The organism is Paenibacillus rigui, assembly GCF_002234615.1.
GTDB classification, from domain to species: domain Bacteria; phylum Bacillota; class Bacilli; order Paenibacillales; family NBRC-103111; genus Paenibacillus_S; species Paenibacillus_S rigui.
This window is the reverse complement of record NZ_NMQW01000037.1, coordinates 1-57,671: the sequence shown is the minus strand read 5'-3', so window position 1 is coordinate 57,671 and position 57,671 is coordinate 1. Positions and strand designations below refer to the sequence as shown.

The 57,671-nt window shown below is 49.3% G+C and carries 45 protein-coding genes, 1 pseudogene and 1 other annotated feature (1 of these 47 running past the window's edge); of the genes and pseudogenes, 6 read left to right on the top strand and 40 right to left on the bottom strand.

The window, feature by feature from the left end; genetic code table 11:
• From CF651_RS23350 to CF651_RS23325, 5 genes are all read right to left on the bottom strand, one after another.
• Positions 1–219, bottom strand: the start of a protein-coding gene (locus CF651_RS23350; protein ID WP_094017294.1) for a hypothetical protein. The gene continues 1,524 nt to the left of window position 1, outside the view; 219 of the gene's 1,743 nt are visible here — the first part of the coding sequence; the start codon lies at positions 217–219; its stop codon lies off the left edge, out of view.
• Between the two features lie 48 nt (positions 220–267).
• Positions 268–723: a GNAT family N-acetyltransferase gene (locus CF651_RS23345; protein WP_094017293.1), complete on the bottom strand. Its 456-nt coding sequence runs from the start codon at positions 721–723 to the stop codon at positions 268–270.
• A 76-nt stretch (positions 724–799) separates the two neighbouring features.
• Entirely contained in the window at positions 800–1,885 is a 1,086-nt protein-coding gene (gene asd, locus CF651_RS23340; RefSeq protein WP_094017292.1) for an aspartate-semialdehyde dehydrogenase, read from the bottom strand.
• An 86-nt stretch (positions 1,886–1,971) separates the two neighbouring features.
• Positions 1,972–2,239, bottom strand: a binding site (T-box leader).
• A 156-nt stretch (positions 2,240–2,395) separates the two neighbouring features.
• On the bottom strand, positions 2,396–2,695 hold the full coding sequence (locus CF651_RS23330) for a hypothetical protein (RefSeq protein ID WP_094017291.1): 300 nt from the start codon (positions 2,693–2,695) through the stop codon (positions 2,396–2,398).
• Positions 2,696–2,734: 39 nt separating this feature from the next.
• Positions 2,735–4,216, bottom strand: coding sequence for a protein adenylyltransferase SelO (locus tag CF651_RS23325; protein ID WP_094017290.1), 1,482 nt, complete (start codon positions 4,214–4,216; stop codon positions 2,735–2,737).
• A gap of 269 nt (positions 4,217–4,485) precedes the next feature.
• Between CF651_RS23325 and CF651_RS23320 the strand changes: the two genes are divergently transcribed.
• Positions 4,486–5,565 (top strand): glycoside hydrolase family 43 protein, encoded by a 1,080-nt coding sequence (locus tag CF651_RS23320; RefSeq protein ID WP_094017289.1) that lies wholly within the window; start codon positions 4,486–4,488, stop codon positions 5,563–5,565.
• 7 nt (positions 5,566–5,572) lie between these two features.
• On the opposite strand, the gene CF651_RS23315 is transcribed toward CF651_RS23320, so the two are convergent.
• Positions 5,573–6,325: a ThuA domain-containing protein gene (locus tag CF651_RS23315; protein ID WP_094017288.1), complete on the bottom strand. Its 753-nt coding sequence runs from the start codon at positions 6,323–6,325 to the stop codon at positions 5,573–5,575.
• An 89-nt stretch (positions 6,326–6,414) separates the two neighbouring features.
• Between CF651_RS23315 and CF651_RS23310 the strand changes: the two genes are divergently transcribed.
• Positions 6,415–8,073 (top strand): GMC oxidoreductase, encoded by a 1,659-nt coding sequence (locus CF651_RS23310; RefSeq protein ID WP_245856111.1) that lies wholly within the window; start codon positions 6,415–6,417, stop codon positions 8,071–8,073.
• A gap of 214 nt (positions 8,074–8,287) precedes the next feature.
• Here the strand turns inward: CF651_RS23310 and CF651_RS23305 are convergent, their stop codons facing one another.
• The 10 genes from CF651_RS23305 to modA form a co-directional block, all read right to left on the bottom strand.
• Complete coding sequence (locus tag CF651_RS23305) at positions 8,288–9,394, bottom strand: GerAB/ArcD/ProY family transporter (protein WP_094017286.1); 1,107 nt, start codon at positions 9,392–9,394, stop codon at positions 8,288–8,290.
• A 31-nt stretch (positions 9,395–9,425) separates the two neighbouring features.
• Positions 9,426–9,668, bottom strand: coding sequence for a hypothetical protein (locus CF651_RS23300; RefSeq protein ID WP_094017285.1), 243 nt, complete (start codon positions 9,666–9,668; stop codon positions 9,426–9,428).
• A gap of 10 nt (positions 9,669–9,678) precedes the next feature.
• The gene (locus CF651_RS23295) at positions 9,679–10,839 is read right to left on the bottom strand and encodes a Ger(x)C family spore germination protein (protein WP_094017284.1); all 1,161 of its coding nucleotides are present in this window, start codon (positions 10,837–10,839) and stop codon (positions 9,679–9,681) included.
• A gap of 19 nt (positions 10,840–10,858) precedes the next feature.
• Positions 10,859–12,358, bottom strand: a complete 1,500-nt coding sequence (locus tag CF651_RS23290; protein ID WP_094017283.1) for a spore germination protein — start codon at positions 12,356–12,358, stop codon at positions 10,859–10,861.
• A 30-nt stretch (positions 12,359–12,388) separates the two neighbouring features.
• Positions 12,389–13,534 carry an aldose epimerase family protein gene (locus tag CF651_RS23285; RefSeq protein ID WP_094017282.1) on the bottom strand — a complete coding sequence of 382 codons (1,146 nt, stop codon included), beginning with the start codon at positions 13,532–13,534 and terminating at the stop codon, positions 12,389–12,391.
• 60 nt (positions 13,535–13,594) lie between these two features.
• Positions 13,595–15,298 (bottom strand): GMC oxidoreductase, encoded by a 1,704-nt coding sequence (locus CF651_RS23280; RefSeq protein WP_094017281.1) that lies wholly within the window; start codon positions 15,296–15,298, stop codon positions 13,595–13,597.
• A 276-nt stretch (positions 15,299–15,574) separates the two neighbouring features.
• A complete protein-coding gene (locus CF651_RS32950; RefSeq protein ID WP_245856119.1) occupies positions 15,575–15,898 on the bottom strand; it encodes a low molecular weight protein tyrosine phosphatase family protein in 324 nt (107 codons plus the stop codon).
• 35 nt (positions 15,899–15,933) lie between these two features.
• Complete coding sequence (locus tag CF651_RS23270) at positions 15,934–16,515, bottom strand: TetR/AcrR family transcriptional regulator (RefSeq protein WP_094017279.1); 582 nt, start codon at positions 16,513–16,515, stop codon at positions 15,934–15,936.
• A 298-nt stretch (positions 16,516–16,813) separates the two neighbouring features.
• The gene (gene modB / locus CF651_RS23265) at positions 16,814–17,470 is read right to left on the bottom strand and encodes a molybdate ABC transporter permease subunit (protein ID WP_094017278.1); all 657 of its coding nucleotides are present in this window, start codon (positions 17,468–17,470) and stop codon (positions 16,814–16,816) included.
• Between the two features lie 11 nt (positions 17,471–17,481).
• A complete protein-coding gene (modA, locus tag CF651_RS23260; protein ID WP_094017277.1) occupies positions 17,482–18,333 on the bottom strand; it encodes a molybdate ABC transporter substrate-binding protein in 852 nt (283 codons plus the stop codon).
• Between the two features lie 188 nt (positions 18,334–18,521).
• Here modA and CF651_RS23255 point away from each other — a divergent pair, with 188 nt between their 5' ends.
• Positions 18,522–19,472 carry a helix-turn-helix transcriptional regulator gene (locus CF651_RS23255; RefSeq protein ID WP_094017276.1) on the top strand — a complete coding sequence of 317 codons (951 nt, stop codon included), beginning with the start codon at positions 18,522–18,524 and terminating at the stop codon, positions 19,470–19,472.
• 138 nt (positions 19,473–19,610) lie between these two features.
• Here CF651_RS23255 and CF651_RS23250 read toward each other — a convergent pair whose 3' ends face one another.
• The 5 genes from CF651_RS23250 to CF651_RS23230 all read right to left on the bottom strand — a co-directional run bounded on the left by CF651_RS23250 (position 19,611) and on the right by CF651_RS23230 (position 26,029).
• On the bottom strand, positions 19,611–20,660 hold the full coding sequence (locus tag CF651_RS23250) for an aromatic ring-hydroxylating oxygenase subunit alpha (RefSeq protein WP_094017275.1): 1,050 nt from the start codon (positions 20,658–20,660) through the stop codon (positions 19,611–19,613).
• A gap of 273 nt (positions 20,661–20,933) precedes the next feature.
• Positions 20,934–22,139, bottom strand: a complete 1,206-nt coding sequence (locus CF651_RS23245; RefSeq protein ID WP_094017274.1) for an acyl-CoA dehydrogenase family protein — start codon at positions 22,137–22,139, stop codon at positions 20,934–20,936.
• Between the two features lie 39 nt (positions 22,140–22,178).
• Positions 22,179–23,255 carry a dimethylsulfone monooxygenase SfnG gene (sfnG, locus tag CF651_RS23240; protein ID WP_094017273.1) on the bottom strand — a complete coding sequence of 359 codons (1,077 nt, stop codon included), beginning with the start codon at positions 23,253–23,255 and terminating at the stop codon, positions 22,179–22,181.
• Positions 23,256–23,396: 141 nt separating this feature from the next.
• On the bottom strand, positions 23,397–24,557 hold the full coding sequence (gene ssuD, locus CF651_RS23235) for an FMNH2-dependent alkanesulfonate monooxygenase (RefSeq protein ID WP_094017272.1): 1,161 nt from the start codon (positions 24,555–24,557) through the stop codon (positions 23,397–23,399).
• Between the two features lie 17 nt (positions 24,558–24,574).
• Positions 24,575–26,029, bottom strand: a complete 1,455-nt coding sequence (locus CF651_RS23230) for a 4-hydroxyphenylacetate 3-hydroxylase family protein (protein WP_094017271.1) — start codon at positions 26,027–26,029, stop codon at positions 24,575–24,577.
• A gap of 264 nt (positions 26,030–26,293) precedes the next feature.
• Here CF651_RS23230 and CF651_RS23225 point away from each other — a divergent pair, with 264 nt between their 5' ends.
• From CF651_RS23225 to CF651_RS23215, 3 genes are all read left to right on the top strand, one after another.
• Positions 26,294–26,875, top strand: coding sequence for a TetR/AcrR family transcriptional regulator (locus CF651_RS23225; protein ID WP_245856110.1), 582 nt, complete (start codon positions 26,294–26,296; stop codon positions 26,873–26,875).
• Positions 26,876–27,251: 376 nt separating this feature from the next.
• Positions 27,252–28,181, top strand: a complete 930-nt coding sequence (locus CF651_RS23220; protein WP_094017269.1) for an NmrA/HSCARG family protein — start codon at positions 27,252–27,254, stop codon at positions 28,179–28,181.
• A gap of 177 nt (positions 28,182–28,358) precedes the next feature.
• Entirely contained in the window at positions 28,359–29,273 is a 915-nt protein-coding gene (locus CF651_RS23215; RefSeq protein WP_094017268.1) for a helix-turn-helix transcriptional regulator, read from the top strand.
• A gap of 373 nt (positions 29,274–29,646) precedes the next feature.
• Here CF651_RS23215 and CF651_RS23210 read toward each other — a convergent pair whose 3' ends face one another.
• The 19 genes and pseudogenes from CF651_RS23210 to CF651_RS32945 form a co-directional block, all read right to left on the bottom strand.
• Entirely contained in the window at positions 29,647–31,626 is a 1,980-nt protein-coding gene (locus CF651_RS23210) for a glycoside hydrolase family 127 protein (RefSeq protein WP_094017267.1), read from the bottom strand.
• Between the two features lie 41 nt (positions 31,627–31,667).
• Complete coding sequence (locus tag CF651_RS23205; RefSeq protein WP_094017266.1) at positions 31,668–32,519, bottom strand: carbohydrate ABC transporter permease; 852 nt, start codon at positions 32,517–32,519, stop codon at positions 31,668–31,670.
• A 6-nt stretch (positions 32,520–32,525) separates the two neighbouring features.
• Positions 32,526–33,443 (bottom strand): carbohydrate ABC transporter permease, encoded by a 918-nt coding sequence (locus CF651_RS23200; protein WP_094017265.1) that lies wholly within the window; start codon positions 33,441–33,443, stop codon positions 32,526–32,528.
• Positions 33,444–33,457: 14 nt separating this feature from the next.
• Positions 33,458–34,756 carry an ABC transporter substrate-binding protein gene (locus CF651_RS23195; protein WP_094017264.1) on the bottom strand — a complete coding sequence of 433 codons (1,299 nt, stop codon included), beginning with the start codon at positions 34,754–34,756 and terminating at the stop codon, positions 33,458–33,460.
• Positions 34,757–34,957: 201 nt separating this feature from the next.
• On the bottom strand, positions 34,958–35,275 hold the full coding sequence (locus CF651_RS33425) for a galactose-binding domain-containing protein (protein ID WP_425436311.1): 318 nt from the start codon (positions 35,273–35,275) through the stop codon (positions 34,958–34,960).
• Between the two features lie 132 nt (positions 35,276–35,407).
• Positions 35,408–38,110, bottom strand: a pseudogene (locus CF651_RS23190) (DUF5695 domain-containing protein); the annotation flags it as partial.
• Between the two features lie 220 nt (positions 38,111–38,330).
• Positions 38,331–40,172, bottom strand: a complete 1,842-nt coding sequence (locus CF651_RS23185; RefSeq protein WP_094017263.1) for a sensor histidine kinase — start codon at positions 40,170–40,172, stop codon at positions 38,331–38,333.
• A gap of 7 nt (positions 40,173–40,179) precedes the next feature.
• Positions 40,180–41,712: a response regulator transcription factor gene (locus tag CF651_RS23180; RefSeq protein ID WP_094017262.1), complete on the bottom strand. Its 1,533-nt coding sequence runs from the start codon at positions 41,710–41,712 to the stop codon at positions 40,180–40,182.
• Positions 41,713–41,884: 172 nt separating this feature from the next.
• Positions 41,885–42,718, bottom strand: coding sequence for a carbohydrate ABC transporter permease (locus CF651_RS23175; RefSeq protein ID WP_094017261.1), 834 nt, complete (start codon positions 42,716–42,718; stop codon positions 41,885–41,887).
• Positions 42,715–43,665, bottom strand: coding sequence for a carbohydrate ABC transporter permease (locus CF651_RS23170; RefSeq protein WP_094017260.1), 951 nt, complete (start codon positions 43,663–43,665; stop codon positions 42,715–42,717). Before CF651_RS23170 ends, CF651_RS23175 begins: the two co-directional genes overlap by 4 nt.
• A gap of 16 nt (positions 43,666–43,681) precedes the next feature.
• Positions 43,682–45,121 (bottom strand): ABC transporter substrate-binding protein, encoded by a 1,440-nt coding sequence (locus tag CF651_RS23165; RefSeq protein WP_245856108.1) that lies wholly within the window; start codon positions 45,119–45,121, stop codon positions 43,682–43,684.
• A gap of 199 nt (positions 45,122–45,320) precedes the next feature.
• Positions 45,321–46,466 carry a Ger(x)C family spore germination protein gene (locus CF651_RS23160; RefSeq protein WP_094017259.1) on the bottom strand — a complete coding sequence of 382 codons (1,146 nt, stop codon included), beginning with the start codon at positions 46,464–46,466 and terminating at the stop codon, positions 45,321–45,323.
• Entirely contained in the window at positions 46,463–47,932 is a 1,470-nt protein-coding gene (locus CF651_RS23155; protein WP_094017258.1) for a spore germination protein, read from the bottom strand. Before CF651_RS23155 ends, CF651_RS23160 begins: the two co-directional genes overlap by 4 nt.
• Positions 47,929–49,014: a GerAB/ArcD/ProY family transporter gene (locus CF651_RS23150; RefSeq protein WP_094017257.1), complete on the bottom strand. Its 1,086-nt coding sequence runs from the start codon at positions 49,012–49,014 to the stop codon at positions 47,929–47,931. Before CF651_RS23150 ends, CF651_RS23155 begins: the two co-directional genes overlap by 4 nt.
• A 396-nt stretch (positions 49,015–49,410) precedes the next feature.
• Complete coding sequence (locus CF651_RS23145; RefSeq protein WP_179232953.1) at positions 49,411–51,516, bottom strand: methyl-accepting chemotaxis protein; 2,106 nt, start codon at positions 51,514–51,516, stop codon at positions 49,411–49,413.
• Between the two features lie 98 nt (positions 51,517–51,614).
• Complete coding sequence (nasC, locus tag CF651_RS23140; RefSeq protein ID WP_281254499.1) at positions 51,615–53,744, bottom strand: assimilatory nitrate reductase catalytic subunit NasC; 2,130 nt, start codon at positions 53,742–53,744, stop codon at positions 51,615–51,617.
• A gap of 19 nt (positions 53,745–53,763) precedes the next feature.
• Positions 53,764–56,118 carry a nitrite reductase large subunit NirB gene (gene nirB, locus CF651_RS23135; protein ID WP_094017255.1) on the bottom strand — a complete coding sequence of 785 codons (2,355 nt, stop codon included), beginning with the start codon at positions 56,116–56,118 and terminating at the stop codon, positions 53,764–53,766.
• Positions 56,119–56,147: 29 nt separating this feature from the next.
• On the bottom strand, positions 56,148–57,299 hold the full coding sequence (locus CF651_RS23130; RefSeq protein WP_245856118.1) for an MFS transporter: 1,152 nt from the start codon (positions 57,297–57,299) through the stop codon (positions 56,148–56,150).
• A gap of 218 nt (positions 57,300–57,517) precedes the next feature.
• Positions 57,518–57,671, bottom strand: a 154-nt coding sequence (locus CF651_RS32945; RefSeq protein ID WP_483869984.1) for a Rieske (2Fe-2S) protein, incomplete at its 5' end; no start/stop codon positions are given.

Below are 57,671 nucleotides of genomic sequence, written 5' to 3'. Positions count from 1 at the left end.
GGAGTCAGAGGATTCCAGCAGTCTTCTGGTATGCTGGTTTCCTAGTGTTCGTTGTAAATAAACCGCATGCTGCGGCAGGAAGGGACCGGAAGAGGCAGGAAGGCCGCTTAACACGGGCTCTGCAGCGTTTGGGGTTGATATGGCTTTTCCTTGTCCACTTGGCTGCAGCTCCTCCTGCTGTCGATTCCAATGGGAAATAGCGCGTTGGAATGGTTTCATCACTCTGAACACATCCTTCCAAATCATGGGGCAAATTTAAATAGCAATCTATAGCTCTTTCGACATAAACACGCTGTACGGATCTTCCCTGTAATCGGCGAACGGTCCGCAGTATTGGAACCCCTTGCTTTCATAGAGCCTTCTGGCAGGAGCAAAGGATTCCATAGAGCCTGTCTCCAAACTCAGCCTTTGATAACCACGCCCCTTGGCGACCTCAATCATATGCTCGAGAATGGATTTGGCCACTCCTTTTCTCAAATGGGCCGAAGACGTTCTCATCGATTTTACCTCCGCATGGGTACGGTCCAGCTCCTTCAGGGCACCGCAGCCGAGCAGCTCGTCCTCCTCCCAGGCACTCCAGAAAGTAATGCCTGGCTTTTTTAGCTGATCGACATTGAGCGCATGACTGCTTTCCGGAGGGGTTTCCTCCAGCATGCCCAGGAGATGCTCCCGAATCAAGGCTTGAATTTTGTGGCCGGTTAAATCATCGATTTTAATTTTCAAGCAGATCCCTCCGCCCTTCCATATAAACTAAAAAGGAGGCGCAAAGTCTTATCCCCTTGGCCTCCGTTGTATGTCCTTATTTAGGCTGAATGTACCCTTCGGTTTTCAGCAATTCAGCGATCAGAACCGCACCGCCTGCTGCGCCGCGCAGCGTGTTATGCGAAAGACCTACAAATTTATAATCATAGATCGAATCCTCGCGCAATCGGCCGGTCGAAACGCCCATACCGCGTTCAATATCGCGATCCAGCCCCGTTTGAGGTCTGTTTTCTTCTTCAAAGTAAGTGATGAACTGCTTAGGTGCACTTGGCAGAGCAAGCTCCTGCGGTCTGCCTTTGTATTCCAGCCAACGTGCAAGAATTTCTTCCTTGGACGGCTTTTTCTCGAACGATGCGAACACTGTAGCCAAATGTCCGTCCGTAACCGGAACACGGATACATTGGGTAGTGATCAACGGAGCGGCTGCCTTAATGATTTGGCCGTTCTCGACATGGCCCCAGATGCGCAGCGGCTCCTGCTCGCTTTTCTCTTCCTCGCCGCCGATATAAGGGATCACATTATCGAGCATTTCCGGCCAATCGGTAAAGTTCTTACCGGCTCCTGAGATCGCCTGGTACGTCGAAGCGACAACTTTCGTCGGTTTGAAGTCGCGAAGCGCGTGCAGCGCAGGCACATAGCTTTGAATGGAGCAGTTAGGCTTCACGGCGATGAAACCGGTAGAAGTACCGAGCCGTTTTCTTTGTGCCGCAATGACCTCGATATGCTCCGGATTAATTTCCGGAATGACCATCGGAATGTCCGGTGTCCAGCGGTGAGCCGAGTTGTTGGAAATCACAGGCGTGCCGGTTTTGGCGTAAGCCTCCTCCAACGCCTGAATTTCATTCTTCTTCATATCAACCGCGCAGAAGATGAAATCGACTTGGGAAGCGACCTCCTCCACCTTGGAAGCATCCTGAACGATAATGTTTTTCACATTCTCAGGAATCGGCCCTGCCAGCTTCCATCTGTTTTGCACCGATTCTTCATACGTTTTACCTGCGGAGCTTGCGCTTGCCGCAATAGAGGTTACTTTAAACCATGGATGCTGATCGAGCAATTGGACGAACCGCTGCCCTACCATGCCTGTTCCCCCGACAATACCTACTTTTAATTTCTCTGCCATATGATATCCGAATCCTTTCAAAATGGAATGATTGCTATGTTACACTTGCTTGCCCAACAAAAAAATCCCACCCCCAAGACGTAAGTCTTGGGGACGAGATCCTATACTCGTGGTACCACCCCAGATTCGCGAATATGTCGCCATATTTGCCTCTTCAAGTACGGCAAGCCATTGGTTGGAATGCTTATACTTTAGCTCTGTAACAGGAGCTCCTGGCGCACCATCCCCCTCCTGGAAGGTTCCGATGAGCTGCTCTGAGTCTTTGTTCAATAAGCCATTCTTTGCTCCGTCTCAGCGCTGGGGAGCTCTCTGTGAAAGAATCCGGTTATTTACTCGTCTCTTCATCGCATTTGATCATTGTTGCAATTATATTATCAAATATCGTCCGTGTGGTAAACCTCTTTTTTCAAAAAAGTTTCAGCACCTGTCATTTCATGTCGAGCTTATATATCATATGGCGCTTCCCTGCCAATAGTGACGATTGGTTATTATGAGATGTTGCTGCAATGCTTACCCTTCCATCACGTCGGCGTGCAGGTCTCCGGCAACCTCCAGCATCTTGGGAATGACCGCTTCGTTCGTCCCCGACACGTAAATATCCCCCTGATAATGGCGAAACGGGATTTGAACCTCCCCGAAGCTCCACATAAAGAAATCACCTTCAATGGACATGGTGGTGGCGCCTTTTACTGTATAAACGGGCGTATACGTAAAATCCGGCTTCGTCGCGAAATACTGCTTGCATTCCTCCAAATCGATTCGTTGTTCCGGTTGCTGACGGGTTCTTGTAATCACATAACGTTTACTCATGGTCATGCCTCCAAATAGAAAAGGTCAACTTTTGTTGGTTCAGGTACCGCAGTAAGTCCGGTAAGGCCGGGCCGAGTTCTCTGGAAGCGTGCAATACTCCTCCTGCTCGGCCATGTAAGCAAAGGGCTGGGAGAGCGCCTGAAGCAGACGCTCCATGACGCTGTAGTCCCCTTCATTCACCGCCGCTTCCAAGGCTTCCTCGACGCGATGGTTGCGCGGAATAACTGCGGGATTGCTGTTCTTCATCAGCTGCAGCGAGGAAGCCTTCGATTCCTGCTGTCTGCCTAGTCTCGCACGCCACCGCTCATGCCACTCAGCAAATTCCAAGCTGCCGATCATGCCAGTCTCTTCCGGTTTATCCAAGCTTAAAGCGCGGAATGTATTGGTGTAGTCCGCACGATTTTTTTGCATGATAAGAAGCAAGTCATCCATAAGAGACTCGTCCTCTGTCTCCTCATGAAATATTCCAAGCTTTGCTCTCATTCCTGCAAGCCAATGCTCTTGAAACAGCTCGCCAAAATGGGCTAACGCCTTCTCGGCTAATTGAATCGCCTCCGCTTCATCTTCATGCAGGAGTGGCAGCAGCGATTCCGCAAATCGAGCCAAATTCCACGCGGCAATACGCGGTTGATTCCCGTAGGCATAGCGGCCCTGCACGTCGATGGAACTAAACACGGTAGCCGGGTCATACGCATCCATAAATGCACAAGGGCCATAATCGATCGTTTCCCCGCTCACTGCCATATTATCGGTGTTCATCACCCCATGTATGAAACCGACAAGCTGCCACTTGGCAATCAGCTCGGCCTGACGCCGAATCACTTCTTGAAGCAGAACAAGATAGCGGTTTTGGTTCTCATTGATTTCAACACTAGAATAATGTCTTTGCAATGTGTAATCAGCAAGGGCACGAAGTTCCTCATCGCTGCCCCAATTGGCTGCGTATTGAAAGGTACCGACACGCAAATGACTTGCAGCTACGCGGGTAAGAATGGCTCCGGGCAGCTCGGTTTCGCGAAGGATTGCCTCTCCAGTCGTAACTACCGCCAAGCTGCGGGTCGTTGGGATGCCAAGGGCATACATGGCTTCACTGATGATATATTCGCGCAGCATCGGTCCAAGCGCAGCACGCCCATCGCCCCCACGAGAGTATGGCGTTCTGCCGGAACCCTTCAGTTGAATATCAAACCGTTCGCCTTGAGGTGTGATTTGCTCGCCTAGCAGTACAGCCCTGCCATCTCCCAGTCTATTAAAATGACCGAATTGGTGGCCTGCATAAGCTTGAGCAAGAGGGCTGGCGCCATCGGGAATCCGATTGCCTGCAAATATCTTAATGTTATCTTGACTTCGAAGCGCATCGGCATTCAAACCGAGAGAGGCAGCCAGCGATTCATTTAGAACAGCAAGCTTAGGCAAAGGTACCGGAGCTGGATTGAGCTCGGTAAAAAAAATATTCGGCAGTCGGGCGTAGCTATTGTCGAGGTTCCATCCGCCTTCGTTCCCTGTCGTTTTCTCTTCCATTGTATCCCCCTTGTTCATTGTCATTTGATTTATAGTATAGTCATTTATTTTCTCTGAGTCCAAAATAAACCTCTTTAGTGTCTTCTTCTACCCGTTTATTATACCCTTTCCAGCCTGGGATGGCATCTTTTATAACGACTGCATTTTGTGCTGTTTATATATAAGCTTTCCCGATGGAATAGCCAGGTCTCCCTTTGAGCAAAGTAATTTCGTAGTAAACATTGTATAAGAAGGAGTCTGCGGCACCCTCCGCCGTATGGTGAATTGAAATGGTAAACAAAAAAGGTTTCAGCCTAAGAATAGGGCTAAGTCTCATTTGCTTTGCGCTTCTTTCCGGTTGGACATGCTCCAGGTCCGTCCCTTCCACTCAAGGGTATTATCAAAACCCGATCCTGCTTCATCGAGCGGATCCCCAGATCTATAAGCATAGGGATGGATATTATTATTTCATGTCCTCCGTGCTCCCTGACTTCGATCGTCTGGAGCTTAGAAAATCCAAGACTTTAACCGGCATTAAGGACACCAAGCCTGTCGATGTATTCTTAAAGCAGCCGTCCGGACCGCTTAGCCATAATCTATGGGCACCGGAAATTCATTATATCCATAACAAATGGTACATTTATTTCTCCGCAGCGGGCACCCCCGAGGTGTTTGACCATCGGATGTTTGTTCTCGAAAATAACTCCCCCGATCCTACCCAAGGCACTTGGGTCTATAAAGGACAAATTGTCACGAATTGGGACAGCTTTGCACTGGATGCAACCGTCTTTTCGCATCGCGGAAGCCTGTACCTGGTCTGGGCGCAGCATGATCCCGCCATTGCGGGCAACACCAATCTGTACATTGCCAAGATGCGCAACCCATGGACGATTGAGGGAAAGCAAGTCATGCTATCCAAGCCTGACCTCGTGTGGGAACAGCAGGGCTTTTGGGTCAACGAGGGCCCTGCTGTGCTGAAACGGAATGGTCAAATTTTCCTCACCTATTCCGCGAGCTCCTGCGATCCTCGTTACCTTATGGGAATGCTTCGTGCCAGTGATACAAGCGACCTGCTTCGTGCAGACTCCTGGACGAAGTCGCCGGTACCCGTCTTCCAATCCAATCCTGCGGCCCATGTGTATGGGCCCGGACATAACAGCTTCACGGTGTCCCCTGACGGAACCGAAGACTACCTTATGTATCACGCCTATTCGTCGAATACGGTTCCTACCTGCTTCGGAGATGAGCGCAGCGTACGCATGCAGCGCTTCTATTGGCGGCCGGACGGTACGCCCGATTTCGGCCAACCGGTATCCGAGGATGTAAAATTGCCGCTTCCATCGGGGGAAGCGGCTCAACAGAAAAGGTAACTATCAGCTATACCTCAAGCGGCTTGACCTCGCCATAAGTAGGCGTCGCGCCATGCGGAGCGCCAACATAGCGCACCGCATTCGCGATGACCCGCAGGACATCCTTATTATAGTAAGTAGGATATGCTTCATGCCCGGGTCTGAAGTAAAAGATTTTACCTAAGCCCCGTTGATATTCGCAGCCGCTGCGGAATACTTCCCCGCCGTGAAACCAACTAATAAACACAAGTCTCTCTGGAGCCGGAATGTCAAAAAACTCGCCATACATTTCTTCCGGCTCTACCTCAATATACTGGCCGATGCCCGCAGTAATCGGGTGTGCAGGATCTACAACCCATAACCGTTCCCTCCTTGCGTCCTCCCGCCATTTCAAATCACAAGTCGTTCCCATCAGCCGCTGAAATATTCGCGACCGATGTCCGGAATGCAATACAATAAGGCCCATGCCTTGAAGCACTCTGGCCTGAATGCGGTTCACGATTTCGTCGGACACCTGTTCGTGGGCCAAGTGCCCCCACCAAATCAACACGTCGGTTTGCTCCAATGTTTCCTTCGTCAGGCCGTGCTCCAACATTTCCAAGGTGGCAGTTCGCAGCAGAAAACCGTAAGGCTGAAGCCCTTCAGCCAAAGCGATATGAATCCCTTTAGGATACACCTTGGCGATCTGCGGGTCGGTCCTCTCGTGAATGTATTCGTTCCAGATCGTCACCCGCGGTGACCTTTTTTCGAATGATAAGCCGTTTCCGATGACCATTCTCATAGGCGTTTCTCCCCTTATCGATCTAATACCTGTCACGTCTAAATGGCATGCCCGCACTCATATACTGTACAGACATGGTATATGAGGATGTGAAACTATTGAGAAAATATGTTGCCCGCAGCGGTGACACGCTACGTTTCGTTGCACATCATTTGGATATGGATCTCGGGCATCTGATGTTGGAAAATCCGCATATTGCCTTGCCTGACAGTGACATTGCCGGTCAAGTCATCACCATCCCCTCGGAAACACATCCTGCCTCACAACAGCGGCTCATTGCTCCCTTCTGTCCGCCCTTGACCGAACCTGAATACCTTCGTACCTGGATACCTCTCACAACTGCAGAGCAAATGGCTGCGGAAGAGTACGATGTCCTGATCATCGGTACAGGTGCAGGCGGCGGGGCGGCCCTGTGGAGATTATGCGAGCAGTGGGGAAAGAACGGTAAAAAAATAGGGATTGTCGAAAGAGGCCCGCTCTTTGTACCTACCCATGTGGCGAATATTGCAACGATTAATTTTAATACTTTTCGGGCGTATCGTCCCCCGGAAGTGACTTATATGGCCGGAGACTATCTCCCGCAGTTTCCCGGTATGAAGCTCATTTATGCGCTGGGCGGCCGGACGCTGCTGTGGGGGGCCGTATCCCCCCGCATGTATCCGGGTGAATTTGCCGATTGGCCGGTAACAGCTGCCGAAATGGAATTTTATTATAAAATTGCAGAGAACGTAATGAATGTCACAACCGATTACACCAAAGATTCTACCGTTACTCAAATCCTGTTAAAACGACTTTGGGAGAACGGTTACCCGGAGGCCCTCGATATTCCCATTGCAACCGAGCTGACACCGACTCAATTGGGGCATATCCGTTCAAATGTGTTCTTTAGCTCCATCCTGTTCTTTGCCCGGGCTCTCAGCAAACGTCCCTTTGATTTGGCCGTCAATACCACTGCCGTTCAGGTGCTGACTGAGAATGGAAGAGCTGCAGGCGTGAGAGTCATGACACCTGATCGCAGGTCTCATGTGATACGAGCCAAAACTGTCATCGTCTCCGCCAGTGCCCTGCAAACCGCACGGCTCCTGCTGAATTCGAAAATTCCAGGCCCGGCGATTGGACACTATTTGACGAATCACTCTTATTTGGTAGCTACACCGAAAGTCAACACAACGGGATTCCCGGATGAGCTGGGGACTCTGGGTATCCTTGTGCCGCAGTCAGCTGGGCGTCCCTATCAACTGCAGTTTCAAGGGCTGGAGCAATATTTTCATTATCAATATGAGGAGAAACCAAGAAAGAATGAGTGGGATCTCACTTATTTCGTGTCGGGTAAGGTGGAGTCTCGTTTCGAAAATATGGTCTATATCGACCCAAACAGAATCGACTACTATGGTATGCCGGAACCACAAATCCGTTTCTCCTACAGCGCTAAAGATGGAGAGGTGATTAGGTTGATGGAAACTGCCATGCGGCAAGCCGCCTCGACAATGCAGCTAAGCTTTCCCCCAGGTTCCGTATGCATGATGCCTCCGGGAACCGACAACCATGAATCGGGCACCTGCCGGATGGGAACGAACCCTTCCACATCCGCTACCAATGCGTACGGGCAAATTCATGGCATTCCCGGCCTCTATTGTGCAGATGCCAGCGTCCTGCCTTCTATAGGGGCGACGAATCCGACTTTGACGATCGTAGCCCTAGCGATACGAACGGCCGATTACATCGCCCGGGAGATGCAATCCAATTGAGTCAGCCGATGGCCGTCACAGACTGAAATATCTCCACCGTTCACATGGAAGCTCTGCCCGATCACATAGGCCGAATCATTCGCCGGAAATTCGATTGGGACGTTCTGACATGTAGGATGAAGCCGTAATTAGAGTACATGCACATACCTCCGGTCCTCTCCCCCACTTTATGCTGCTATAGGGTCATGGGTGAATGTCCCGATGAACAACTCTTTCAGCCGCGGCTGGAAGATTTTTTTTTGAAAGATGCAGCGATGGTTACGACGAGGAGCGGCAGCAGATAAGCAACGGTTGCTTCTAGCGGATGAAGTACGGTAACGGCGTTCACCCATCGGGTCTCCCCTTTGGCGATGAACAGCATGGAGAATAGAAAGCAGGCCAGACTTACAGGAAAAACAAGCAGCTTATCGTTTTGCACACGAAACAGCTTCGTAAACGTTTCCTTGATAACAAACACAGTAATACTTGCTTTCATGAATGAATTCACTATCAGGGAGAAGCCGATAACCGACTCGATCCGCTGGATCACTCCCATCATATCAACCGTTTGCGCAACTTCAAACATCGAATATTTTCGTTCTGCGGCCATGGGGCCAAAAGTCAAAATTGTAGTGAGAGTGACGCACAGCAAACAAAATCCATTCAGGAGCAGCGCCGCATACATTCCTTTGCTCAGCATACTCTGCTCATCCGAGTTCACATAAGGAAGCAGCATGGAGAACAGGAACAATTCAACATAAGGAAATCCATACGCAAAGTAAGCCCCCAGAAGCACTGGCTTAAACCCGTCCGGCATCACAGGCAATAGGCTTTTCATGTCATAATGATTCGATGCAAGTATAATGATGAGGAATACAAACACGATGACAAAAAACATAGGAAGCACGAACATGCGCGACATCGTTTCCAGACCACTGCGCACTGTAAGAGCCACCACGATAAACATGGATAATGTAAACACATACAATGGGGTCTGTCTCATCATCGAGCTGGTCATAAATAAACCGATATCCAGAACTATTCCGCCTGCCATATGAAACTGAAACCAGATGGCCGGTATGGCGAGACAGATCGTCAACCACCTGCCTACTACAGCTTCGCTTGCCTCAATAAAGGACAAATCCGGAAATTTACGATGCAGCAGCAATATACAAGAAAGGACGATCCCCCCTGCCGTGAGGGCCAGCAAAAGAGAAATCCAGGCACCGTTCTTGGCGTAAGCGATTAATGGGCCCGGGATATTAATAATCGAAGAGCCTGTCATAAATGTGAACAAAAGGAAGGACATTTGATAAGCGCCGATCTTCTCCTTTGTTCTCATCCGAACACGCCCCTTCGACTGGACTGTACTTCTACTGCGGTGCTTTCAAGAAATCTATAATCCTATGAGCCGGCTTGTCAAAAATCGCGTCGGACAAGTCATATACATACGGCCATTTCAAGTGAAAAGCATAAACCAGACTCAAGTACATCGTGCAAAGCACAACCAAGGCATATACCCACTTATCGCTTCGGGGCTGCTTGAACAGGAGGCGTACGTCATAGCTTATCATGACTGAGTAAAGAATGATGAGAATCGTCACTTGAATCCCCATATCTGTCCATTCACTTCTTTCTCAAAACCGTTTTGTCTACGTTCGTTCCGCTGCTCATCAAGTTAACCTCAACCTCATACTCGAATGAAGTACGTGCAAAGATATCTTCCCAATCGGGCTTCCATTTCTTCCAGGTGGCCGGTTGTTTACGGTATACCTCATTGCCTAGGCCCAAACCGTCGAATTTAATTTTCTTCAAATAGTCCGTCGTGGATTTCAGCTTTTGTTTAATGGCTTGCTCGGCTTTTGTTGTGAATGCCTTTTGTTGCTCCATGGTTTCAATCTTTCCGGTGCATGTAAGCTCAGACATTGCAGCTTGCACTTGAATTTTATAATGGACAACGGGCGGTTTTTTGTGAAAATCCGCATTCATTGAGCTATGCAAGGATAGCACCTCGATCGTCTCCACTTGTTTCTTGGCTGCTCCTTTTCCGCAAGGAATCCTCACCATTCCGCTCTTGTATTTATTTATCAGCATTTGCAAGCCTTCCATCTTCTCTGCACTCAGATGTCCGATCATTTTCTCTTTTTTTATGAGTGCGGCCCCCTCAATGCTCATAACCGTCATAGAATCAATTTTGTTTATAAATACATAAGGCATCAGGGCGTTCCCGACCTCGCTTTTCGTTTGTTTTCCCAGCTCAAGCAAATTCATTTCTAATGTTTTGCCGTTACTGGACGCCGATGAACGCTGTCCTTCAAGCAGCTGCTGGCTGATCGTATTCTCAATTAACGGGTGCAATTGCATATAGTCGGCGGCACGTCCTTTTGTAATCATGATCGGCGCAATAATCCGAGGCTCGTGATCCCGGTAAAAAAAATCCAAAACATCCGTAAGACCTTTGGTTTTGGCTAACTGATCACCGATAATAATGATTCGCATGTGGCTCCACTGCATTTTCCTTCCCAGATGTCCGGGAATGTCACGAATCGCTTTGGCGATCGAGGTATCCGTCGCTTTAATATTAATGAAGGACATTTCATTCCCTTTGCTGCCCACCGCTTGGGCTGGCTTGAAGATTTGCGTCGTCAGCAGGTACTTGCCGTCATCGGTCTGATCAATGGCCAAGCCCATCACGAACCCTTTTTCCGGGAGTTCAGCCCGATCCCAGCACCCGGTCAAGAGAAGGAGCAGAGCACAGTTGACTGCCATTTTCATCTTCCAGTTCATGATCTGCCCTCCCGACGGTCTAGGACCTTCGTTTCTTAAGCTGAAGCTGTCGCGGTGACCTGAGCATGGTCTGCAGCGGTGCACGAATCAGGACATCGCTCAGCAGTTTTGGTTTAAATGGCGCCAATGGACTCATGTAGGGCTGCCCTAATGTACGCATATGGGCCAATAGCAGCCACATGAGCAGCAAAGCGATCATCAGACCGTAGCCACCTAGGAAGGCGGAGAAGACCATCAGCGGAAACCGCAGGATACGGAGTGCCACGGCAAAATTGAATTGCGGCAGGGAAAAGGATGCAATGCCTGTCAAAGCTACAATAATCACCAGAATCGGTGAAGCAACACCCGCATTGATGGATGCCTCTCCGACGACGAGGGCGCCGACGATACTGACCGCTGAGCCGACAGGTCGGGGCAGCCGGACACCGGCCTCACGCAGCAGCTCAAACGATAGCTCCATAATAAGTGCTTCGAAAATGGCCGGAAACGGGATACCTTCTCGAGAGTTAAGAATGGCCAGAAGCAGTACGGTAGGGATCAACTCCGTATGGAAGGTGCTTAAAGCGATATAAACACTTGGCAGCATTAAGGCAATAAAGAAGGCGATATAACGCATCAGCCGAATCAGACTTGCGATGAGGGTTCGTTGATAATAGTCCTCACTTGACTGGAGCAGTTCAGTGAATGTCGCAGGACAAATCAGGATCGAGCCGGTCCCATCCACCATCACGATGATTTTTCCATTAAGCAGCTCTGCGACGGCAACGTCCGGTCTTTCGGTATAGCGGCATTGGGGGAACGGATTGAGGCTGGAACCCTCAATAAGCTCCTCGATGTAAGAGGTTTCCAAAATTTCGCCGCTTTGAAGCCCATCTATTTTTTGTTTGAATTCCGAAAAGACTTCAGGCAACACCGCTCCTTCCAGATACCCGTAGGCGACCTGGGTCTTGGTCTCGCTCTCTACAGCAAAAATTTCGATTTTGAATTTGGTTGATTTCAGCCGCATACGCAGCATCCCGATGTTTTTGTCAAGGTCCTCGATCGTGCTTTCCTTTGGCCCAAGCACCACCGGTTCGGTCGTCGGCTCTGTAACCTGCCTCTTCTCAACCCCCATAGCCTTGTAGCTTAAAGCTTTATCCCACATGTCGAAAAAAATAACAATGTGACCGTTCAGCACATCAATTACCGCTTGATCCATGCTGTACAGCACGAATGCGGATTGTGCGGAGGCGCCGTCATTTTCATAAAAGGTAAACAGCTTCTCAGGCAGTATGGAGGTTCCCGGTCCCACCTGCTCCGTAACCAGATCCTGCAAAGTTTCTTTGAAGTAGTTGTGCTCCTTCTTCTGAACAAGTGTGTCGTAATATACAGAGATGCTGCTATATTTCAGATCGGGTCCATAATGCCAAGGCAGGATAGTGATGTCGCTGCAATTCGCGAATATCTCCTTCATCATGGCAAGATTATCCGACAACTGTGTGGATATGTCAGCTTGTCCGCTATCAGATGGCTTGTTCATCGTAGGTCCCCTCAAACTAAGGATGGCGAGCTAAGGGCTCGTGAAGAATCGATATAGCGCTGTCTGCTTGTACGGCTTGTCCGGAGCGAGCACGGTCGAAGGGAAATTAGGATGGTTGGGGGAATCAGGAAAGTGCTGGGTTTCCAGACACAATCCCGCATGCTTCCCGTATGCAGCACCATCCTTCCCCTTCTCGCTGCCGTCAAGGAAATTCCCTGTGTACAGCTGCAGACCGGGCTGGTCTGTAAATACATCCATCCTGCGCCCAGAAGCAGGCGCATAGACGGAGGCGGCATGGCGCATCGTGCCCACCTTGCCGCTTAGCACATAATTGAAATCGTAGCCCTTCGCATAAAGGATCTGCGGATCCCGGGAGCGGATTCTGGAGCCGATCGCAAAGGGACGGCGAAAGTCCAAATCGGTGCCTGCCACACGCTGCAGTTGTCCGGTAGGTATAAGCTCCGGATTGACGGGGGTAAACCGTTCAGCATGAATCGTAAGCAAATGATCCAGTATATCCCCATTTCCTTGACCCTTAAGATTGTAATAATTATGCTGTGTCAGATTGATTACCGTCTTCTGATCGGAGGCCGCAGAATAATCAATTCGCAGTACGTTATCGTCTGTTAAAGTATAGACAACCTTCGCCCACACATTACCAGGAAACCCCTCTTCTCCATCCTTGCTCCAATAACGCAAAGCCAAGCCGCTGCCATGCGGGACCTTCGTTCCCTCGGCTTTCCACACCCGTTTATCGAATCCGCGCACGCCGCCTGCAAGTGTATTCCTGCCATCGTTTACGGATAAATGGTAGGTTGTTCCGTCGAGGACGAACGACCCGTTCGCGATCCGATTGGCATATCTTCCGATGATTGCACCAAAATAAGGCTTATTCCCGGTTCGGACATAATCCATCGGATCGGCGTAGCCTAACAGAACATCGCCTAATTTGCCGTTACGATCCGGAACTCGAAGTGAAAGCATAATGCCCCCGTAGTTCATTATCTCGGCCTGCACTCCGTTCGGATTCTTCAGCGTGTAAAGGTAGATTCGCTCACCGTCCGCCGTTTCGCCAACCGGCTGTTTAGTGATTGCGGGTGTATCGTCGGCATAGGATGTGAAATCAGGCGAAAGTGTGGCTGTCAGACAGAGGAGAAAAGAAATAATCCATCTCATATATCCAATTTCCTTTGGTTAATGTCGTTTCTTCTATAACATTCCAATAAACCCAGAAAATTATTCAGAGGCCTTTTCCCTAAGGAACAGAGCTGAGCCATGCTCACGAACAATATGATCCGCTGTACGCAGGGCCTGTGCAATGGTGGTCAGCGTGTTGTTCTCAGCTCCGATGAACGGAAGCACACTATTGTCCGCGGCATAGAGACCGGAAACCCCATGAATATTCCCATAAGGGTTGGCAGCAGAGGTATTGGGGTCATTCCCGATTCTGCAAGTCCCTGAATCATGATGCAGGTCACCGAAGGGAGTCAGGCAAATGGGCGGATTGCCGTTACGGGAAACCAGACGAATGCCGGCATCCGCCGCAATCCGCCTTATCCCCGCTTCCATCTGACGGACAACCGACCAATCCTCATCGCTAAAGGAGAAGTGCACCTTTATTTCGGGCACGCCAAATTCGTCTCTTTTGTCATAGTTCAAGCTGATCCGATTATCAAAGCGTGGAGATACCTTACCGTATCCGTAAAAATTGACCGTTGTTTCCGTGGAAATTGGTCTTTCCAACGCTACCGGGTACCAGTAGAAGCCTTCAGGTCCGGTTAGCAAGACGGAATACGGTCTTTGCTCTGTTTGTGGAATCATGACATTCAAGGGTCCCCAAGGAATGGGAAAGTTCCGGGTGCTGGTTTCTCCGGTCGCTTGTATGAAGGACTGTGTCGTCAGATAATGCCCTAAGGCCTTGTTCTGGATACCGGAATACATGAGCAGCCGCGGCGTCTCAAACGTACTGGCGCAGACGACGACTGTCTTGGCTTTCAATGTGTACTCCTTCTTATCTAAAGAAGCGACCTTGACTCCCGTTACTCGACCGTTATGATGCAGGATTTGCAAAGCTCTTGCATTTACGGCAAGATCATAGGGTCTCAGATTGAGCGCCCTGGCCAGCAATGAGATAGAACTGGTAAAGGTATCGGTATGAAGCTGACCATAGGTTGACGGTACGATATCCGCTGCTATCGGCAGTGGCGCTGCATAAGGGTATCCGCGCATCCAGAGGCGCTGCAGCACAATCTCGGTAAAGGAGGAGCCCTCGGCAAAGGATCGGCTTACATGCATAATCTGCTCGGCAATCCCGTAATAGCTTTGCATTTCTTGAACGGAAACAGGCCATTTCGCCAAGTCCCATGGGTACAGCCGAGGCGAAAACGCATACCAGAATAGCGTTCTCCCGCCCAAAGCAAACAACTGTCTGGCCCCTTTAAATTCAGGCTCGGATCCTCGCAGCGGTTTGGACAAGTAATTGAAGTAAGCTGTGAGACGCTCCTCATTCATTGTCGTTAAATTCCGGGCATGCGTCGGTATGATCGAATCACCCCGTTCAATAATCCCGATCCGCTTCCGCTGCTTCTTCCATTGCTCACATAACCTCCAAAGGACGGAGCCTCCTCCAGCCCCGGTTCCGATAATCAGCACATCATATTCCTGCTGAGCCATCTGCTCGAGCGGGGTAAGCGGAATCCAGTGATTCAGCATTTCCTTCGGGCCCGAAGGACACATAGGGAGCCCCCCGGTTGTACTGTAGCTGGCTCCGCTATCCCGATCAGCATCCGGATTTACAGGTAAATATACGGTTCTGCCTGTGATGATTTGGTCCGCATGATCAATGCCCGGATTCAGAGCAATAAGCTCCTCAACGGCAAAACCGTTGAGCTCGGCAATCCTTCTCAACGTCTCGTTCTTGTTGGATACCCAGATTTTCAAAGTATCACTCCCCGCTCCGCTTTAATTCAGATAGAGATGATATGGCCAGCTCCTCTTACTTATCTTATAAAGAATGCGGCTGGATATGACTTTGGAAAAAATCCGAACCATGCACAATGAGCTTCTTCTTGCCGTACGAGCTAGTCTGCTTTGTCCCGCCCAGGAACGTAAAAACATCCCTTACGGTTTTCATAAGGGATGTTTATAAGCTTATTATAGTATGAGTTAAATAAAATCATGTGACCGCTACAAAACCATCCTTCTTATGACGCTGTATCAAATGTCAATATAATCGGATACTCTCGATTCAAGGATTTCAACTAAGTCCTCGTCCATAAATGTATATTCGTCGGGGATATCCAAGCATATCATTGTCTTACTCCCTAACTCCGCTGCAAACTTATCCCGGACTCTCCTAGCGTGCTTTTTCTCCATGACAAAAATAAGATCCGCCCACCTGATATGTCCCTCGGTTACCCGAATCCTTGCGTTCTCCTCGGTTCCGGCCGATCTCACTTCATGACCGTTACGTCCGTTAAAAATTTTTTCAGCAGTCAAGCTTCTCCACTTGTTTCTGCTGCATAGAAAAAGGATTTGAATCTTATTCACGCTCCATCATCGAAAATTATCATACGTTATTGCAACAGATCAAGTATCGTTGCTGCGGAATTTTCCGCAAAGGCTCGATCAGGGCGAGATTTCAGAAACACGGTAAGTCCGATCATGGCGACGACAAGAGTCTGGGCTACCCTTTTGGCATTCACATCGCTTCTGAGTTCGCCGGCTCTTATTCCTCGTTCAAGGGTTTCTTGAAAAATCACCGTTAAATACATCTGGTGCTCTCTTGTCAGCACTTCAAATTTGGCATCATGTGGCGCCAGCTCAACCATCGCATTAAGGCAGAAGCACCCCCGGTTAGGTCCTTCTCCATAGCCTTCCGCAATTATGCCTTCAAATAATGAACGGAAAGCTTCTTTGACCGATGTACCGCTTTGAAGTCGGGCGCGCAAATAGGATGAATGAAATTGATTGTATTTGCGAAGTGCAGCTTCAAAAAGCTCCTTCTTGTCCCCATACGCCGAGTAGAGACTGGGGCGCTGGATGCCCATTTTAGCCGTTAAATCACTCAATGATGTCGCTTCATAACCTTTCTCCCAAAATAGTTCCATTGCTGCCTGCAGCGCTTTTTCTTCATCGAATGCCCGAGGCCGTACCATAAACAACACCCTTTTCATATCGATCAGTATAATAAAATCTTATCTGAAACAAGATCTATAGTCAAATTAGTTCCATATTTCGCTTGACACAACACCGATTGTTACTCTGCAGTGCCCATCAAATGTTATATACCGTTCAGTATGATATAGTATTAAGGTATGATCCGGAATTTTAGAATTAGAGGTAAGCAATAAATAAGCCGCGAATAAAAGACCGGAGTTCAATGGACCCCGGTCTTCTGTCATAATGGCTCTTTAGAGCATGCTGGAAACAGCAGTAACTGGAGTGGAATACACTCTATTTCCTCTGTCTCGTAAATAACAGCATCATAAACGAAATGAGGATAATCGCACATGTCCACACCCAAGCCATAGGCATATTCCCTGCATCGACCGCGACAAAAATGGCTGTCGGAATGGTCTGTGTCTTACCGGGAATATTCCCGGCAATCATCAAAGTGGCCCCGAATTCGCCCAGACTGCGGGCAAATCCAAGAATATAAGCAGTAACCAATGAGCGGACTGTCAACGGAAGCGTGATATAGCGCAGCACCTGCCATTCGTTGGCTCCACTGGAGCGCGCAGCACCTGCCAAATCGGGATCAACCGAAGAAAAACCGACCTTCATCGTTTGATATACCAATGGAAAAGCAACGACGATCGATGCTATGACAGCTGCCCACCAAGAAAAAATGAGCGGTGCGCCAAACAGCCCTTCAATCAGCTGGCCGAACCAGCTTCTTCTGCCCAATAAAACCAGCAGGATGAAGCCCACTACGGTAGGCGGAAGGACCAGCGGCATCATGATCACAGTTTCAACCAGGGTTTGACCTTTAAATGATCTTCGAGACATCCGCCAAGCCGCTCCCACACCAAGTACAATAACCACAAGACTGGATAAAAGGGCTACTTGCAGTGATAGCCCGACCGGAGTCCAAAATTCATGCCAATTCATTGTCGCCCCAACTATTTCAAAACGGAGAATCCGTATTTTACGAAGATATCAAGCGTTTCTTTGGACTGCAAAAAGGTGTACAGGTTCTTCGCTTCTTCACTATGCTTCGTCGCTTTCACGATACCGATAGGATACTCAACGGGAGTGTAGGTTTTGGAATCGACGGCAAAAGCCACTTTAACTTTCGGCGTTGTCAAAGCATCGGTCTTATAGACGAAGCCCACATCTGCATTTCCGGTTTCCACATATTGCAGCACTTGCCGGACGTCTTTTCCTTGTACGATTTTGGTCTGCAGGGGATCCCACAGCTTCACGTTGGTAAGCGCCTCTTTTGCATAGCTTCCTGCCGGCACACTCTCTGGAATGCCGATCGCAACCTTCTTCACTTCAGCTTTGGATAGGTCATTCATACTCCCGACCGATGCTTTTCCCTCCGTAGAAACGACAGCTACCAGCTCATTGGTCAGCAGTTTTTTTTGCTGATTCCCATCGATGAGCTGCTTGTCTACGAGGGCCTTCATGTTCTTGGCAGCAGCGGAAAGGAACAGGTCAGCCGGTGCCCCCTGCTCAATCTGCTGCTGCAGCGAGCCGGACGCGCCGAAATTGAAGTTTAATTTAATGCCGGGATTTTTACTTTCAAATGATTTTTGAATCTCTTTAAGGGCATCCGTCATGCTTGCCGCAGCCGATATGGTTAACTCAACGGTTTCAGCCGGCTTTTGACTTGAAGCATTCGCACCCGGGCTTTGCTCGTTTGCATGGCTGCCCGCAGGTGATTGCTGTGCTGTACTGCAGCCTGAGAAGACTAGCATTACGGTTAGTGCCATTGATAGAATCACACTAGATCTAACTAATTTAAACATGAATTCCCCTCCTTCGATATATGTAGTTATATTTAGATATATTTATTATAAATATCATCTCCGCGGTTGTAAACGAATATCATCTATTTTGGCAGGTTTCATCAACTATTCGGCCTATTGTGTTATAATTGATATCATCATGTGAAGAACGGTTGTAGCTAACCCGGTTTACTTAGGAGGATCCTGCCTTGTCCAGCGATATGTCATATACCACCGAAGAAATTGCCAAGCTGCTGAAAATATCGAAGCTGACGGTTTATGATCTCATAAAAAAAGGAGAGCTTCCCTCCTACCGTGTCGGCAAGCAAATGCGAGTAGACGCTTCTGACCTGGAAGCCTATAAACAGCGCGCGAAAATGAATACGATGACCGATCGATCTGCGGAAGTGGGGCAGACAGTACGTACCCAAGCACTAACTTCCACTCACTCCATACGCCCTATCGTCATAACTGGACATGATATCGGTTTGGATATATTGGCCAAGCATATGGAAAAGAGCATCCCCGGAATACGTCCTCTGCGTTCATTTGTCGGAAGCCTCGACAGCTTAATTTCCATGTACCGCGGGGAATCGGACATCGTGAGCACCCATCTTTTGGATGGCGACAGCGGAGAGTATAATCTTCCCTATATTCGCAGACTCCTTGTGGGCTCCTCTTACATGGTCGTCAATCTTCTTTCAAGAAACGCCGGATTATATGTAGCCCGCGGTAATCCGTTTAAGCTTGCCCATTGGTCCGACTTAAGCCTTCCAGGCTTGCGCTTCGTGAATCGGGAGAAGGGCTCCGGCGCACGGGTGCTGTTGGATGAACAGCTGCGTAAGCATGGAATCAAGCCGGAGCAGCTTGCCGGTTACGGCAATGAGCAGACCAATCATCTCGGAGTGGCCTCCAAGGTGGCCTCCGGTGAAGCCGATGTCGGTATCGGGATTGAGAAAACCGCTTCCCTTGTCGGACATATTGATTTTATTCCGCTGATCCAGGAACGCTATGATCTTGTCATGCTCAAAAATCCGGAAAATACGAACTGGATTCAGTCCCTGCTGCAAATTCTGCATTCCGACGGATTCAGACGAGAGCTTCAAGCAATCTCCGGCTATGACCTGTCCCGGACGGGAGAAATATTGCTTGAAACGTGAGCTTTAAGCAGCACGCTCCCTTCGAGTATTCGCTTCGGATTGTTGTGAGCAGGAGGATGAAAAATCAAACGGAACAGGTGCATGTCAAATACTTTTGACATGCACCTGTTCCGTTTTCGCGTAGCTTTTATAAACCTGTTACGAAGTGTAATTTCTTCCCAAGCCTAGCTCTGTGAGCAGCTGACGGTACGCTATCGAGGTGCGATCTGCCGGAATATGGGCTTCGGCTTGCAAATCAAGCGGTAAATCCTCCGGCGTTTGCGCCTCCACCATTTCCCGGTCCTCTTGAAACACTTGCAGGTTAAATTTAATGGTATCCTCAACAGGTACACTTTTATCAAAATTGCGGGAGATCGGGCAAAACAACCGTGTATACCGTGCTGAAACCGGGGATGCACAATTCAGAATCATGAGCTTTCCATCGTTTGGAAAATATACCGTAAGTGAAGCAGCAAATGGAGCAAACACACGGAATTCACGAAGCCAGTTAAAGCCTTCAGGCGCCGGGTTTTCCTGCCCTTTTCCGTAATTACTGACTGTGCTCCAATACTCCGCGATTAACTCGTTTCCTTCGCGCCTCACTTGATACTGAGGAACACTCGTATTATTCCGGTCACCGAATGTTTCCGTATGAACAAAGGCAAAGTGAGATACATCCAGGAAGCCTTCCATCTGACGTCCGGCCGATCCGGCAATATCGAAGCTAGGCGGCAGCACGTTCAGGTAATCAGGGTCATCCCACCCTGGGAACGAAGGAATATTTTCCTCCGAGGCTGCGAGAGATGTCCAGATCAATCCATATCGTTCAACCGCAGGATACACAATTAATTTCAGCTTAGGTGAAATTTTGGCATCAGGATGGGCGGGCACTGAGGTACACTGCCCTTCACAGCTATAGCGAAAACCGTGATAAGGGCAAACAATTTCCCCTTCCTCAACCCATCCCTTGCTGAGAGGAGCCCCTCGATGGAAGCAAAGATCACGCGCAACGACAACCTTATCCTTGCTGCGGTAGCATACTAGCTTCATGTCCAACAGCTTGACTGCAACGGGTTTATCTGTGATTTCGTTTGCCTGGGCGATTGGGTACCAATACTGGGATAACACATGCCAATCCTCCGGCGTAAACGTGCAATCCCGGGGCAGCTGAACTTCCTCATTGTATTTCTTGACATTTGAAATCATCATGGCTCTCTCCTTTGATGTCCACTTCGAATCATGTCATCATTATGTTATATTAACTAACAATTAATTTAAACGTAGTATACAACTTTGCATTAACCCCTGGCAACTCGGCAAATTCAATATAGTTAACATGCATAATAAATGGAGCATTGTTTTGTATTTTGACAACAACAACAATTTCAAAACAGAAAAAAAGCCGCTATCCATAGCGACCTTTTTCAATCAATGTGTTCATTCTACCGTTCTTCCGAATTCAGTTACCAGCTTTCCTTTGATTCACTCTCCACCCTCGTACCATAATTCCAGCGGGAGGCCCACAAGCGCTTTACCGATCCACTCCCGTGCAATGTTGTTGGAAGGGCCCATAGCAATTCCGGCTCGCGCATCCCTGAACAGTCTCTCGAATATGCCTTTTTTGTAGCCATAGCCTCCGGTAACGTCCAAAGCTGCTTTCGTCGCTTTATTGGCAACCTCAGCCGCATGAATTTTAAATTCCACCAGCGGGAGCAGGAGCTCCACCTGAGGACGGCCCTGTGCCTGCAATTCGTCCAGCTGCTCGGCAAGCGATAGCTGCCATGGCTTAAGGCTCTCGATAAGCACTTTTACTTCGGCAAGCTGCTGACGAATGATTTGGTAATCGGCCAAACGCTTGTTGAAATCCCGATGGATCATCCCTTTGACATATTCGGTCGCAGCTTCGAGCGCCGCTTCCGCAACCCCCAGCCAGGTCGAGCCAAGTCCGATGAGATAAACCGGAGACACACCGCTTTCCAGGATTTCCCGGCCTTGCCCCTCCGTGCCAAGCTTATCCTTCGGATCAACCCTAACACCCTCGTATTTAATGGGGCCGCTGTGATTGCCTCTGACACCAAGCGCCTCCCACACTCCCGGTGTAATCCCTGGAAGTGAACTATCTACAATAAAGAAGCTGACGTCCGTAGGCGTCTGAGCGCCTGGTGTTCTCGTCTGAAATACATAGAAGTCCGCCTGCCCGGAGCTGGTCGTAAAGGATTTCTCTGCATTCAGAATGTAGTCCTCTCCATCACGCGAAGCTTCACTGAAATTGAACCACCAATGGCCGCCTGATGCACGTTCGCTTGTAGAATAGGTACCGATCGAGCCGCTGCGAACGGGCTTTAACCACCGTTCCTTTTGATCCTCATTCCCATATAAAGCGATCGTTTGGACGGCACCGACGTGCATGACATAGACGAGAGAAGTCGACGGGCAGCCTCTTCCGATTTCTTCTGCCGCAATAGCAAAGGCAGCATGATCCAGCCCTTTGCCTCCAAACTGCTCAGGTATTAAAACACCGTTCCAGCCTGCCTCAGCCAGCGCTTGCAGATTCTCCCTTGGAAACTTTCCTTCCTGGTCCGTTAGTTCAGCTCTTGGTTTGATTACTTTGTCTACAATCGCCCGGATTTCCTCGCGCAGCTGTTTATAGTTAGTACGTGTACTTGTTTGATTTAGATAAGTTGTCATCGTTTCATCTCTCCTCATTTCATTTGATTTGTCGATATGTCAAATGGTGGACGCGCTCAGCAAAGCCGCCTCCTTCTCCCTTACGAGCGGGATTACTTTTTCTCCAAAGGACTGTATGTCCTCGTCATAGTGAAGGAATCCAGTCAAAATAAGATCGACTCCGATTTTCTTTAATTCGATAATTCGGTCCGCGACTTGTTCTGCCGTTCCGATCAATCCGGTCTTAAATCCATCATTATATTGAACCAGATCATCGAAGTTGGAGTTAGCCCACATGCCTTCTCTTTCCGGGGAAGCCTTGCCTGCGAACTGAACCTGGCTGCGGAAGCCTTCTACCGCTTCAGGATCGGCATGAGCAATAATATCACGTAGAACCTGACGTGCTTCTTCTTCCGTATCTCTAACGATAACGAACGCATTAACACCAAAGCTCAGCTTGCGGTTATATGCAGCTGCCAACTGGGATACCTGCTCCATTTGTGTACGGAAGCCTTCAATACTATTCCCATTCATGAAATACCAGTCTGATACTCGCGCTGCCATTTCACGTGCCGCAGCTGAATTCCCGCCTTGAAACACCGGTGGAATGACATGAGGCTTGGGCTTATGCGGAGCACCGTTGATGCGGTAAAAATCTCCTCTGAAGTTCGTTTCCTCCTCACTCCAGAGCTGCTTCAGCACGCGGATAAACTCCTCCGAACGGCGGTAACGCTCGTTATGGTCCAGCCAGGCTTCGCCAAAGCCGTGGAACTCACCTTTGAACCAGCCGCTGACGATATTCACCGCTGCACGTCCTTTGCTGATCTGGTCAATCGTAGAGATGGCTTTCGCAATCGTTCCCGGATGCCATAGCCCGGGAAGCACTGCGGCAATAAGCTTCAGCTCCGTTGTAACTGCAGCTAACGCTGAAGCCAGCGCAATCGCTTCAAGCTGATTCTCGGCCCCATAGCTTGCGATAAATCTGGTTTGGAGCAGCGCATACTCGAACCCTGCCTTCTCAGCCTGCCGGGCATATCTCGAATTAGCCTCGTATGACCAGCCTGTCCTTTGCGGGATGTTGGATATAACCAATCCGCCGCTTACGTTGGGTACCCAATAAGCAAACTTTAATGACACTGTTCTTCACCTCATCAAGGAATAAATGGATATATAGACAAGGGCAATGCCCTGTTCTAACGAAAGAATGGAACAAAAAAAGACACCTGATGACTTGCTTTCAGGCGCCTTTAGTTGACTAATAGGCAACGAAGTTATGTTTTAGGATGAAGCCGCAGGTACGGAGCTTGCATGATTTGTCGGAATCTTGTTGTTAGCAATAATTTCCCCAAAAGGGCCGATAAAGGAACGATCCTCGCTTTGGTAAGGCCGGGAATACCCCAGCTTGGGGAAAAGCAGCTCCGCAGTCATGTAGGCTTCCTCCAAATGAGGGTAGCCCGATAATATAAAGGTGTCGATCCCAAGCGCCTCGTACTCCTTGATCCTCGCCGCAACCTGGTCCGGATTTCCAACGAGAGCCGTGCCGGCGCCTCCTCTTACAAGCCCAATCCCGGACCAGAGATTAGGACCGATGACGAGACTGGAGCGATCGCCCCGATGCAGCTCGGACATTCTTTTTTGTCCAACGGAATCCATGCGGGCGAATATTTGTTGAGCGGTAGCAATGGTTTCATCGTCCAAATGAGCGATCAAGCTCTCTGCAGCCTCCCAAGCTTCCGCTTCCGTCGGGCGAACGATAACATGCATACGGATGCCAAAACGAAGGGTGCGCCCTTTCTCGGCTGCAAGACTGCGCATTCGGTTAATTTTGCGTTCAACCTGATCAGGCGGCTCACCCCACGTCAGGTACACATCGACATGCTCGGCCGCCACTTCCATTGCAGCTTCGGAGGAACCGCCAAAATACAAGGGCGGATGCGGTTTTTGAATCGTCGGATAGAGAACCGTCCCCCCTTTGACCATGAGGTATTTCCCTGTGTAGTCCACTTCTTCGCCTCCCAGCTCCTTGCGCCAAATGGACAGAAACTCATGGGTAAGCTCATAACGCTCATCGTGTCCCAGAAAAAGCCCGTCGCCTTCAAGCTCTACCGGATCTCCCCCGGCCACGACATTGATCAGCAGCCTTCCTTTGGAGAAGCGATCTAGTGTCGCAGCCATTCTGGCTGCGGTTGTTGGCGTCATGAGACCCGGGCGAGCCGCCACGAGAAACTTCAGATTCTCGGTCACCGGTATTAAGGAGGAGGCTACAATCCAGGCATCCTCACACGATTTTCCCGTCGGGAGCAGCACCCCCGTATAGCCAAGCTCATCGGCCGCCTGGGCGACTTGCTTGCAATAATTGTAGCTGACGGCTCTGGCTCCCTCCCTTGTACCCAGAAAACGGCCGTCCCCATGCGTCGGTATAAACCAAAATATATTCATCCCTGTACCCCCTTGGTTCAAATTGTTGTCATGCGTCCTTTGCTGTTTTGTTTGAGCAGTCGCCAAATCGGTGCCGTTAACGTATCCTTGTCAAATCGGCTGTAATGGTTCGCCAGGCCTCTTATCGGGTCGCCAGCATAAAACCTTTCGTACAGCAGGTGACGGGCGCCGAGCGGGCTGCCTATTACATCCCAAGCCAGCTTGAACAATTCCACCTTTTTCTCGGCACTGACACTAGCTCCTTCAAAATAGAGGTGCATCAGCTCTGAGATCGGTCCGTAAAAGTCCTCAACACCGGATGGAGTCTGTACGAAGCCGCCGGCACCGACCTGCTGCAAAATTTCAATGGCTCTAGGGTAGTATTTGGTCCCCAGGCTTCTAGCAGTTTCGATATAAGACAAATCAGGTACCAGAACACCGGCCTCGTCCAAAACCGCAGTCGTTTCGGCTGCAATAATCAGCGCTTTGATTACATCGATCTGGGTCAGCAGCTCACCAAGCTTTTCTTGGATATGCAGAAAGCCCGTGGCTCCGATGGATTCCGCTACTGCAATCGAGATTCCGGTAACGAATTCGAGCTTGGCAACAAAGCGTACGACATTTTGATGAAAAGCCAGCCCATTCGCGGTCTTGTTTGCCCTCAATGCCAGTACCTTCTCAGGATCTCCGTAAAGCAGAACCCTTTCCCAAGGGATCAGAACATCATCGAAGAAAAGGACCGCATCCATCTCGTCGTATCGGGAGCTAAGCGGATGATTCTGCTCGCGCGAATCCGCGAAGGATTCCCTGCAAACGATATGCAGCCCCTGCGAATTAGCGGGCACGATCAGTACGTGTGCATGCTTCTGATGCTGCGTCTGAAACTGCAGGAAAGAGAAAATAACAAAGTCATGGGTATATGGCGCACCTGTCGCTATCATTTTTGCCCCTCGTATAACAATGCCATCCTCGGTTTCCCTGACTACATGCAAGAACCTCTCGGATATCCTTTTATCATCAAGCCCGCTGGAACGGTCGATTTGCGGATCAATTATGGCTGTTGTCAAGAATAAGTCGTGATCTCTAGCCTCCTCATAGTAGGCGGTTATTTTAGTCGTGAAATTCGGATCCAGCGCTGACAGCTGGTGCCGTGCGGCATACCAGCCCGTAACCAATGATCGGGCGTAATCGGATAACCGGCTCATCATCCCGTTTGTTTCGGCAGACCATCGGGAAAAAGACTGACTTCGCCTAGAAAGCTCTTGTGCCGTATGGGGAACAAGAAACGCGCTATGCGCGTAGTGTCCTTGGTGCCCAACCGCATACCCCACTTGATCACGCTGAACGGGATCGTCCAGCATATTAAACAACGATTTGATAGTGGTTAATGTGCCCTTGAAGGCGGGGTGCTCGGGAATTTTATGGACTCGCTTGCCTTCCAGCCATACACTGCGTCCATCGTCAAGACTCGATATAAACTTATCTCCTCGCAAGTTGTACCTCCTTGTTTTATAATTTTTATTATTCCGATTGATTTTGTCTGCTTTATTTATTATCATAGCGATTATCCATTTAATATCAACAATCAGTATTTTTGGTATTGATGGTTACCCTACACAATTTTCAATTTCGTTGCGTAACGAAACAATAAGCTACATCACGAGCTTAATTGGGGTTGGGTTTATCCCTGTCGGATAAACAACAGATAGGATGAATTCGTTGTTTGAGGTGATATGGAGATGAAGGGTAGCAAGGGAATGGATCGAAGAATTTTTCGCACACGTACGATGATCTTTCAAGCATTTTTAGTCATTCTTCAAAAAAAGCCTTATCACGAAATTAGTATCGTAGATATCGCAGAGCAAGCCGACATTAACCGATCGACTTTTTACGCTCACTTTATTGACAAGGAAGACCTCCTGCAAAAAATGATTGCAGATAAATTGGATTTGCTTGCAGAACGGATTCGGATTGGAGTGGAACCGTCGCACAGTACACCGTCTTTTAACGATCCGGATCTTATTTTCTTGGCGCTGTTCGAGCATGTGTTTGAGCATGATTACTTTTATCAAGTTATGCTGCCTAAAGATGCCGCAGGGGATTTTCGAAACCAATTTAACGGCTTGATCCGTGAGGCCTTCTTCGCCCGACTTTCGAAGCTTGGTATAGAGCAAAAGCTCCAGGTACCGCTTGACATTCTGCTTGACTATATTAGCTGCTCAACCATTGGAATTATGGAGAAATGGCTGACGGACAGCAAAATTTATTCCCCTCACCATATGGCTCTTCAGCTAACAAGGCTGGGATTCCTCGGTATTTATAAATCGACAGGGATGTGAGTGAAACCTCTACCGAGGTCTTTTGAAAGTGTGCCGACTCACCAGAAACCTATAAACTCTTATGTGACAAAAAATGCCCTGACCTCATAGTTGCTCACTAAAAGGTCAAGGCATCTTGACTTTCGCATTCGGTGGTACATCCACCCATTATTTGGTTTTTTAACAGAAATATTATCATAGTGCCTAAATCGCGTCAGGTCAAGTAAAATCTTGTAAAACGATGGGAACGTGATTCCCGCCCCTTATGTTCTTCATCCTTTGCATCTATTCAGCCCTCTACTGGATCAGGACAGCTTTTACCTTTTCCCCGGAATCCCTTATCGTATGGATAGAGAAAGAAAGATAAGAAAAGCTCATTCCATAAGGAGGTAACCATATGGTTGCATTTGATGAAGTCAATCAGGAAAGGCTGTTTCTAGTCATCGGCGGTACCGGTGCCCAAGGAGGCTCTACGGCTCGCCAGCTGCTGGAGAGGGGGCACCGGGTACGTGTGCTTGTTCGCAATCCTAGCAAAGCCTCGGAGCTTGCCTCTCTGGGTGCCGAAGTGTTTCATGGCAACATCGACAATCCTGCAGAAGTAAAAGCTTCTTTGGAGAACGTAACTGACGTATTCGCGATCCCTCTTTTACATTGGAACGAACCGGAGAGAGAAACGAGAAATGCCTTAACATTAATTCAGGCAGCTCGACAAGCCGGTGTCCGTCACTTCGTTCAGACTAGCGTCGTTGGGGCAGGCAATCACAAGCATAACCCTCGTGCGGGAACGGGTTACTGGAACGAGCAATACTGGGAGAGCAAATGGCAGATTGAAGAGCTGGTTCGAAACGCAGGCTTCGCTGCATACACCATCCTTAAACCGGCGATGTTCATGGAAAATTTCTTGGCACCGATGGTCGATTTCATGTATCCGACTCTTCGGCAAGGCACATTGGTTACAGCAATTGCTCCGGATACCCGTATTCAGCTGATTGCAGTCGATGATATCGGGGCATTGGCTGTTGCGGCCTTTGAGAAGCCTGACCTCTATGCGGGCAAAACCATCGAGCTTGCTGCCGATGCACTGACTATGGAGGAGATCGCACATAGACTAACCGCTGCTACGGGACGCGCAGTCCAGGCAATCTCTTTATCTCCGCAAGAAGCCTTAGCCCAGGGCCGGACCCTTGTTCGCGAGGATGAATGGCTTAACGAAGTGGGGCATCATGCTTCCATCCAGGAGGCGGCATCTTATGGCGTTCCGCTGACCTCCTTTCAGCAGTGGACTGCAGCTCATGCAGGCTTCATTACCATTCATATGTCTGTGTAAACACCCTTTACTGTTCGGCACAAATTGCGGATCTCTCGACCCCATAGAGGGGTCCGCAGCTGGTCGGCAAAAGTTGCTGCAACGTCTTGAACATCCAGGATGCTTCCAGTATGATATGGATATATGCAACTTTCTTTTCCATATATTTTTAAAAATATAACATACCGAGGAAGCTCTATGAATCCACAAATCCTTCATTTTATCGCCCCGCCCATCCCTTACTTTTTAGATTTCGGAAGCGCTTTCTATCGTCAGGGAGAACGTCATATCAGCCGAAGCAGCATCGGTACGTTCGATTTGATTGTGGTCAAGAAAGGAGCTATATTCATCGGGGAAGGGCCGCACCAATGGAACGTGCAGCAGCAAGAAGCCCTCATACTCAGGCCGGATTTACACCATTATGGAGCCGCCCCCTGCGAGCGGGAAACCGAAATTATCTGGATTCACTTCCATACCTATGGTGCGTGGGAGGAATACGAGGATATGGACTCCTGTTTAGAGAATCAAGCCGCTTTAATAGAGAATCATAAGCAAAGTGCATTCTTGAACCATGCCGAGGTGAACTCCATTTTTATCCCGAAATATGTGAAGCTTACGCAAAAAGCATATGAAAGTATTGAATATTTCTTTCAGCTGGAGCACGAGTCACGGACGATTCGCAATTGGCGGAAGCAGAATGCTTTTCAATTATTTATGCAGCATATTAACCGCGAATTGATCACAACAACGGACATGACTGCCTTTCATTTGGCGGAAAAAGTTGAGCTGTTCATTCGCCAAAATTATACGCAGAAAATATCGAATGCCATGCTTCAGGAACACTTAAACTATCATTCGAACTATTTGGCCAAATGTATGCTGAAAGTGTTCGGCATGACACCCAATGACTATCTTCTTCAATACCGGATCGAGCAATCCAAAAAACTGTTGATTCAAACCGATTGGTCCATGGCCAGAGTAGCAGAGGAAAGCGGATTCCAGCATGCTTCCTATTTCTCCACTTGCTTCTCCAACAAAGAAGGCATCTCCCCGTTAAATTTCCGCAAAAATTTCACCGGTCTTTCCAATGCGGCTTCAGATCGACCGGATTAACAAAATCAGCATGAATCCAGCCTAGCAGCGATAGAACACAAGCTTCTACGGAGGACGCTCCGCTCCTCCACCCCACGCCTGACTCCCTCCGTTCTACCCTGTGCTTTGTCCCGCTCCCTTGCCTCCTTAGCTGCAAACAAAGAAAAACCCCCTTAGCAAGGAGGTCACTGAAAAACGGGCGGAGTGAACGGAATCATTGTATAGAAGCATTAGCGTTCGCCTTTGTCCCCGGATTTTGACCACTATAAGCGGATTGAAACTTAGAAAATCCGGGGGACAACAGCGATCGGAAGAATGATCCGTCCATGCAGCTTGCAGCCCGTAGCTTTTTCAGTGGCTTCTCAGCCAGAGAGATTTTTTCTTTGTTTGCTTATTATTTCACCGAAGGAATCCCGGTTTCATTCACCCATACCCGCATCTCCCCTACCCCGCGATTGCCCCAGGCATAATAGGGGATGAAAGTGGCTTGGACAGGGCTGGACGGCCACTGGGTATCGCTGAAATATAAACCGTCCTCCTCGGAAGGAATTTCAGTACGTACGGAAGAGGCGACAATTTTATGCAAACCTCCAAGCAAATGCGGGTCGTATTCGACTTGAAATGCCTTGTCACTTGTGATTTGGAGTAGGTGCAGATTGCTCCCGTTATCCACTTCCTCCATGCAGTAGAGGAAGGGTCCGCGCTGAAGCGCTATTTTCCCGGCTGTTTGCCGAATCAGCGGGTGTCCTGCTACAGAATGGACCCGCATCTCAAACTGAAGCTCCACGGTATCGCCGGACCGCCAATCTCTCAGGATTCGGGCATACCCGTCAACCACCTCATCCGGCGGATGACAAGCGACATTGTTCACCCGATATTGTACCGTTCGGCACCATTCCGGAATTCGTAATGCCAGAGCAAATGAAGCGGTTTCCTGATCCGTCTGCACTTCGAACCGGACACGGCCGTCCTCGGTGTAGCCGGAGCTTTGCCCGATCGTTACATATTGGCCTCCGAGATCAACTCGGGCTTCCCCCCCTATGTACAGGTGCGCGTATAGCGTGTTTTCCTTAAAGGTATACACATAACGGTTGAGCGAAGCGAGCAGTCTCGCAATGTTGGGAGGGCAGCAGGAGCAGCCGAACCACTGCTGGCGCTGCAATTTTACATGCTCATATATTTTGTTCATCGGATTGGCTTTGGGATAAACCTCCAGCGGATTCACATAGAAAAAGTGCTTACCATCCTTCGCCATCCCGCTAAGGACCGTGTTATACAGCGCGCGCTCCAGCACATGAGCATACTCGCTTCTGGGCTCCAGCTCCAACATGCGTCTGGCAAAAAAGATGAGTCCAATGGACGCGCACGTTTCCCCATAAATAGTATCGCTCGGCAGATCATAATCGACAGTGAAAGCCTCTCCATACGCCATAGCGCCTATGGCTCCGGTAACATACATTTGCTTGCGGACGATATTGGACCAAAGCTTGCGGCACGCCTCAATCAGCCCTTCATCCTTCGTTACGGCGGCAACGTGCGCCATGCCCGTGCACATATAGACAAGACGGACGGCATGACCGACGGCGGTTTCTTGCTGGCGCACGGGAATGTGCGCTTGACTGTATTTCAGATCGTGTGCGATATCCAGCTCGGGGAAATGCACCTTGTTTCCGCGCCGGCGATACTCTTGTAAATAAAATCCGGGCTGCTTGCCGCGTTCATCGAGAAAAAACTGGCTGAGCTTCAGGTATCGCGCCTCCCCTGTCACTTCATATAGCTTCATCAGAGCCAGCTCAATTTCCTGGTGTCCGTCATACCCCTGAAGCTTGTCAGGCTCATTCCCGAATACGGTATCGACGTAATCTGCAAACCGGCAGCATACATCCAATAACCTGCGCTTCCCTGTACTCTGGAAATATGCAACGCCCGCTTCAATGAGATGACCGGCGCAGTAAAGCTCGTGGCACTCCGCCAAATTGGTCCAACGGCTATCGGGCTCCTTCACCGTAAAATAGGTGTTTAAATACCCATCGGGCTGCTGCGCTTTCGCTAGCAGCTCGATGACATCATCTGCAACCTGCTCCAGTTCGGGATCAGGCTGTGCCTCCAGAATAAAACCCACAGCCTCAATCCATTTGTACAAATCGCTGTCCTGAAATACCATGCCGCTGAAGCTTCCCTGTTCTTCCCCTGCTGCGATACGGAAATTGCGGATCGCGCAGCTGGGCGCTGCCCCCTCAATCAAGTCATTCAATGCATCCCATTGATAAGGGATCACGACATCTTTTACCAATTGAATATAGGGAGACCAGAAAGGATCCTCCACACGGACGCTTAATGCCCTCGAACTAAAGTCTGCTGTTTGCTTTGTCATATGCTAGCACCACTCTCATCCACTTTTATATTATTAGCCTGTCAGCCTTTAACGCCGCCAACGGTAAGACCTTCAATAAAGAAGCGTTGGAAAAACACAAACAAAATTAGAATCGGTACTATAGACAGTACAGCTCCGGCAATTAGCACGTCATAATTATCGCTGAGCGGCGATAAGAAGGTAGCGAGCCCGATAGGAAGCGTGAATTTGTCGGTAGTCCGCATCACGATGATCGGCCACAGGAAGTTGTTCCAGCTGGCCAACGCCTGAAGAATCGCCATGGAACCATAGGCCGGTACCATCAGCGGTACCATAATTCGGAAAAATATACCGGCTTCGCCGCAGCCGTCCATGCGCCCGGCATCCATGAAATCCTTGGGCAGGCTTAAGGCAAACTGACGAAAGAAAAAAATCGGCAGCGGTGCGACGGCAAAAGGTAAAATAATACCCCAGATCGTATTAATCAGCCTGAGGGCAATCATTTCTTTGTACAGAGGAAGAATAATAATCTCGACAGGCACCATCATCGTTAGTAAAACAAGCGAAAACACGAAGTTTCTTCCAGCAAATTGATACATTGCCAAGCCGTAGCCTACCATGGACGACAGCAGTAAGCTGAGGATTGTGAAAATAACCGTAATCATTACACTGTTCTTGTACCAGGTAAAATAATGCTTGGCGGCGCCCTTGGCTTCGAAAATCGACTGGTAATTATGAAGGCTCATGAGATCGAAATCCCATCTGACGTTAAGCCCATACCGAAAAAATTCCGTTGCCGGCTTTAACGAGCCAAGAAATAACGCGTACAGCGGAAACAACGCCATGATGGCAAGAGCCGTGAAAAGAACGAAAAGCACTGTCTTAGGCATAAGAAGGCTTTGTTTGGATTTCATTGCAGGCTATTCCTCCTTCCGAAACAAGCCAAACCATGCTAATTGAATAAGATTCAGCAGCAATGTGATACCCAGCAAAGCAACGCCAATGGCGGCTCCGAAGCCTAAATTGAAATATTGGAAGCCCTGCTGATAGATGTACCCTACGATTGTGAGTCCGATATTTTGCGGGGAAGGTTTGCCCGCCCACAGCATGTAGCTCTCCGTGAACATGGCAAACCCGCCGTAAATGCTTATCGTGAGCACATAAATGGTGATCGGCCTTAGCATGGGAACAGTAATGCGGATAAACTGGTTCCAGATCCCTGCCCCATCGATCTTCGCGGATTCATACAGATCCCTTGGAATGCTCTGAAGCGCGGATAAATAATACAGAATATTGATCCCCATCCATCTCCATGCAGCCAGCAGTACCATGGCAAGCATTGCCGTGTTTTGCTGCAGCAGCCACTTTTGACTGGAGAGCCCGAAGAGCTGCAGCACGGAGTTCATCAGTGAGCCGTCCAGTTCACCGAAGATGAGCCGGAATATCGCACCTGCCACAACTACCGAGGTCAGAGCCGGAATAAACAGCGCCGATCGAAAAAAGTTGCGTGCCGGCGTCAGCTTAGCATTCAGGAGTACGGCAAGCACCATCGGGCCTGGAATGAGAACAAGCAGCGTCCAGAACGTATAGCTGAAATTGTTCGTAATGGCCTTGATAAAGTCGGGATTCCACAGCTTCCTGTAATTGTCCAATCCGATGAACGTTTCCTCACCCGGCTCAATATGCTGGAAGCTCATGAGGATTGAGCTCGCGATAGGATAGGCGAAGAACAGCAAGAACGATAGCAGGAAGGGCAATATAAACAAATAAGGCGCCCATCGGAATGTTTTCCTCCTGCTGACAGCATGAACCCTTACTAGCGCATGTTCACTCGGCATACTTTAGCTCCTGACTATTTTTTTCTTAACTCGTCCCCGACAGCCTTCAACACTTGAGCCGGGTCCTTCTTCTCAAGGAAAATTTGCGGCATCGCTTTGTTGCGTATGGCATCGAACACGAGTGGCTCGTTGTCCGTAATGTTGACAGGAGCGATTTCATTCTTCACCTTCAGCAGCGTATCGAAAATATCGTTGCCGAAGTAATCCGTAAATTTGTTGGATTCCTTCATCGCCGCATCGGTCCAGGCATCGGTCACGATCGGATCGAACCCAAGCTGCTTCCAAATTTGGATGCCGCTGTCTTTGGTCAGCTTCGAATAGGTGAGAAATTTCTTGGCGAGTTCAACATGCTTGGACTGATCTGTAATCGAGGTGGCGGTTCCACCCATACCTGCCGAACGGTTACCTCCCGGCTCCCATGCAGGCATGGGCCGTACGATCATTTTGCCTTTCAGATCCGGCATTTTATCGGTGAAGCGCCCCATGAACCAGAACGGCATGAAGACGGAGGCTGCGCCGCCTTTGTTCATAAAGCCAAAATATTCTTCCGTATCATGACCGGCACCCGGAGCGACGGCAGCGATCTTCTCATTCACGAGCTTCTGGAAAAATTGCATCGTCTTGATATTGACCTCATTGTCGATCGTCACATTCCCCTTGGCATCGACCTGGTCCGATTTCTGCTGGGAGATGGCAGGCCACCAAGACCAGTTTCCATTGCCCTCGAACGTAATGATGGGCTTGCCTGTTCTCTCAAGCACTTGATTGCCCGCGGATTCCAGGTCACTCCACAGCTTGATATTGTCTGGATTGACGCCCGCTTTGTCTAATATCTCTTTGTTGTAATAAATGACGGTCGCGCCAACATGGTAATCCACCCCGTAATACTTGCCGTTCTTGCTGTAAATATCGACCCGGGATTTCACAATATTCGGCAGCGCCGGGGATACGATGTCATCCAGAGGAACCAAATTCGTTTGACCGCGTACAAAATTCGGAAATTTACTTTGCTCGATATCAACCAGATCCGGCGCTCCCGTTTTGGTCTGCAATGCGATCAGCAGCTTGGAGTGCATATCATCGTATGGAATCGTTGTCGCTTCCAGCTGAATCGGCTCCTCCGGATGCGACTTGTTCCAGCTTTGGGCCATGCTCTCCCAATACTTCTGATGCAAATCGACGAAGGTCCAGAACGTTAACTTCGTTGGCGTCGAGCCTGCTTTCGGCGGTGCCTCCGGTTGGCTGGAGCAGGCGCTCAGCACGGTAGACAAGGCTAAGCCTAAGGCCAGCGTAATACTGAGTGATCTTTTCATATTTCTCATCCCCCATTTTATGGTTTGTGAAAGCGCTACAGCTGAATTATAAGCTAAACCGCTGCGGCTTGACGACAAAGGATCTCAACCACTTTTTTAAAAATATCAACCTATTTGCAATCAGGTGCACGGCTATCGGACTGACAAACAAAAAGCTGCCCAAGAGGCCGGGCAGGCCAGCTTGGACAGCTTCATTACACCTTACGTACCGTAAACCTTCCAGGACTCCATTCCTGTCGAATACGCAGCTTTTGCCGTAATATTGACTCTGAATTTTGTTGTCGATACCGGGGTGAAGGTGGTTGTATTGTATTGGTTCGCAGCGATGCCAAGACCCGATGGGTTCGCTACATTGACCCATGCGGTTCCATTCCAATACTGGAGCGTATAAGAGGCTGGAAGATCAATGCCTTGATCGTCATCAAACCAGTAGATGTCCGTGCTGGATATCGTTCTGGCTGAGGCGAAATCATACTGTACCCATTGCGTTGTTCCGGGGTTATCCCAATTGCCGTACACCGGGTGTCCTCTGTCATTGGAGCTTGTAGGCGCGTAGCCATCGTTCAGCCCGGCCAAGCTTTCCCAGGAGGATACAAACGAAGTCGTCGCTGTTCCCTGAGGCGCTATATCCGTCGGTCCGGTGGAGGTTGCGGCCTGCAGCTTCACATCATACGTCGCATTAGTACCGATGCTCAGGTTCACAACGGTTTTTCCGCTGCCTGCAGCACTTACAGTGCTGACCTTCGTATTGTTGATAAGCACGTCATAGGTACCCGCAGCAAGTCCGGTAAATGTGACTTTGGTTGTATGGGCCGCTGAAGTCATCATATTTTTCAGTGTAAAATATACATTGTTTTTGACGGTAGCTACCGTCGCCGCCGTGTACTGATCTCTTTCAAGCTCCATCGAGAACTTCTCAGTAATGAGGTTCAAGCGCTTGTTCAAGCCATCCTTCGGCGTGACCGTGTAAGCACCTCCGCTTAACGAAACGTCCGCTCCATAGCCATACAATCCAAAGATCGGATCGACGGCCACATCCGCGCTTAATACTTTTAACGCCCCGAACAAGCCTAGATCCGCTTCCCCGCTCATGCCTCTCCAGCCGTTGAACAACGGCCCGCCGTCCAGACCGAGAGCGCCATAATTGCCCTTATTCGCCTGGTAGGTCCACGATACCGCACCGATATTGGCAGGATCGCTGCTGATTTGTCCGGAGTTAATGGCGCTGACATTGGCAATTTTGGCGGCATAGGACAACCGCTGCTCGGTTTCCGGCTTCGTAGAATTCGTGCGGATCCAATCATCCATCGCATAACCGGCAAGCGAAGTCGTGTATTGGAAATTCCACCAGTTATCCCCGGTGATCGTTACGGGATCGGCGTAATAGTACCAGACAGGCATATGGCCGCGGGCGGCTCTTGTCTTGGCATTAATCTTGCCGCGAATCGTGTTGTTATTGTTCATTTTGGCCAGCATGTAGACGGCCTCTTCCCCTGTATTGTCGTAGTTGTATTCGGAGCCGTACGGGTAGGTGGTCGAAGCAAAATTGTTGTACTTGGTGGCCATTTTGCTGATGATATCGTTTGCCTCCGTCGTTAAGCCTTCATCCTGCAACGCTTTAATAATGTCCGGCGTCGTCAGCTCTCCCATCAAGCCCGTGTTCCAGTTATAAGCTACAGGACCGTCATACAGCGCTTTAAAAATGTTATATGCACGCAGCAGGTACGTATTTTTAGGGTTTTTGTAGGTAATGAGATTCGGGTACATTTTGGCAATTTTGTACATGCTGAAGTAAGTGTTGTAAATATGCGGGTAGGCGTAGCCTCTATAGGTCGGGGTCGTATTCGGCTGGGCCATCAAGAAGTCGGGAACGAGATAATCGCTGTGATGCCCGTTCATCAGATTGGTCCATATCGCTGTCTCCAGGTAATTGTCCAGCGCCGTCACTTCCGAAGCCACCGGTGACAATGCGTTTTTCTCCGCGAGGAACTGGCCGTGAGTTAAGCCCCAATCATCGCCCCAGCCCCAATAGCCCGCAAAATTATTGCGCTTGGCTTTGGTCTGCATCATCCAATCATCGAATACCTTATCCCGGATATCGCCGGGTACATTCCACTGCTGATTGTTCACCATGAACGTCGCATGCCGCTGCAGCGCTGTATCAATAGGCTCAATGGCGTAAAATTGAAGCACCGTCTTCTCGCCGCTTCCGTACGTCACGGTAATATTGTTAGCACCCAAATGACTCATGGTCAGCTGGTACAGCTTATGGTTGGTTCCTGTGGTGCCCAACGATGTGACGGTTGTTTCCGATGGATACTGCGGGGTGATGCTCGTAATGGTCTTCGAGGTATGCAGGTCGAACTTTGCCGTCTGATTCGTAGGCACGATCATCCCGGGCACGACATTCACATCAATCATGCCTTCGCTGTACAGCCTGTCCTGTATCGCGTACTCATCCGCCGCTTTAAAAAACTTAAAGGCGTACGTTTTGCTAGCCCCCGGGGCCAGTGTCAAGCTCGTATTCGGCAGGTAGCCGCGATTATTGCTTTTGATCACATTGGAATGAATGTAATATACGTTCAACCCTTTGGCATAGCCCCCTTGATCCGCAGCCCAGGTGCTGTTCGGATGCTCCTCGACGCGCCAGTTGTCCTGGTATTCGAGCCCCGCCCCCGTGGTGGTATCGGGAACCATCAGCAGGAAAGGCCCAATCCCACTCGGCCGCTGCGCAACAATATAGGAGCTGTTATTGCCGATAAAAGCATGCGTAATGGTTCGAGTTTCATAAATTTCCTCATTATTCCCCCCGCTAAAAAATTCGTTGAACGGAAGCGGAAGCCCGAAATCACCAATCTCCAGCGTCTGGCTGCTTGTATTGGTCACGGTAATCTGCCATTTCAAGTAATCATTCTCGAGCGCATACGATTCGTCCACTTTAAAGTTACGAATGCCCGCGCTGTTTGCTGAATTCTGATAGCTTACATTGACAGTATTGCCTGACTGCGTAATGGTTCTCACATCGGAGGATTTGTTAGTAAGCGCTTGCGTCCATGCGCCAGAACCAAGCTTGTACGTAAACATAAGCTCGCCAACCCACTGATGGTCCGCCGTATTCTGATTCGGCGCGTTCGTCGCATTCATTACATAGTTGGTCGGGTACGTATCACCTCCAATTTGCAGAGACGTAATCTCCCCGTTGGTGCCTGTCTGTACGGTGAAGTTGCTGTTGGAGATTGTTGCTGCCGATGCATCCTGAGGAAGGAACATGATGGCCGCCGCCGCGAAGGCGGAAGCTGCAAACAGCTGGATGTGCCGAGGCTTGGACCATTCGTGCCAAAACCTGCTTCCCATTTGCATGAAGAAACCTCACTCTCTTTTTTTGGATTTGTTTATAAACGCTGGGAAATATTGTCGAAGCGTTTATAGCCCTATCATATAAAAAACAACAAGGATTTACATTAATATTCACAACCATTTTTTATAAAATATGAACCTTTTCGTAAGCGGTTACATTTTACTTGTTAAAAAAACAGCCCCCTGATTTTACAAACCAAGGGGAGCTGTATAAGTTTCATCCATGCAGAGGGAATGTAATGGTAATCTCCGTACCTTCTCCCGCTGCTGAAGCGATGGAGATGCCGTACGATGTTCCGTAAAGCAACTGAATGCGGTTTTGAACATTCATCATCCCGACACCGGCTGTTTCGGAATTCAGAATGGAGGCTATTTGCTCGCTATGCATCCCCGTTCCATTATCGCGGATGGTGAAAACCAGGTTCTCCTCCACCCGTTGTCCCGATATGTGAATGAGGCCGCCCTCCGCGTGGTAGGAAAATCCATGAATAATCGCATTCTCGACAAAGGGCTGCAGGAACATCTTTGGTACCTTCGCTTCCGAAGGGATAGCATCCAGCTCATACTCTACTTTGAAAATGCCCATATACCGGTTCTCCATAATATGGATATAGCTTTGCAGCCAGACCAGATCGTCCCGGAATGCGACCTCCTCCTCCTTGTTCCTTACGGCATATTGCAGCATGAGCGAAAGACTGACGAGCATTCGGCTGATCTCTTCCTGATCCTTGTCCAACGCCATCCAGTTGATGACGTTAAGTGTATTGTACAGAAAATGAGGGTTTAATTGCAGGTTCAGCGCCATGAGCTCGGCTTCCTTCTCCCTCAGCTTCACTTCATAATTTTCCTTGATCAGCTCATGAATCCGGTCGTTCATGGAATTGAACTTCTTGATCACAATGCCGAATTCGAGATCATCCGGTTCGGCAATTTTCGTTGTGAAGTCCCCATTTCCGGTCATATGGAACCCGATCAGCAGCTTTTTCATAGGCTTCGTCAGCCAACCTGAAAGGACATAGGCCAAATAGACCGATAAAACGAGCAATATCAAAGTAATATATAGGCTGCTCGTATCAATTAATTTCAAATTCCGAATTAACTGGTCATAAGGGATGACAAGCACGGACATCCAGCCTGTAACGTCGGATGTAGCATAGCAAATGAACATTTTTTCACCGTTGATACTGCTGATTACGGTGCCTTCCTTGTTTGCAACGGCTTGCTTCAGCCAATCCGATGATTCCTGCTGCGTTAACAAATCCATGTCGGGATGAGCGATGACCGTGCCGTCGCCTGATAAGACGTACATATATGAATCCTTGATATGCAGCTCGCTTCGTACATTGCGAAAGAAGCTTTCATTAAAATTGATGAGCAGCATCGGTACCTCCACCTGCTGGCTCCAAACCTTGAATACACCGCCTTCTACGATAGAGCTTTTCATCATGCGGGCGGCGGAGAACACAAACCTGTACCTCGGATCCATCGCAGCCAACTCGTCTTGGTGAAATTGCTTGGAGAAATCATAGGTCGGGAACCAGATTAATTTACCATTCGCATGAATGGCTTGCTGGTATATCTTCGATCCCGTCAGCATGCCCGGCCTCACACTGATCAGCGTCGGACGACTTGTCACCGTGGATACATTGCCAAAGCTGTAATAGCTTGTGACAAGCTGTACGGAGTCGATGTACGTATCGAAGTAATAATATTTGTTCAGAATGTCCGATACTTTGCGGTCCATTTCAAGAAGCTCCAAAGGCTCCTGCGGCGGCTGCTCCCGGTTAAACACACGGTACAGATCCGGGTCGGCGAGCAGCGATAGCGAGCGCTGGCGTATTTCTTCCATGGCCATATCGGTAAATTGTATATTTTTCTTGACCACCTCAAGCATGCTGTTCCCGGAATTCGTCAATATGATGTTGGAGCTCGTACGATAATAATTAAAGCTGATCAGGATAAAGGGGATAACGATGAAGGCCGCATAAAATATAAGCACCTTGGTGCGAAATTTCCACGCTTGAAACGTTCTGAGGAAAGCCCTTACATATGTACTCATCGTGCACCTACTTTTTTCGCAGCATCCGTATCGACCTGCGGTATTCCTCCGGCGTCATGCCAAACTCTTTTTTGAATACGCGGTTAAAATACTTCACTTCCTGATAGCCGATTTGGGCCGCAATCGCATAGATTTTGTCGCTCTGGTTCTCCAGCAGCTGCTTGGCCTTGTTGAGCTTTACCTGCGTTACGTACTTCGTGAAATTGATGTCCAGTCTGCTGCGGAAATATTGGCTGAAATAATTGGGACTCAGCTCGAAATGGCCTGCGATTTTCTCCAAAGACAGATCTTCCATGTAATGGTCATCAATGTAAGCCAAGTATTGGTAGATCATTTCATCTTTTCGGTGCAGCTTGATCGTTTCTGCCATCTGCATCATCGCCAGCAATAATTCCTCTATGGATCCAATTAACTCCGCCATCGTGCCGGCTTGCTCGATTGCGGTCTCGACACCCTGCATAAGCTCTTTATATGTATCATGGTTCTGTCTTAGCAGCTCGACCTCATCCAACCACTTCGTAACCATCACCTTGCATCGGAGCTTCATATAATCCGGTAACGGATATTTGCCTGTCAGCATGCCGTTAATGATGCTCTGAAGCAAACTCTTTAACCCCTGGGTATCGTTCTGACGAAGAGCTTCAAGAACAGCTGTCTCTTCTTTAGCCTGGATGACCGGCTTATAATCATCCGCTATTCTGCTTTCAGAAATGATGAACACATGTCCGTCCGGTTCGTAAAATTGTTGGGCGGCTGCCGCTTCGGCTTCTTTGTACTTGTCATGAATCCCTTCCGTGAATGTCCCCCACGAGGAGACAGCAAGACAAGCATCCCTGAGAGCTGTCCCCTCCCGAGCAAGCTTTTCCCTCATTTCCACAAAATCGGAACGGCTCCGATTTCCATTGACAACAGCAGCGAGTACCGGAAGCTTATCGTGGATGACTACGCTGAACAAAAGCCCGCTCTCCTTCCAGGAGACTTCCAGCTGCTTCTGCAGCATAAGCACTTCGGTTATGGAACCGAACCGGAGACGTACCAAGCACACGTGGCCGGATTCGTGCCATGGCAGCAGCTGCTTCGTTTCCATATCTTCTTCCGGGAAAACGGTGCCCTTCATCCAAGCCATCTGCAGCCGTTCCCGATATACCTTGAATTTGGCTTCCTCCTGATCCAACGCATGCTCAGCGCGGCGAAGTACATCCTGCAAGGTGTTCAAATCCAACGGCTTCAGCAAATACGCAAATGCGCCATGAGCCAGCGCCCTTTGAGCATAGTCAAAATAGTCGTAACCGCTTAAAACAATGACCTTGGCACGGGTCCGGAGGCCGCTATCCAATCTTTCCATCAATTCCAATCCATTCATGACCTGCATCTGGATGTCCGTGAATATAAGATCAAACGTTTGTTTTTCGCATAAGCTGATCGCATCATAACCATTTCTGGCCGATGCAATATCATAGTCCGGTCTCACGCGCTGAAGAAGCTTGCGAAATCCAATGATTTGACCAGGCTCATCGTCAACCAGCAGCACACGCAGCATTACGCTTCCCTCCCAAACAGCTTTACCGTCCCCAAGCCTTCATCAGCAATCGGCTGTGCTTCCGAAACCCGAGGTTCTCTTAGCTAATCCAAGTATAGAAAACTTACAGGTACTTATCTACTAAAATAACAAAAAAATGGCTGGGTACAACCATTTTTTTTGCTTGCAGCTATTAACCTTTTACACCGGTCATTGCGATGCCTTCCACGAAATATCGCTGGCCGATCATAAACACGATCAAGGAAGGCAGCACGACGATTGAGGTGGCCGCCATCATCAAATGCCATTGGGCCGAGTAGCTGCCCTGAAATAAGGTCAGTCCCAGCATTAGCGTATAATGACTCTCTGATGTGACGAATACCATAGGCGCCAAATAATCGTTCCAGCTGGCCAGAAAGGTCAGCATGCCGACGACAATCAATGATTGCTTGCTCAAAGGCAGAATGACATGCCAATACGTTCGAAAATGGCCTGCTCCATCCATTCTGGCCGCTTCATCCATCTCCCTCGGAATCGTCAAGAAAAATTGACGCAGCAGAAAGATGTTGAACATCCCTCCGCCGAACCAGGAAGGCGCAATAAGCGGCACCAGCGTATCCGTCAAATTCACGTATTTCCAGCCCAGAAATTGGGGAATCATGACGACAAAGAACGGAAGCATCAAGCCGGTCAGCAATATGCCGAAGATGCGGTCCCTTCCCGCCCATTGAATCCGGGAGAAGCTGTACGCACATACCGAGCTGGAGAAGACGACGCCCAGTACCGATAAGACGGTCACGATCATGCTGTTCTTGAAATATTGTCCAAAGGGATGGCTTGTGAGCGCCTCAACGAAATTATCGATATTGAAGCTATCCGGAAGCCATTGCGGAGGGACTTGGAACAAGCCGCTCATGCCGACCATGGACGTTTTGAGCATCCAGTAAAATGGAAATAGAAACAGGATGCTTAGTCCAATAAGCAGCACGTAAATTATGATAATGTGAAGCTTTTTGGTAGCACTCATTTTCCCCGATCCTGCCCTTCGTAATAAACCATTGTGTTCGAAATTTTAAAAAAGAGGGCTGTGCACAGCAAAATAATCAAAAATAATAGAAATGCACTCGCACTTGCACTGCCGAATTTGGAAAATTGAAAGCCTTCCTTGAATAAATAATAAACGAACAGGTAGCTTGCGTTATTGGGACCTCCCTGCGTCATCACCGTCGGCTGGACGAACGTCTGAAAGGCATTGACGAAGCCGATAACCGTATTGAACAAAATGATGGAGGAGCTCATCGGTACCGTGATATACCACAGCTTATGACCAGCGTGCCCTCCGTCCACGTCAATGGCTTCATAAAGCTGGGATGGTATGTTTTGCAGCCCGGCCAGAAAGATCACCATCGTATTGCCGGTCAGCCAAAGACTGAACAAAATAAACGTCGGAATGACCATAACATCTGAGGATAGCCATTGCGAGGTCGGCAAATGCAGCTCGCGCAGCACGTAATTGACGATCCCGAAGTCAGGCTGCAGCATCCACATCCACACCATAGAGGATGCCGCCAACGGAATAATAACCGGAAGATAAAATACGCTTCTAAAAAAGCCCCTCGCTTTAATTTTGCTGTTCAAGAGCAGCGCCAACAGAAAGGCAAAAAGGATTCCCAGCGGGACACTGACAGCGACATAATACATCGTGCTTTTCACAGCAGCGAAGAAGAAAGGCTCCGCCCCGGTAAACAACCGGGTATAGTTTTGGAGCCCCACAAACTTAGGCTTCCCGACGATGCTGTATTCAGTGAAGCCCAGCACGAAAGTAATGAGGATCGGCCCCAGCACGAACAGCAGAAAGCCAAGCAGCACCGGGGAAGCGAACAGCAAGCCGTACAACAATTCGATGCGGCCTCTTGCTCTGGCATTCTTCGTTTTCTTCAATGCCGCCCGCTCTACTTGCTGCGATAACTCCATGAAAGATCAACCTCTCTTATTTCTGATATTTCCCTTGAATCTCCGGCTGGATTTTCGGAGCAATGTCCTTCATCGTTTGAGCCGCCGTTTGCTTGCCCATCCATACGGGATCCAATGCCGTGAAAGCCATGGAGCTGATTTTGCCGAAGTTTTGCATGTAATAGACAGGGGCAGGGACATTGTTATTGAGCAGGTTATTCATGAAAGCATCCTTGAAGCCTTCCGGATGCGCCGGATTGTTCTCAGCCCATTGGGAAACCAGCGAAGGATCGGTATACCATTTTTTCAGCGTCGGCATCCATAGACCGCCCTTGTACAGATCAATCGCTCCCGCAGGATCGGCCAGAAACTTGGTCAGCATCCATGTTTCCTGCGGATGCTTGGTCGATTTGAACATGACGTTGGCACCGCTGATCCCCATAGCCACACTCCGTTTCATTTTGGGCAGCACGCCGATGCCGTAATTGACCTTGGCTGCGCCCAGATCGAGATTGATCCATTGACCGTGCATCGTCATGGCGGCGAGCTTGGATTGCAGAGCGACCGCTTGCGACGGGATGGATTTGGCCTGAACCGGATTCGGCGCGACGTGATGCACATTAATCAAATCGGCGAGCCGTTGGATCGCTTCCACCGCCTCCGGCTTATCCAGTGCAAACGTCTTCCCGTCCTCGGAGACAATATCTCCCCCATTGTTAAATACATGGGCCATGACAGGTCCGTACCAATTTTCAAAGGAGACCCCGAACTGCTTAATATTATTCGGATCGAATGCCGGATCAGCGGCATTTTTGCCGTTTTTGTCTAAGGTTAGCTTCTTGGCCGTATCAACGAATTGATCCCAGGTCCAGGCGTTGTCCGCCTTTGTTGGAGGCGCTTCCACACCAGCTGTTTTGAAGAGGTCCTTGTTGTAAAACAAAGCGAACGTCTCCCCTGCCCCGCTAATCCCCCAAGTATAGTTCGGCTTCGTCCCATTAAACCAAATATAATCGAGGAAGTCGGATTTTTTGACATCCTTGTCCTGTGCAAACATGTCATTAAAATTAATAAATTTATCCTCTTTCTGCCATGCCTCTCCCAATTCACCATGAATATATCCGGCATCAGGCGCTTCATTGGCGGCAACCATGGCGGTAATTTTGGCATCATAATCCGCTTCCGGAATATGGATGGCATTCACCGTGATCCACGGGTATTTCTCTGTAAACTTCTTCGTTGCATCCTCCATCGCTTTCTTCTCCTGCGGGCTTCCCCACAAGGTGTATTTCAAGGTGACGGGCTCATGCTTCGCACTGTCGGAGCCTGCTTTTTCCGTTGAGCTGCCTGTCTGTTTGGTTGCGGCACCGCCTCCATTGTCCTTCGTCCCCGCTGTCGAACAGCCGGCCATCACCCCTAAGCTTAAGGCAAGCAAAGCGGCCATTGACGTTTTCCCTAGCTTCTTTGTCTTTGATTTCATCTATTGAATCCTCCCTTTTTCATTTACAGGCTCTGACCCGTTGATGGTCTCATTATAAAGAAAACGCTCTCATAAACATATTATAAATATTTCATAATGGTGGACTTATTGGAGGGTTCTTACCATGCTGCAGACCCCGTTTAGGGTCTACAGCCCCTTTTTTTCAAGCAGATTGCCCCCCTCTACACGGGTTGCACCGCTAATCTTTTTTGATTTTGGAAATACCTCCGCTGAAAACGGTCGCCTTCACATCGATCCCAGATAAGGAATTTTCATCGAGCGGGAGCTCTCCCTTAACGGCAAGCCGGTGCCATTCGGCCGGATTCGAGCGAAATAAAGCCTCGGATAAATTCAGTACGTCGATTCCCTTTGCGATGCCTTGGAGGTAGGAATCCGATATCTCCTTTTTGATCTCCTGAACGGCTAGCTGCTCCAATTGTTTCTCTGTCAAATCTGATATCAGCTGCGGAATGTTGCCGCTCGCCGTCACCTTCACCTGAAACTCGGCTTTCCCCTGCTTCACTTGAGGCTTAATTTCGGCTTTGACCTTCTCCATCACCAGCATCACAGCGGGCTTCTTATTTTGCTTAATGAACAAGTTGGCCCTGACAGCCTTGTTATTCAGCCAACGCAAGCCCCTTGTCTTGGATCTGGGAATATACCCTTTATAGCGGGAATTATGGAAAAATCCCGTTCCAATCATTTCGAGCTTGGGTGAAACCCGCTTGTTTTCCGTCCAATTGTTCGCGATCCTCAGGAAGGGAATCTTTAACGTCTCCCCTTTCTCATGCCACGACCGGGTAAATTCGAATAAGTAAATCGGGACAATGTCCGAATTTTGGGAATAAATATCCGTCGGATCGTTAAGCTGGGAATAAATGACGGAAATATTTTGTGCCGGCATAGCGTTGAAAATGGACTCAATGGGATCTTTTGTTGCAAAAATCCAGTTGGTGTAACGAAACTCGTAATACCGGTCCCAGACATCCAGCACTTCCGTGATTCGTTCGGGACTCAATGCAGCCTCACTAAAAAGGATGGTCTTCACATGACTCCAGGCGATCCGCTGCTGGGCAGTCGCGTACAGATTGAAGATAGCTTTATCAAATGTTTCCCCATCCGCCCTGGCAATCGAAATAAGCTGCTGTTCTGTTTGTGCCGCCGCCTCTTTCTTTGCGATATTAAAAAAACTGACCAATTGAGCATGGAGGACAAACTTGCCATCCTTATAATCTACACCCACCGTATTCACATAAATCATATATTCAATTTCCCGAATTCCCCAGCATCCTGTCAGCAATGTAGCAAGCATGGCTGCCGCTACCAAGGAGCGGATCCATCTCATGGCTGCGACTGCCCCCCTTTTCCACCCGACTTTTTCAAAAAATTCGGCATGGACATCATTTTGCCCCATGGCGTGCGGATCCAGACCTTCCATAGCTCCTTAGGGGTCGGCGCGGCAAGCGGCTCCATGTAGTACACCCCAAAGGAACGCTGATTCACCAAGTACAGGACGAGCCCCATCAAGCATATCAGAAATCCGAACAATCCCAGGAGCCCGCTTATGAGCAAGGTGACAATACGGAGGATGCTGACCATGCCGATCATATTCTGATTAACCAGTGTGAAGGTTGCCAAGACAGACAGTGCCACAATGACCAGGATCCCCGGCGCTGTAATCCCCGCGCTTATGGCGGCCTGGCCGATGATTAATCCACCGACAACCGATAACGTCTGTCCGAAAGTAGAAGGCAAACGCATGCCGGCCTCCCGGAAAAGCTCAAACAGGAGCAGCATGACAAAAGCTTCCACTGGAACCGGTAAAGGTACCCCCTGCCGGGAAATGACCAAGGTCGCCAGAAGAGAGAACGGAATCTGATCCTGATGATAGCTGAGCAGCGCAATCCAGAAGCCGGGAAGAAATAACGATAATAGAAGCCCCATCATTCTCATAAATCGAGTGAAGATAACGAATAGATTGAAGGTGTGGGAATCCTCCGATGTATTGAGTAAGAAGGTCAAATTGACCGGGGCGATTGAAGCGGTCGGCGATCCGTCCGTGAGAAGGATAAACCGACCGTGCAGCAAGGAGTTCACTGCATAATCCGGTCGCCCGCTGTACACGAACATAGGAAACAATGAAAAGCCTGCAAGCGCTTCTTCCAATTGGGTGGAGCTGATCAGCTCCTTGATTTGAACCTTTTCCAGCTTTTGTTGAATTTCATTCAGCGTCCCCGGAGCTATGAGATTTTGCATATACAGCAGGCTCACACTTGTCTCTGTATCTGTCCCGAAACGGTACGTACGAACGGCTAGATTACTCGTTTTGAGCCGTTTGCGGATCAATCCGATATTGACATAGATTTCCTCGGTGAATCCGTCCCGGGGGCCTTTAACTGAAACCTCCGTATTGCTTTCTTCCGTCTTTCGGGTTGGAGGATCCGCCAGATTTATACTGTACAGACACTGCAGCGGTTCGAACAACAGCAAAAGCTGACCTTGGAATACTCTCAAAACAAGGTCCTCATGGTTCAGCACGCCCTCCAACCGGTTCAACCGAAGCTGGACATAATTTTCAAGCTCCTCCGCGCTTGTAACCTCTGTGTTCTGAAAAACCCCCAGCAGGCTTGGAATAACCAGAGAGTCCATTTGTTTGATATCGCACAAGCCTTGGCAATAGATAAGCAAAACAGAAGAAGCTGGTTCGTCTTCCGGGGTGGGAAGCTTGATTTTGTCGAAAATCACATCGCCGCATAAGCGAAACAGGCTGCGAAGGTCGGACTCCAGCGTCTGCGTTGCGATAGGGTTCATGATTGTGCCCCACTCCTTTTCTTGGCATGTATCAGAACAATCAAGATCAGACTATAGCCCCCGACGCCCAGGAACAACATCGGCAGCACATAGTCGCGCAAGGAATCCAGGAAATAATTGTCGCTGATCGGATATACCGAGAAAATGACTGCCGCAAATAAGACAAAACAAAGTACAGCCCATCTGTACCCCTTTTTCTTGATCGCCAGCAAGTCCGATACCAGAAACATCGTTAACGAAATCCGAACGAAGGCGCCTGAAAACCATTGATAGATACTTAAAAAATCTAGATGCTCAATGTACCGTCCAATCGTGACCAGTCTCCACTCTTCGTAAGCGGGATATCTCAGCTTGGACAATTGCTCCGGACCGAACTCTGCGATGCCTCCCATCACCGGACCTACCGTTAAACCGACCAAAATGAGCGTTAAAACTAAAACACTCAATAATGAATAGCGGGTTCGGATGTGCTGCTGCAACAGCAACAGCATGATGATTTCGACCAGACCGGCTCCAGCATAGATCATGCCGCTCCATACCGGATGCATGCCCATTTCCAAATACGGCTTAAGCAATGCGTATTTCTTATTTGGAAGGTTGGCGGACATGACAAAGAACCCGTATATAACGACGAATGGCAGCAGCAGCGCAGATGTATTGGCAATAGAACGGATTCCGCAATACGCATTCATTAAGCAGAGCAAGCCAAAAACAGACGACAGAATGATAATCGGCACCTTAGGGAGAAAGGTAAGGTGAATCCATGTCGACGTATCCCTCAACGTAATTCCGCACAGCACCACCATATAAAGACAAGCAATCCAGGAGAGCACATTGCCAATCAAGGGAGGATAAGCTTGTTTCATCCATTGGAATATATGAAGCGTTCGCGTCTTGTTCATGGCGGTATATAGCAGTGTCACCCATACACAACCAAAGGCTCCGGCCAGCAGCACCGAGATCCAGGCATCTCTTTTAGCGGCATCCATCAAGACGGGGATGATAATGACATGATCCATAAGTCCGATAGCAAGCATGAGAATCATAACGGCTTGGAAAAAGGTGATTGTATGCTGGTTCATGAACTCCCCCATCTCTTTGCCCGGGAATGGATCAGGAAAAGGTTATGCCAATCCATGGTTGACCTATTGTAGTTTGTTGCATTTAGTGGAATATTATTCTTAATAAGAATAGATAAGCAGGTTCATCCGGCTGGAGATAGCAGCAAAAAAAGCAGCAAAAAAGCCGCAAGGTCGCGGCTTTCCGTCACAAGCCGTTATTACCGGCTGTATTTTTATTGGGAGGAAGCTTTCACAATCGTTTTAAGCCGTCTTATAGCGTGCTCCAAAGAGGATATGAGCACCATTCGGGCGGGCAAGCGCGCGGTTGACTTTCCGACTGCCGCTGCCCATTCCTTTAGCGGCTCCCCCTTTTTCGTTTAAGTACGTTTTTCCAGCCCTCTTGAGATTGTCTATCGCCTATACGTTGAAATGACGAATAGTCTCTTGCATTTCAATGGCCTTATCATTTAATGCAGAGGAAGCGCTTTGCAGTGCTTCGAACGACCTAAACTGTTGATTGGATACCTGTTCAACATGCGAAACCGAGGATGCTGCGTCTTGAGCGATACTGGACATCTCTTGAATCGACGCATTGATTTGCTCCACATTGGCTGCCATCGTTTCGGAAGACAGCGTGATATCTTGGATTTGACGAGCAACCTCCTGGACGTATAACAACATTTCTTGAAACATTTTACCTGTGCCTTGAATTTCCCTGATCCCCTTGCTTACCTCTTGTGAACCATCCTTCATGGCTTGAACGGTATCCGCCGTAGAAAGCTGAATAGCCTCTATTAGTGAGCTGATATCATGGGACGATTCCTTGGACTGTTCAGCCAGCTTTCTTATTTCTCCAGCGACAATGACAAAGCCTTTGCCATGCTCTCCCGCCCGCGCCGCTTCGATATTGGCATTTAAAGCAAGCAAGTTTGTTTGATTCGATATTTGAGTGATCGTAGTAGCTATTTGTCCGATCTGGGATATCCGCTCACTCAGCAATTGGATCATGTATTCCACCTTGTGAGTCGATTCGCCCAAAGTGCGCATCTGGTTGATGGCGCTTAGTATGGAATCGTTCCCATGCCGCGATCGCTCGAGCAGCTCCATTGAAATATTCGACATCACACCTGCGGATTCGGCGATCTTATGCACACCTACCGTTGTATCACCGATTGAGGTCGCCATTTCTTCCGATGCCTGTGCTTGATTATGGGCTCCGACAGCCATTTCCTTATTCATCATGACAATTTCATTCGTCACATGGACGGATTCCTCGAATCCGTGCTTTAGAGAGGCTGCGGAAACGGCCACCTGGTGGGCGAGATTTTGGCTGGTCATCACCGTTTGTCGGAACGATTCGGCAATAACGTTAAAGGACATCCCGACCCGCTGGAGCTCATCCTTCGTTTCCAAATGCACCCTCACGGATAAATCACCGTTTGCAAGCTGCCTGGAGCTGTCTTCCAGCACATGCACGGTCCGCATAATGGATAAATAAAATCCGGTAAAGACATACAGCAGCAGTAAGCCGATCACGGTAACGGTAATTGACGTTGATCTTTTTTTATCAGCATAGTCTGCTTTACGGTCTTGCAGCAGTTGGTCCAGCATAGTAACTTCCGCCGCATAGAGCTTCATACTGTCATCAATCACGCTTGTAGCAAGCTGAAAGTAGGTATCGGAATTCGTATGTATTTTATCGGCCTTGATTAGCTCTTTGCGCATAAGATCTTTATAAGAGCTGACGGATGCGTTAAATTGCTTTCCGTCCTTTTCTAGCCATGGTTGAATCCCCGGATTTTTCTGAACCACGGTCTGCAAGCCGTGAGTGGCATCATCCGAGAGCGCATCGATATGGACTGACAAGGCGATCAGCTGCTCTTTCTCATCCTCCGTAGCTTTACTGCGGTAAGCCACCAAGGATCCTAACGCACGAGATAATCCTACCATTTCACTCAAAGCCGGAAGCTTGTTCACGATGGAATCCATCAAATAATAGCTGTCAAGCTCCGGATCTAATATCAGCGTCGAAGTATCGCCTACGTGCATAATGAGGGATAAGATGCCATTAATCAGTTCCGTGTGCAGCTTCAAGCTATCCTGCGGGGAAAGCTGCGGATTCATGCTGCCAAGCAGCGTCTTCCAATTCCGTTTCAGCTGCTGCCACTGTTCTACCGTCTGCAGCTCCCGACCGTATCGTTCGTCAACGGCATCCACTTTACTTATTGACGCAGCTATCGTGCCTTCCAACGCCTTCAATTTATCTTTGTAGCCCGGAGAACCATCCTGTAAATACAGGTTCGCCGTTCCCCTATGCTGCTGCAGCCCGATAAGCAGTTCGGTTAATGGCTGGATATATTGAAGACCCGAGCGCTCTTTGTCCGCGATTTGGATATTTTTATTGATTTCGGTTATGAGAAAATACATGATCTGTACAACCGCCAGAAGGCAGAGCAAGCCGATCAGAAGAAATTTGTGAGGATACTTCAGGCGATTCATCATTGTTACCACGGGAGTAAACATCGTTACAATACGCATCCTTTCAGTGGGTTCATGGAAAGGCAAGCCAAAAGAAAAACCGGTCCCGACAGAAAACTGCCAAACGGGCCGGTTTCTTGAATCTAGCTAGGTTCGGACACCAACGGGCTTACATTAACCGCACACACCTTGAAGCCCGGCATTCGGCAGGTCGGATCGAGTGCGTCATGCGTAATTTTATTCACGTTTTGGGTATCCCCCCAATGCATCGGCACGAATACGGTATCCTCTCGAATCTCCTCACGAAGCCGGCTTCGAACATAGATAACGCCGCGTCTGGTTTCCAGCTTGACTAGGGTGGCATCCTCTATGTTATAGGCTCTCGCTGTTTTCGGATGAATCTCCATGAACGACTCGATGTCTTGAGCCAACAGCGTGTAGCTTCTCCGTGTCTGCACCCCTGTTAAATAATGAGTCACGACACGTCCTGTCGTCAGGTACAGCGGAAATTGCGCATCCACCTGCTCCTTCGGTAAATGATTCTCAACAGCTGTCAATAAAGCTTTCCCGCCTGGCAGCGGGAATGAAGTCTCGAACAAACGCTTCGCCCCCGGATGATCAAGCTCAGGACACGGCCAATACACGCCTTCCTCGCGTCTCAGTCTCTCATACGTAATGCCATAGTAATCGGCTGCTCCTCCGCGGCTTGCCAGACGGAGCTCATCGAAAATTTCTTCTGCCTCTGTGAATTGAAAGTATGTTCCTCTCCCCAGCCGGTCGGCCAAATCACACAAAATGCGCCAATCATGCCTGGACTCGCCTGGAGCGGGTCTTCCCGCCTCCCTCAGCAGGACGCGTCCTTCGAGATTGGTCAATGTCCCGGTATTTTCCAAATAGGCGGAGGCAGGCAAAACCAGGTCCGCCAATTGCGCTGTCTCCGACATGAGGAAATCAACCACCACCAGAAGCTCAAGCTTCTTCAATCCGTCTTCGACGACATTGGCATTGGGATTGGATACAATCGGATTTGATCCCATGACAAGCAGCGCGCGAATCTCCTGCTCAACCACCTTTTCCATCATCTCGTAGGCTGAGACGCCTTTGCCCGGCAGCTCATCCGGTTCAATTCCCCAGACACCGGCAACGTAGGTTCGATCCTCTGGATTCTCAATCAGACGATAGCCTGGCAGTTGATCGGCTTTTTGTCCGTGTTCTCTGCCGCCTTGCCCATTCCCCTGACCCGTAACCGCACCGTAGCCGCAGCCCGGTTTGCCGATTTTTCCAGTTAATAGAACCAAGTTCAAAAAGTTGCGAACCGCCATGTGCCCGTCGGTTTGCTGTTCAACGCCTCTTGCCGTGAACACCATACCGGTTGACGCTTTCCCGTAGGCTAGAGCCGCATCCCGGATTTGCTGGGCAGGCACGCCGGTTAACTCGACGATGTCTTCCATACGGATTGCGTCCAGATGAGCTCGCAGCTCTTCGAAGCCTGAAGTCCGCTGCTCAACAAAAGTCCGATCGACAAGCCCTTCCTCCAGCAGTACCTTAAGCATCCCGTTCGCCAAAGTGGCATCCATACCCGGCTTCACCCGAAGATGAAAATTCGAGATACGCGTCGTACCCGTTTCTCTCGGATCAATGGCAATGAGTACGGCACCCTTTTCCTTAGCTCTTGTAAAATAAGGCATTAACGTCGGCTGGCATTCGGCGATATTCGTTCCGGCCAATATAATACATTCCGCCTTCTCGATATCCGCCAGCTGATTCGTCAACCCTCGGTCCAGCCCGAAAACCTTGACACCGGCTGACGCCGCCGCAGACATACAGAACCGGCCGTTGTAATCGATGTATTTCGTTTGCAAGGCAACGCGTGCAAATTTGCCCAACAAATAGGCGGTTTCGTTCGTCAAGGAGCCGCCGCCGTAAACTCCGATCGAGTGCTTGCCATAGCTGCGCTGAAGCTCTTGAAATTTGTTTGTAATGATGTCGTAAGCGTCTTCCCATGAAATCGGGACAAAACGGCCGTCTTTCTTCATGAGTGGATTTACAATTCGCTCACTGGTCAATACATGCTGATACGCATTCATCCCCTTAATACATAGGCGGCCTTCCGAAGCCAAATTCATCAGTGGAGCGACAGTGTAGGAGGAACGGGTATCTTTCGCTCCACGTTCCTCTGTAATCTGCATTTTGCATTGTACACTGCAAAAAGGGCACTGCGTATTCATCACTGTAAAGGAAACACCCGTCTCCCCCTGTGCGTTCTCGATCATTTGACCCATTCCCCTCACCTCACTTTGTTAAGGCAGCCGACGGCTGCGGAATATGTTCGGCACCATACCGTTCCTGATTCATCCTGTCAATCAAGCTTTCCCGAATGGGCGGATTGAACAAGCCTTCCCGCAGCTGAACCAGTCCTTCCCTTTCCACCCAGCTTCCAATAGATTCACCGAATCTTGCTTCTTCACGATACCATTGAAGAAACGCTTCTACGAGTTCCAGCACCTTACTCTCCGACGGCTCCATACACAGCAGCTCTCCATGGCGAACCTTCGTTCTTGAAGAGCCGCCTACATAGATCTCCCAGCCGCCTGGCGCGCCGACGAGTCCGATATCTCGGGTTAGCGTGCCGGCATCGTGCTGCGGACTTGCAGAAACACCAATACTTACTTCATAAGGCAACTGAAGAGATTCCAGCCTTCGCTCCAGCAAGGTTCCCATTTGAACCGAATCTTTCAGTGCGCCTCGGGCATACTCCAGCCCTTTGCACGTGATGACGGATTGAACCGGTTGACCGTACAGCGACTCTGGTTCCATACGTAATCCAAGCTCGGCACTGATCGTGGCAACATCTTGCGGTTGTATTCCCAGCAAGTCTATATGCGCTCCGTCAAACTTTATAGACGGGATCCGATATTTATCAATCAACTCCGCGAGCTGCCTCAGCTGCGCCGCGCTTGTCACTCCTCCATGCATCCGGGGACCCATAGCATAGGTCCCATTATCCAGCCGGCTCAAGGCCGGCATGCCTTGCGGACCTATATCCGCTGCGGCTCCCCCGGTTAACGATTGACCGATATAATACTGGAGCGCCGGACGGCATTTGGCACAACCCTGCTCATGCTTCCAATGGAAAGCCTTCATCGCTTCATGAACCGTACGGACATCTGAGCCACGCACCATGTCGCGAAGCTCCTCGTGGCTGTAAACCGTACAGCTGCAAATCGTTTCTTTGGGCGGCAAGGGAGCATTCTTGTTCTTCCGTGCAAGCTGCAGTACGGCCGAAACCAATGGCTTGCAGCCCCCGCAGGTGCTCGAAGCTCTTGTGCACGCACGGACCTCCTCCACCGTCTCACAGCCGTTCTCCTGAACAGCAGCCAATATAGCTCCTTTGGATACTCCGTTACAGGAGCAGATCGTTGCGTTCATAGCCAGTGACTCGGCATCGGGCGCTGACGGATTTGAGGCCGCTTCCTCCAGTACGGATACATCCGCTTGCTGTTTAATGTAGCCGAGCAGCTTGTGCCCCTCACTGCTGTTCCCGTACAACAGTGCGCCAACAATTTTATTGTCCCTCACACTTATTTTTTTGTAAAAATGACGAATCCCATCGTATATTTTTAAGGATGTCGAAATTTCCGAATCCCGGATCTCCCCTGCAGAGAAGACCTCTATTCCCGATACTTTTAATTGGGAATACAAGATCGACCCTTCATAGCTTTCGGTCTCCATACCACACAGCCTTTGGGCCAGCACCTTTCCCTGCTCATATAAAGGCGCTACAAGCCCATATACCATACCACGATGCTCCGCGCATTCGCCTACTGCATACACATTCGGTATATCCGTTTCCATATAATCATTGACGACAATGGCTCTATTGATCTCCAAGCCGCTGTCGGCTGCAAGCTTCACATTGGGACGTACCCCTACAGCAATCACGACGAGGTCGGCACTTACTTTGGTTCCATCCTTGAAAAGAAGTCCTTCGACCCGCTTTTTTCCGTATATTTTTTCTGTTTGCTTTTGCAAAAGGAATCGCATGCCCTGCTTTTCCAAATCCTTTTGCAGCATCAGCGCGGCCGTAGGGTCCAGCTGCCGTTCCATCAAGTGGTTGTAAATATGCACCACATGGACGTCCATCCCCAAGTTCAATAATCCGCGGGCAGCTTCCAAACCGAGGAGCCCTCCACCGATCACAACCGCTTTCTTATAGGATTTGGATGCCTCCACCATGAAATTACAGTCATGAATATCGCGAAAGGCCGTGACACCCTTCTTATCAGAGCCAGGCAGCGGAAGCATGAACGGCAACGAGCCCGTTGCAAAAATGAGATGGTCGTAGTCGATTGTACGGCCCTGCTCGCTGATGACCTTGCGCTTCGCCGTATCGACGCGGACAACCGGATCCCCTGCATACAGCGTAATGTGATGCGATGTATACCAATCCCAATCATTGATGGTAATATCGCTTACCGTCGTATCTCCCTGCAGTACCTTGGATAACAGAATACGATTATAGTTCGGATGCGGTTCTTTGCCGAATATGGTGATCTCGAAACGGTCAGGGGCCAGCTTCAAAATCTCCTCAATACAGCGTACGCCGGCCATCCCGTTACCAATCAAGACAAGCTTTTCTTTATTCATGCGGTTTCTCCCCACTCCCGATATTCGCTTTATCTTTCTTTAACCAGTGAAGCCGATATTTTTTGCCGGGCTGCCTGGTTTCGTCCCGTAGCAATGTTCATCCAGAGACACACGCAAGCAAACAGCATAAGGATAATAAAGCCTAAGGTATAGCTCCCCGTTATTTCTTTAATGACGCCCAAGAGGATCGGAGGAAAAAATCCGCCTACACCTCCGGCAGCGCCGACAATTCCGGTTACCGCTCCGGTATTACCTGTGGATACCTCCGGAACCATTTTAAATACAGCCCCGTTCCCTACTCCAAGCAAGCAAGCTGCGAGAAGATAACCGGCACTAAACCCGGCAAAATGGTGCAAGGATGCAACCATCAGAAGCGCCGATACAACGATCCCGCTGAACACGACGGCCAACACTTTACGGGAACCGATCCGGTCGGCTACCCACCCTCCAAGCGGACGAATCAGCGTGGCAATAACAATAAAACCGGCCGTTTTCATCCCTGCGTCCGTCGTCGACATGTTGAAAAGATCCTTGAACAATGTCGGCAAATAAGCTCCGAAAGCAACGAAGCTGCCAAAGGTCAAGAAATAGAACATGGACAAGTACCACGTCGAGTCCTCTTTCAGCACCTCCATGGATTGCTTAAAGGTTTTGACCTTAGCCGGCGGTGGTAAATCCCGGGTCCCCGCCCAGAAAAAGAGGGTAATCACGAAAATCATCATAGCCAAACCCCAGAACACCCAGGATAGCCCATACCGATTCAAAAGAGAAGGAAGCGTATAGCTGGCAATCGCCCCGCCGAAATTGCCGAGACCCGCTAACCCGAGAACAAAGCCTTGCCTTTCCGGAGCAAACCATCGGGAGACATAGGTTGTGTTAATGGCAAAGGTCGTCCCGGCCATTCCGATAAATAATGCACACAGCAGCAGCATTTCATACGTTTGTGCCCATCCGGCCATCAGCAGTGGAAGAGTCAGGAAGAGCATCGTCCCCGCAAATACCCGACGCCCGCCAAAACGGTCCGTATAAATTCCGAGAGGAATCCGCAGGATGGAGCCTAATAAAACCGGAGTCGCGATCAGTACGCTTTTCTGAATGGAACTCAGGTGAAAGAGCTCCTGGATTTGGCCTGCGATTGGAGCAAAGACGTTCCATATGACAAACGATGCTGTCATAGCCATCGTCGATAGTCCTAAAATATTGGCTGATCTAAGTTGCCCCACTGTGGTACACCCCTTAAAATAGAATGCTACCATTTCCTGCATGCCGTTTTATATGAGAAAATGATGCTCTTGCAAGAAAAAAAGCACTCATCAAGGAGTGCTTTCACGATTAGCACAACCGCTTCATGTACGAGCTGGCGTACTTATTTCATTTCATCTCTATTCCAAGGCCTGTCTTAAGAGGCCTTGTCAGATTGTTTCTCTATTAAAAGAATCACGTTGCCTTGATCATCAGTGTCCACCTCGAAATGCTGTACACAGCCCTCGTCGGGCGCTTGAACGAGGCCGTCGTTCAGGTCGATCTTCCAGTCGTGCAGCGGGCAATACACA

Coding starts and splice junctions, on each gene's coding strand:
- asd (WP_094017292.1), bottom strand. CDS start 1,885: ATGGCAGAGAAATTAAAAGTAGGTATTGTCGGGGGAACAGGCATGGTA.
- CF651_RS23330 (WP_094017291.1), bottom strand. CDS start 2,695: ATGAGTAAACGTTATGTGATTACAAGAACCCGTCAGCAACCGGAACAA.
- CF651_RS23325 (WP_094017290.1), bottom strand. CDS start 4,216: ATGGAAGAGAAAACGACAGGGAACGAAGGCGGATGGAACCTCGACAAT.
- CF651_RS23320 (WP_094017289.1), top strand. CDS start 4,486: ATGGTAAACAAAAAAGGTTTCAGCCTAAGAATAGGGCTAAGTCTCATT.
- CF651_RS23315 (WP_094017288.1), bottom strand. CDS start 6,325: ATGAGAATGGTCATCGGAAACGGCTTATCATTCGAAAAAAGGTCACCG.
- CF651_RS23305 (WP_094017286.1), bottom strand. CDS start 9,394: ATGAGAACAAAGGAGAAGATCGGCGCTTATCAAATGTCCTTCCTTTTG.
- CF651_RS23300 (WP_094017285.1), bottom strand. CDS start 9,668: ATGGGGATTCAAGTGACGATTCTCATCATTCTTTACTCAGTCATGATA.
- CF651_RS23295 (WP_094017284.1), bottom strand. CDS start 10,839: ATGAACTGGAAGATGAAAATGGCAGTCAACTGTGCTCTGCTCCTTCTC.
- CF651_RS23290 (WP_094017283.1), bottom strand. CDS start 12,358: ATGAACAAGCCATCTGATAGCGGACAAGCTGACATATCCACACAGTTG.
- CF651_RS23285 (WP_094017282.1), bottom strand. CDS start 13,534: ATGAGATGGATTATTTCTTTTCTCCTCTGTCTGACAGCCACACTTTCG.
- CF651_RS23270 (WP_094017279.1), bottom strand. CDS start 16,515: ATGGTACGGCCTCGGGCATTCGATGAAGAAAAAGCGCTGCAGGCAGCA.
- modB (WP_094017278.1), bottom strand. CDS start 17,470: ATGAATTGGCATGAATTTTGGACTCCGGTCGGGCTATCACTGCAAGTA.
- modA (WP_094017277.1), bottom strand. CDS start 18,333: ATGTTTAAATTAGTTAGATCTAGTGTGATTCTATCAATGGCACTAACC.
- CF651_RS23250 (WP_094017275.1), bottom strand. CDS start 20,660: ATGATGATTTCAAATGTCAAGAAATACAATGAGGAAGTTCAGCTGCCC.
- CF651_RS23245 (WP_094017274.1), bottom strand. CDS start 22,139: ATGACAACTTATCTAAATCAAACAAGTACACGTACTAACTATAAACAG.
- ssuD (WP_094017272.1), bottom strand. CDS start 24,557: ATGAATATATTTTGGTTTATACCGACGCATGGGGACGGCCGTTTTCTG.
- CF651_RS23225 (WP_245856110.1), top strand. CDS start 26,294: ATGGATCGAAGAATTTTTCGCACACGTACGATGATCTTTCAAGCATTT.
- CF651_RS23220 (WP_094017269.1), top strand. CDS start 27,252: ATGGTTGCATTTGATGAAGTCAATCAGGAAAGGCTGTTTCTAGTCATC.
- CF651_RS23215 (WP_094017268.1), top strand. CDS start 28,359: ATGAATCCACAAATCCTTCATTTTATCGCCCCGCCCATCCCTTACTTT.
- CF651_RS23210 (WP_094017267.1), bottom strand. CDS start 31,626: ATGACAAAGCAAACAGCAGACTTTAGTTCGAGGGCATTAAGCGTCCGT.
- CF651_RS23205 (WP_094017266.1), bottom strand. CDS start 32,519: ATGAAATCCAAACAAAGCCTTCTTATGCCTAAGACAGTGCTTTTCGTT.
- CF651_RS23200 (WP_094017265.1), bottom strand. CDS start 33,443: ATGCCGAGTGAACATGCGCTAGTAAGGGTTCATGCTGTCAGCAGGAGG.
- CF651_RS23195 (WP_094017264.1), bottom strand. CDS start 34,756: ATGAAAAGATCACTCAGTATTACGCTGGCCTTAGGCTTAGCCTTGTCT.
- CF651_RS23185 (WP_094017263.1), bottom strand. CDS start 40,172: ATGAGTACATATGTAAGGGCTTTCCTCAGAACGTTTCAAGCGTGGAAA.
- CF651_RS23180 (WP_094017262.1), bottom strand. CDS start 41,712: ATGCTGCGTGTGCTGCTGGTTGACGATGAGCCTGGTCAAATCATTGGA.
- CF651_RS23175 (WP_094017261.1), bottom strand. CDS start 42,718: ATGAGTGCTACCAAAAAGCTTCACATTATCATAATTTACGTGCTGCTT.
- CF651_RS23170 (WP_094017260.1), bottom strand. CDS start 43,665: ATGGAGTTATCGCAGCAAGTAGAGCGGGCGGCATTGAAGAAAACGAAG.
- CF651_RS23165 (WP_245856108.1), bottom strand. CDS start 45,121: ATGAAATCAAAGACAAAGAAGCTAGGGAAAACGTCAATGGCCGCTTTG.
- CF651_RS23160 (WP_094017259.1), bottom strand. CDS start 46,466: ATGAGATGGATCCGCTCCTTGGTAGCGGCAGCCATGCTTGCTACATTG.
- CF651_RS23155 (WP_094017258.1), bottom strand. CDS start 47,932: ATGAACCCTATCGCAACGCAGACGCTGGAGTCCGACCTTCGCAGCCTG.
- CF651_RS23150 (WP_094017257.1), bottom strand. CDS start 49,014: ATGAACCAGCATACAATCACCTTTTTCCAAGCCGTTATGATTCTCATG.
- CF651_RS23145 (WP_179232953.1), bottom strand. CDS start 51,516: ATGTTTACTCCCGTGGTAACAATGATGAATCGCCTGAAGTATCCTCAC.
- nasC (WP_281254499.1), bottom strand. CDS start 53,744: ATGATCGAGAACGCACAGGGGGAGACGGGTGTTTCCTTTACAGTGATG.
- nirB (WP_094017255.1), bottom strand. CDS start 56,118: ATGAATAAAGAAAAGCTTGTCTTGATTGGTAACGGGATGGCCGGCGTA.
- CF651_RS23130 (WP_245856118.1), bottom strand. CDS start 57,299: ATGGCTATGACAGCATCGTTTGTCATATGGAACGTCTTTGCTCCAATC.